Raw genomic sequence first — 43,611 nt, forward strand, 5'->3', positions numbered from 1 at the left:
GGCGGGTAGTGCCTGGGCTCATCGGGCGTACTTCTGCTTCGAGGATGCCCTTAGCGTAGTTGCTGATAACGGCTTATGTGGCCTGGCTGTGAACGATGCGGTTGCGCCCGGAATGCTTGGCGTCATACAGCGCCCGATCGGCACTCAGCAGCAGCTCTTCCAGCGAGCCACGGCTGCGTTTGTCCCAGGTACTGAGCCCGACGCTGACGGTGACCGACAGCGCGTCGCCGTCTGCCGGTGGCAAGTGCTCCACCGCACTGCGGATATGTTCGGCGATGGTGCTTGCGCCCTCGCCGTCGGTATCCGGCAGGATCACCGCGAACTCTTCGCCGCCGTAGCGCGCGGCCAGGTCGGCGGGGCGACGAATATTGCTGCCGATGACCCGGGCCACGTTGCGCAAGGCCTCGTCGCCACCCTGGTGACCATGGCGGTCGTTGAAGGCCTTGAAGTGGTCGACATCAATCATCAGCAAGGCCAGTGGCTCGCCTGAGCGTTGCGCGCGCTCCCATTCCAGGCGCAGGCGCTGGTCGAGGGTGCGGCGGTTGGCCAGGCCGGTGAGGCCGTCGGTGGCTGCCAGTTCCGACAACACCTTCTCGGCACGATAGCGGCGGCGCAGTTCCAGGCGCAGCATCCAGGTCAGCCACAACAGCCCCACACACAGTACGCCGGTGGCGCCACTGATCAGCAGGGCGGCGCGCTTCCAGGCGGCAAACACGTCATCGCTCGACAACGCCACCACCACAATCAGCGGCAGCGCGCCGACGCTGGTGAAGGTGTACAGCCGTTGCGCGCCACTGATGGCGGAGATGGCGCTGAAACTGCCGCTGCCTTCGCGCAGCATTCGCTTGAAGTTGGGCCGCGCGCTCAGGTCCTTGTTGATCATGTCTCTTTCGAGCAGCGGCTGCTGGGCCAACAGGATGCCGTCGTTATTCAGCAGGTTGATGCTGCTGCCGCTGCCGATGGTCAGGCTATTGAACAACTGGTCGAAATACGCCAGGCGCATGGTTGCCACCGCCACACCGGCAAACTCGCCATTGGGCCCGGGCACCCGGCGGCTGAAGGCGATGCGCCAGACTTGATCGCAGTCGCAACGAATCCTGAAGGGCCGACTGATGAACAGCCCGGCATCGGGGTTCTGCTGGTGAACCTGGAAATAATCGCGATTGGCGAAGTTACGGGGTGTGGGCGCCAGCGTGGAAGAGTCGGCGGTGACCGCGCCGGTTTTGTCCAGCAGCAGGACTTCGCCTTTGAAAGGGGCGGCCGTGGGCTGGTCGAACTGCACCATATGCAGGACTTCGGCGGAAACCTGGGGCAGGTCATCGCGAGTGGTTGCGGTGATCAGGCCGTTCAGCGCCAGGTCGTAGAGCTCGACGTTGCGCAGCACATCGGCATTGATCAGTTGGGTGATATTGCTGGTGGAACGCTTGGCTGCCTGCAAGGCGCTGGCGTGTTCGCGGATCAGCAGTACGGCAACGATGACCACGATCAGCACGACAGTAAGGCCACTGCCCAGAATCAGCAAAAGCTCCGGGCGTGCAGGCAGGGTGAAGGCGCGGCGTTGACTCATGGGACTGGCTTCGGCACTCAAGATGCTGGCAGTTTAGTTCCATGCTGTGAAAAATAAGTCGTCGCCGCTAAAAGAAAGCCTGAAGGTTAAAAAACGTCAATCGGATAGTCGACGATCACGCGGTACTCATCCACGTCCCGGTCCACTGCCGCGTAGCCATTGCCGCCGCGATTGGTCGCCCATTGCAGGCGCACGGCCAGGTCCTTGGCCTTGCCGCCTTGCACCACGTACTTGAGGTCGATGTCCCGTTCCCAGTGCTTGGCGTTCTTGCCGTCGGCACTGTACCAGGATGAGTAACCACGGCTGTCCGGATCGACCGTGGTCAGGTCGGTCTTGCCGCTGATGTACGACACCGCCGAGGTCAGGCCCGGCAGGCCCAGCCCGACGAAGTCATAGGCGTACTTGAGCTTCCACGAGCGCTCGTTGGGGCCGTTGAAGTCGGAGTATTGCTGGGAGTTGTCCAGGTAGATGCTGTCGCCCTGGCTGATGTAGTCGAACGGCGTGTTGCCGTTGACCCGCTGGTAGGCGGCGGTAACGCTGTGATTGCCCACGCCCACGGTGAAATGCAGGCTGTAGGTGTTGTTGTCGATGTTGCCCAGCAAGGCTTTGCCGGTCTCCTGGGTGTGGTAGTAGTGCAGGCCCGGGTTCAGGCTGACCAGCTCGTTCAACTGCCAGGTGTAGTCCAGGTCGTAGTAGTACTGGTTCCAGATGTCCTTGAGTTCGGACGCGTACAGGTTGCTGGTCAGCCCCGGCACGCCGCTGAAGGACACGCCGGCCCAGTCCAGGTGGCGGCTGTCTTCGCCATTGGGCAATGCGCCGTAGCTGGTGCCGATGCGGCGACGGCCGCTCTGGTTGTAGAGCTTGGTGAAGCTGGCCTGGCCGCCCTCGAACATCCAGCCGTCCAGGCTGTGGTTGGTCAGGCTCACGCCGCGGAAGGTCTGGGGCAGCATGCGGGTCATGCCGCCGGCAATCACCGGGTTGTTGAGGAACAGGTCGCCGGCTTTCAGTTCGGTGTCGAAGGCGCGCATTTTCAGGGTGGCGCCGGCGGTGGAGAACGAGCCGGGCGCTTTGCCGTTGCCGGAGCTTACCGGCAGGATGCTCGAGCCGTCGGTGCCGCCACCGCCGTCGAGCTTGAGGCCGAGCATGGCGTTGGCGTCCAGGCCGAAGCCGACGATGCCGGGGGTGTAGCCGGATTCGAAGATGCCGATGAAGCCCTGGCCCCATTCCTTGCTGTCATCGGTGTGAATGTCGCGACGGTCGCGGTTCATGTAGTAGTTGCGGGTGTTGATCTTGAAGCTGGAACCTTCGACGAAGCCGTCGGTGGCCGGGGTGTCTGCCGCGTGGGCAAGGGGAACGATCGTTGCAGCAATCGCGAGGAATAACGGGGTGAACGTCAGCGAGGTTTTCACCGGTGGAGCTCCTTTGGGTCAATCGAAACCGGCCAGTGTTGTTGGGGTTCCTGGCCTTTTTTCAGCGCAAAAAAAAGCCGCTGAACTCAGCGGCTTTAAGACAGATCCCCAGTGTAGAGCCCTGGAAATAAGTCGAGGGAAATCGGGGGAGAGCGGGTCGGTCTTAACCGCTGCGCTCATCGATGCGACAAATTAGCGCAGGTGAGCGGTGCGATACAGAGTGTAACAAGATAATGACTGTTGCCCAAATCGCAACAGTCTGGCTGTGGGGTGTGAGGGCCGGCCTGACAAGCCCTACCCAAGAATGTTAGCGTGCTTGCCATTCCCACGTAGTCGATGAGCCTGCCTTCCATGAAAAAGACCGTCCTCGCCTTCAGCCGCGTCACCCCGGAAATGATCGAACGCCTGCAACAGGATTTCGATGTCATCGCCCCCAACCCCAAGCAGGGCGACATCAACGCCCAGTTCAACGAAGCCTTGCCCCATGCCCACGGCCTGATCGGCGTAGGCCGCAAACTGGGCCGCGCGCAACTGGAAGGTGCGAGCAAACTGGAAGTGGTTTCCAGCGTGTCGGTGGGCTACGACAACTACGACCTGGCGTACTTCAATGAGCGCGGGATCATGCTCACCAACACCCCGGATGTGCTCACCGAAAGCACCGCCGACCTGGCCTTCGCCCTGCTGATGAGCAGCGCCCGCCGTGTCGCCGAACTGGACGCCTGGACCAAGGCCGGCCAGTGGAAAGCCAGCGTCGGCGCGCCGCTGTTTGGCTGTGATGTACACGGCAAGACCCTGGGTATCGTCGGCATGGGCAACATCGGCGCGGCCGTGGCGCGTCGGGGTCGCCTGGGTTTCAATATGCCGATTCTATACAGCGGTAACAGCCGCAAGACCGAACTGGAACAGGAACTCGGCGCGCAGTTTCGCAGCCTCGACCAGTTGCTGGCCGAAGCCGATTTCGTCTGCCTGGTGGTGCCACTGAGCGAGAAAACCCGCCACCTGATCAGCCATCGCGAGCTGGGCCTGATGAAATCCAGTGCGATCCTGGTGAACATCTCCCGTGGCCCGGTGGTGGATGAGCCGGCGCTGATCCAGGCCCTGCAAAACCAGACCATCCGTGGTGCCGGCCTGGATGTGTACGAGCAGGAGCCGCTGTCCGAGTCGCCGCTGTTCCAGCTGAGCAATGCGGTGACCCTGCCGCATATTGGCTCGGCCACCAACGAGACCCGCGAAGCCATGGCCAACCGCGCCCTGGAAAACCTGCGCAGCGCCTTGCTGGGCGAGCGTCCGCAGGATCTGGTAAACCCGCAGGTGTGGAAGGGCTGACGACTGCTTGTTGTAGGTAGGAGCGAGCTTGCTCGCGAAAAGCGTCAACGATAACGCGGGCAGCCTGGATAAACACAGCGCCCTCAGGTTTTTCGCGAGCAAGCTCGCTCCTACAGTTTTTCGCGTGCAAGTCGATAACGGTCTATAGATCGTCATCCCTGATCCACAGAAGGTTTTTATGTCCACCACCAAAGCCCGCGCAGATTCACTCTCGCTTCTGCTCTTTACCTTGCGCAGCGGCAAGCTGATGGCGATCAACCTGCTGAAAGTCAGTGAAATCATTCCCTGCCCGCCGCTGACCAAGCTGCCGGAGTCGCACCCCCACGTCAAAGGCATCGCCACCTTGCGCGGCACCGCGTTGTCGGTGATCGACCTGAGCCGCGCCCTGGGGGAAATGCCCCTGCAAGACCCGGACGGCGGCTGCCTGATCGTCACCGACGTGAGCCGTTCCAAGCAGGGCCTGCATGTGCAGGCGGTGAGCAAGATCGTGCACTGCCTGACCACCGACATTCGCCCGCCGCCGTTTGGTTCCGGCGGTACGCGTTCGTTTATCACCGGCGTGACCCAGGTCGAAGGCGCCCTGGTGCAAGTGCTGGACATCGAGAAAGTCATCCACGGCATCGCCCCGGCGCAGATCGAAGCGGCGCCCACCGACCTGACCATGGAAGAAGCCGAAGTGCTGGGCAACGCCCGAATCCTGGTGGTGGACGACAGCCAGGTGGCCCTGCAGCAATCGGTGCACACCCTGCGCAACCTCGGCCTCACGTGCCACACCGCCCGCAGCGCCAAGGAAGCCATTGACCGTTTGCTGGAGCTGCAAGGCACCGTCGAGCAAATCAACGTGGTGGTCTCGGACATCGAAATGTCCGAAATGGACGGCTACGCCTTTACCCGCACCCTGCGGGAAACCCCGGACTTCCAGGACCTCTATGTGCTGCTGCACACCTCCCTGGACAGTGCGATGAACAGCGAAAAAGCCCGCCTGGCCGGCGCCAATGCGGTACTCACCAAGTTTTCTTCGCCGGAACTGACCAAGTGCCTGGTGGTAGCCGCCCAGACCGTGGCGCAACAGGGCCTGTGACCGGTGGGTGAATATTTCCAGCTGCTGCGCCGCGACCTCACCGGCAGCCTGCCCGCCCCGCAGTGGCCGGCGGATATCCAGCTGGATCATTACCGCGAAGCCATGGCCCCGGCGATCCATGCGGTATTGAGCCTGGCCCAGGAACAAGGCGGCGGACGGGTCGGCTCCCTTGAGCACTGGCGCCAGCAGTTCGTTACCGATGCCGAGTTCGACCCCAAACTGTGCCTGGTGGCGAGTAACGCCAGCGGCATCCTGGGTGTGTCCCAATGCTGGACCAGCGCCTACATCAAGAACCTGGCCATTCACCCCTGTGCCCAGGGCATGGGGTTGGGCCGTGCGTTATTGCTGCACACCTTCCAGGTGTTCAAGCAACGCGGCGAAGCGTTTGTCGACCTCAAGGTGCTGGAGTCCAACTTGCGGGCACGGCGGCTGTATGAACGTGCGGGCATGGTGTTTGTGCTTCGCGACCTTGTCCCCGAGGACTGACGGCGCTGGCGCATAACTTGCTTTGCACAGAGGCAGAACGGTGAACAGAGGCAAAAACCCGCCACCGTTCATGAGTGCCTTCTGACCTTGCCTGGTGACAGATCCTCCATGAATACCCATTTTTCCTGCGTCGGTTGCGGCAAATGCTGCACCGACCACCATGTGCCCTTGACCCTCGAAGAAGCCCGCAGCTGGGCGGCTGACGGCGGTAATGTCATCGTGCTGGTGGAAGGTTTCCTGGGCAGTGGCCTGGGGCTGCCCGAGTTGCAACGTGACCACGCACAACGCCGTTCCGCCATCGTGCCCAGCGGCAATACCGAGGCGTATGTGGCAATCACCTTTGCCGCCTATAACGCCGGGCGCTGCCGGAATCTTGACGAAGACGACCGTTGCCGCATTTACGAGCGGCGGCCGTTGGTGTGCCGCATCTACCCGATGGAGATCAATCCGCACATCCCGTTGAACCCGGCAGCCAAGGACTGCCCGCCGGAATCCTGGGAGCAGGGGCCGGCGCTGATCGTGGGGGGCGAGTTGATGGACAAGGAGCTGGCCGAGTTGATCCGCCGCTCACGCCAGGCTGACCGCGATGATATCCAGGCCAAGGAAGCCGTGTGCGGGTTGCTGGGCATCCATACCACGGCGCTCAAGGGCGATGGGTTTACCGCGTACTTGCCCGACATGGGCCTGTTTGCCCAGGCGATCGAGTTGGCGACGCAAGAAGTCGTGCAGGCCAATGAGTGGGTGTTTCATGTGTCCGGGATGGACATTGCCGAGCAACTGCTGGATGCCGGCGCCCGGATTGCCACCGAGGTGCCGGCCAACTACGCCTTCATTTCATTGCGGGCGGCTTAAGCGCTAGCGCCGCTTGCCCCAGAATTCCTCCGCCAACCGCCGCAAGTCATCCGCCAGCCCCGCCACGTCCCCTGAGCTGAGCTGGCTCTGCTGGCCAGCGCTGACCGTCACTTCCCCGGCATTGCGAATGCCGATGATGTTGCGATTGATGTCTTCGCTCACCGCACTCTGTTCTTCCACCGCCGCCGCAATCTGCTGGCTCATGGCGGTAATTCGGGTCATTCGCTGGCTGATCCCATCCAGTGCGGCAGCGGCGCGCTGGGCCTGATCGACGCTGGCCTCCACATGCTGGCTGCTTTGCGCCATCGCCTGCACCGCATCCCGGGCGCCGCCTTGCAGGGTGCTGATCATGCGCTGGATCTCATTGGTCGAATCCTGCGTACGCTGGGCCAGGCCTCGTACCTCATCGGCCACCACGGCAAACCCGCGTCCTTGCTCCCCGGCCCGCGCCGCTTCGATGGCGGCATTCAGCGCCAGCAGGTTGGTCTGTTCGGCAATCGCCCGGATCACTTCCAGCACCCCGGAAATATCGCCGCTGTGGCTTTCCAGTTGATGGATCACTGCGGTGGCCCGCGCCAGTTCCTCGGACAAACGCAGCACCGCGTCGCGGCTTTCATCCACCCGTTGATGGCCCTCGCGGGTTTCGCTGCCGGCCTGGTCAGCGGCCCTGGACGCCTGCAACGCGTGCTCGGCGACTTGCGCCACGCTGGCGGCCATTTGATTGATCGCAGCGGCGACCTGGTCCGTCTGGGTCTGTTGGCCGAGGCTGCTGGTGTGGCTGCTGTCCAGTTGTTGCACCAGCGCCGCGGCATGGCCGGACAGACGTTGCGATGCATCGCCAATCCGGCCGACCACCGCGCCCACCTGGGCCTCCAGCATCTGCATGGCAAACTCGATACGCCCGAACTCGTCCTTGCGCCCGGTGTAGATCGCCTGGCTCAGCGGGTTATCGGCAATCAGCCGTGCCCGCTGGTTCAACTGTGCCAGGGGCCGTAACAAGCCATGCACACCCGCTACCCCCACGGCGCAGGCCGCCGTTCCCGCCAGCAGTTGCCAGGTCAGCGGATAAGTCGCCAGCCCAAGGCCCAATGCCCAGGTTGCGGCGCAAGCCCCCAGGACCCATGCCGACAGCTTGAAGGTCATGCCCACCACGGGCCGTGCTCGCCGAGTGCCGGCACGCAGGCGGGCATAGGCCCGTTCGGCCCGATGCACCCGCCGTGCATCGGGCTTGGTGCGCACCGATTGATACTCCACCGTCACGCCGTCCCGGGTGACCGGCGTGGCATAGGCACTGACCCAATAGTGATCGCCGTTCTTGCAGCGATTTTTCACCATACCCATCCACGAGCGACCGCTTTTCAATACCTGCCACATGTGCGCAAACGCCGCGGCCGGCATGTCCGGGTGACGCAGCAGGTTGTGCGGCGTGCCCAGCAACTCCTCGCGGGTGTAGCCGCTGATATCGATGAAGTCCTGGTTGGCGTAGGTAATTGCGCTGGTCAGGTCGGTGGTCGAGAGGATATTGGCGTCGGGGGCAAAATCCACATTTCGACCGGTGACCGGCAGATTGATCTTCATGGAAAAGCGCGCTCGTGATTGTTGGAGGAGTCGGCAGGGCGTCGACTCTAAGCGCACCGGTTGGGCAAATACTGATCCAGCTCATGTTCCGCGCAATTAATTGGCCATTACGGTCTGGAGAGCGGCGCGTCCAGCCGGTAGGGCTCGATGATGCGTTGGTATTCGCCGCTCTGCTTCAGTTGCTCGAGGGCGTGATTGAGGGCGCTGCGCAAAGCGGTGTCGGGCTTGCGCAGTGCGATCGCCACGCCGTTACCCAGCAGTTCGGTGGAGACGTGAGGGCCGAGGAAGTCGAAAACCTGACCATCAGCGGTGTCGAGCAGCGCCTCACGGATTTCCACGGTGCCTTGCAATGTTGCATCGATGTCGCCTGCCAGCAGGCTGCGGATCAGCTCGTCATTGCGCCAGAATGCCTTGACGATGACCCCCTTGGGCGCCCACTTCGACAGGGCGAAGGCTTCGCGGTTGCTGCCCACCAGAACGCCCACGCGCTTGCCCTTCAGTGACCGTGGGGTCGGCTTCAACCCTGATGTCTTGCGGGCCACCAGGCGCGTGGTGATCGGATAAAGGTTATCGGTGAAATTCACCCGCTGGCGCCGTTTCAGTGTAGGGGCCATGCCCATGATCGCGTCGAATTGCCTGGCTTCAAGGGCGGGGAAGTTTTCCACAAGGACCTGGTCGACCCAGGTACACCGCACATTGAGCTGTATGCATAAGGCATTGCCCAGCTCGATGTTCAGCCCTGCAAGCTGGCCATGTTGATTGCGGCTTTGGAAGGGTGGAAATTGCGCAGCAACGGCGAAACGAATTTCATGCCGTGGTTGACCGCTGGCCGCAGTGGTGGAGAAAACGCTGGCCATCAGCGACAACAACAGCACGACACAGGTGCGTATCAGAACCACAGGGAACGTCCTTTTCCAGAAAACCAGCTTTACCACGTCCAGCCCCGAGCGAAAGAGTCGGGGCAAGCGGGTGTCATGCAAGCTTTCAAGAATTGGCCGCAGGCCTACAAGGCGAAAGGTCAGTAACTGTTGTAGGCATAAATCTCCATTGCGGAGGATTTATTACCGGTCAGCGCTTGCCCATCGAGCGACGGGTGCCGGGAGGCGCCATGCCCGGGCTCTTGGTGTGGCCGTTCTTGGCGCCGTTTTTGTACCACGGCTGGCTGGCGTTTTTCGCCCCGGCCAGTTCGCCCGGCTTGAACGGAAACTTGAACGCCGGGATCTCGGCCTTGGTTTCGCCTTCGACGCTGTCAGGGTTGGCCTGTTGGTCGATGTCGACCGCTTCAACAGCGGGTTGTGTCGGGGAATTCATGGAAGCTCCGGGGAGTACTGAAAATGACGCGGGCCCGACTTGCAGGCCACACCGCCGCGCAGTATACCTGCGCGCCTCGGATCTTTAACCACTGCTCGTACGAATGGTCGGACTTTACTGACGGCGCTGTCAGTTAGCAGTCACTTTGCTGACCCGGTTGGCGGGCTATAAAGAGCCTTCATTCTTCCGATCCTTTGCCCTGGCGCCTCACCCCATGCACATTCAACGAAAACCTGCCTTGATCGTGGGCGTCCTTGTGGTACTGGCCGTGGTTGCCTGGGTGGTGACCCGCCCGGCCAAGACCAAACTGACCGCATCGTCGGCGATCCCGGTGCGGGTGATCAGCGTCAAACAGCAGGACATCCCGCGGTTTGTCAGCGGCATCGGCTCGGTGCTGTCGTTGCACAGCGTGGTGATTCGCCCGCAGATCGACGGCATCCTTACCAAATTGCTGGTCAAGGAAGGTCAACTGGTGAAGGCCGGCGACCTGCTGGCGACCATTGATGACCGCTCGATCCGCGCCAGCCTGGACCAGGCCAAGGCGCAGCTCGGGGAAAGCCAGGCGCAACTGCAAGTCGCGCTGGTCAACCTCAAGCGCTACAAGGAACTGAGCATCGACGACGGCGTGTCCAAGCAGACCTATGACCAGCAACAAGCCCTGGTCAACCAGCTCAAGGCCACGGCCCAAGGCAACCAGGCCGCGATTGATTCGGCCCAGGTGCAGCTTTCCTACACCCAGATTCGCTCGCCGGTTACCGGTCGCGTCGGGATTCGCACAGTGGATGAAGGCAACTTCCTGCGCATGAGCGACACCCAGGGCTTGTTCTCCGTGACCCAGATCGACCCGATTGCCGTCGAGTTCTCCCTGCCGCAACAGATGCTGCCGACCCTGCAAGGCCTGATCGCCGCGCAACTGCCCGCCGACGTCAACGCCTACATGGGCGCCGACACCGACGGCCAGACCGGCGACCTGCTGGGGGAGGGCCGCCTGAGCCTGATCGACAACCAGATCAGCGGCACCACCGGCACCATCCGCGCCAAGGCCGAGTTCAGCAACGGCGCGCAAAAACTCTGGCCGGGGCAGTTGGTGACGATCCGCATCCAGACCGCCCTGCACAAAAATGCCCTGGTGGTGCCGCCTACCGTGGTGCAACGCGGCCTGGATTCGCACTTCGTGTACCGGCTCAAGGGTGACAAGGTAGAGGTGGTGCCGGTGCAGGTGCTGTACCAGAACAGCGACATGAACATCCTCCAGGGTGTGCAGGCCGGCGATGTGCTGGTCAGCGACGGCCAGTCACGGCTCAAGGCGGGCGCCCAGGTCGATGTGCTCAAGGAGCCGCCGCAGGTGATCCAGACCGTTGATGCCAAGGTGCAGCCATGAGTGGCAGTCGTTCGCCGTCGGCCTGGTGCGTCGACCACCCGGTCGCCACCTTGCTGCTGACCTTCGCTTTGGTATTGCTCGGGATGATTGCCTTTCCACGCCTGGCCATCGCCCCACTGCCGGAAGCGGAATTTCCGACGATCCAGGTCAGTGCCACGCTGCCCGGCGCCAGCCCGGACACCATGGCTTCATCCGTGGCAACGCCGCTGGAGGTGCAATTCAGTGCCATCCCCGGCATGACCCAGATGACCTCCAGCAGTGCCTTGGGCTCCAGCCTGCTGACCCTGCAATTCACCCTCACCAAGAGCATCGACACCGCTGCCCAGGAAGTGCAGGCGGCGATCAACACCGCGTCCGGCAAACTGCCCAGCGACATGCCTAGCCTGCCGACCTGGAAGAAGGTCAACCCGGCGGACAGCCCGGTGCTGATCCTCAGTGTCAGCTCCGACAGCATGCCCAGCACCGAGCTGAGCGACTACGTGGAAACCCTGCTGGCCCGGCAGATCAGCCAGATCGACGGGGTCGGCCAGATCAACATTACCGGCCAGCAACGCCCGGCCATCCGGGTGCAGGCGTCGGCCGATAAACTCGCGGCCATCGGCCTGACCCTGGCGGACGTGCGCCTGGCGATCCAGCAATCGAGCCTGAACCTGGCCAAGGGCGCGATCTACGGCGAGAACAGCGTGTCGACCCTCTCGACCAACGACCAGTTGTTCCACCCCGAGGATTACGCCCAACTGATCGTGTCCTACAAGGACGGGGCACCTGTACAACTGCGGGATATCGCCAAAGTCATCAACGGCTCGGAAAACGCCTACGTGCAGGCCTGGTCCGGCGACACGCCAGGGGTCAACCTGGTGATCTCCCGCCAGCCCGGCGCGAACATCGTCGAGACCGTGGACCGCATTCAAGCCGAACTGCCGCGCCTGCAAGCCATGCTGCCGGCCTCGGTGCAGGTCAGCGTGTTGACCGACCGCACCAAGACCATCCGCGCGTCCCTGCATGAAGTGGAAGTGACCCTGCTGATCGCCATCCTGCTGGTGGTGGCGGTGATGGCGCTGTTCCTGCGCCAGTTGTCGGCCACGTTGATCGTGTCCAGCGTGCTCGGCGTGTCGCTGGTGGCCAGTTTTGCCCTGATGTACCTGATGGGCTTCAGCCTGAACAACCTGACCCTGGTGGCGATCGTGATCGCCGTGGGGTTTGTGGTGGACGATGCGATCGTGGTGGTGGAGAACATTCACCGCCACCTGGAAGCGGGCCTCGACAAGCGCGAAGCCGCGATCAAGGGCGCGGGTGAAATCGGTTTTACCGTGGTCTCCATCAGCTTCTCGCTGGTGGCGGCGTTTATCCCGCTGTTGTTCATGGGCGGTGTCGTGGGGCGGTTGTTCAAGGAGTTTGCCTTGACAGCCACCTCGACCATCCTGATTTCGGTGGTGGTCTCGCTGACCCTGGCGCCGACCCTGGCCGCGTTGTTCATGCGCGCACCAACCCATCATGCCCACGACAAACCCGGTTTCAGCGAACGCCTGCTGGTCGGCTATGCGCGCAATCTGCGCCGCGCCCTGGCCCATCAACGCACCATGGCCGCGATCTTCATGGTGACCCTGGCCCTGGCCGTGGTCGGCTACGTGTTTATCCCCAAGGGTTTCTTTCCGGTACAAGACACCGGCTTCGTCCTCGGCACCAGCGAAGCGGCGGCCGACGTGTCGTTCCCGGACATGGTTGCCAAGCACAAGGCAATCGCCGAGATCGTCAAGGATGACCCGGCGGTGGAAGCGTTCTCCCATTCGGTGGGCGTGACCGGCAGCAACCAGACCATCGCCAACGGCCGGTTCTGGATTGCCTTGAAAGATCGCGGGGATCGCGACGTGTCGGCCAGCCAGTTTATCGACCGGATCCGCCCGAAACTGGCGAAAGTGCCGGGCATCGTCCTGTACCTGCGGGCCGGCCAGGACATCAACTTGAGCTCCGGCCCCAGCCGCGCCCAGTACCAGTACGTGCTCAAGAGCAATGACGGCCCGACCCTGAATACCTGGACCCAGCGCCTCACCGAAAAACTGCGGGCCAACCCGGCGTTCCGCGACCTGTCCAACGACTTGCAACTGGGCGGCAGCATCACCCACATCAGCATCGACCGTCAGGCCGCCGCGCGGTTTGGCCTCACCGCCACCGATGTGGACCAGGCGCTGTACGACGCCTTCGGCCAGCGCCAGATCAACGAGTTCCAGACCGAGATCAACCAGTACCAGGTGGTGCTGGAACTGGACACCCAGCAACGCGGCAAGGCCGAAAGCCTGAACTACTTCTACCTGCGCTCGCCGTTGACCAACGAGATGGTGCCGCTGTCGGCGGTGGCCAAGGTCGACCCGCCCACCGTCGGGCCTTTGTCCATCAGCCATGACGGCATGTTCCCGGCGGCCAACCTGTCTTTCAACCTGGCACCCGGCGTCGCGTTGGGCGATGCGGTGATCCTGCTCAACCAGGCGAAGAATGAAATCGGCATGCCGACCACCATCATCGGCAACTTCCAGGGCGCGGCCCAGGCGTTCCAGAGTTCATTGGCCAGCCAGCCCTGGCTGATCCTCGCGGCACTGGTGGCGGTCTACATTATCCTGGGTGTGCTGTACGAGAGCTTCGTGCACCCGCTGACGATCATCTCCACCTTGCCATCGGCGGGGTTGGGGGCGCTGATCATGTTGTCACTGATGGGCCAGGACTTTTCGATCATGGCGTTGATCGGCCTGGTGCTGCTGATCGGGATCGTGAAGAAGAACGGTATCCTGATGATCGACTTCGCCCTGGACGCCCAGCGCGTACGCGGCCTGCCGCCCGAGGAAGCGATTTATGAGGCGTGTGTCACGCGGTTCCGGCCGATCATCATGACCACCCTGGCCGCCCTGCTGGGTGCGGTGCCGCTGATGCTGGGCTCCGGCCCCGGCGCGGAAATGCGCCAGCCGTTGGGTATCGCGGTGGTGGGCGGGTTGCTGGTGAGCCAGGCGCTGACGCTGTTCACCACACCGGTCATATACTTGTACCTCGAGAAGTTTTTCCACAGACCCAAACCAGCTCCCCAGCTGGCAATCACACACTGAGGCTGAGGCCCCGTCCTGGAACAAAAGGCTCATGCGTGTACTGATTATTGAAGACGAAGAAAAAACCGCCGACTACCTGCACCGCGGCCTGACGGAGCAAGGCTATACCGTCGACGTCGCCCGTGAAGGCGTCGAAGGGTTGCACCTGGCCCTGGAGAACGATTACGCGGTCATCGTGCTCGACGTGATGCTGCCCGGCCTGGATGGCTTTGGTGTTTTGCGCGCGCTGCGGGCGCGCAAGCAGACGCCGGTGATCATGCTCACCGCCCGCGAGCGGGTGGAAGACCGTATTCGCGGCCTGCGCGAAGGCGCGGATGATTACCTCGGCAAGCCGTTCTCGTTCCTCGAACTGGTGGCGCGCCTGCAAGCCCTGACCCGTCGCAGTGGCGGGCATGAGCCGGTGCAGGTGACCATCGCCGACCTGTGGATCGACCTGATCAGCCGCAAGGCCAGTCGCAACGGCGTTCGCCTGGACCTGACCGCCAAGGAGTTCTCGCTGCTCAGCGTATTGGCCCGGCGCCAGGGTGAAATCCTGTCCAAGACCTCGATTGCGGAAATGGTCTGGGACATCAATTTCGACAGCGACGCCAACGTGGTGGAAGTGGCGATCAAACGCCTGCGGGCCAAGCTCGACGGGCCGTTCGAACAGAAACTGCTGCACACCATCCGTGGCATGGGTTACGTGCTGGAGAACCGCAGTGTCGGCTAACTCCATCGCCCTGCGCCTGAGCGGCATGTTCACCCTGGTGGCGCTGCTGATCTTCCTGTTGATCGGCGGCGCGCTGTACCAGCAGGTGGACAAAGGCCTGGGCCTGCTGCCCGGGGCCGAGCTGGATGCGCGCTACAGCGTGCTGGAGTCTTCGGTCAATCGCTTCGGTACGCCGGACCATTGGGCGAAGATCACCGCCAAGCTCAAGTTGTTGGGAGAGGAAGACAAGCGCATTCGCTTCTGGGTGGTGAGCAGCGACCCGACCTACGAATACGGCAACCCGGACGCGCAGATTCGCGCCTTCGCCGCCGGCCCGACCGGCAAGCGCGACTTGCGCCTGCCGGGCCATGCCTACCCGTTCAAAGTATTGGTCAGCCAGTTTCCAGCCAAGGAGCAGCGCCCGCCGCTGCGTTTCCTGATCGCGGTCGACACCGAGAACTTCCGCGCCACCCAGCATCAACTGCTGGTGGCGCTGATCGGCCTGGCGTTTGTCGGCGTGCTGCTGGCCTCGCTGCTGGGGTTCTGGGTGGCGCGCATCGGTCTCAAGCCGCTGATCAAGCTGTCGGACGAGGCGCAGAAACTTGCACCGCCGAAACTATCCGGGCGCCTGCAATTGTCGCCATTGCCGCCGGAGCTGAAGCAGTTCGTCAACTCCTTCAACTCGACCCTCGACCGGGTAGAACAGGCCTATTCGCGCCTGGAGTCATTCAACGCCGATGTGGCCCATGAGCTGCGCTCGCCGCTGACCAACCTGATCGGCCAGACCCAGGTGGCGCTGACCCGTGGGCGTTCGGCCGAGCATTATTTCGAGGTGCTGCAATCGAACCTCGAAGAGCTGGAACGGCTGCGCTCGATCATCAATGACATGCTGTTCCTGGCCAGTGCAGACCAGGGCAGCAAGGCCACCAAGCTGATCACCAGTTCGCTGGCGGATGAAGTGGCGACCACCCTGGATTACCTGGACTTTATCCTCGAGGACGCCCAGGTGCAGGTGCGTGTGACCGGCGATGCCCAGGTGCAGATCGAGAGGGCGCACTTGCGCCGGGCGTTGATCAACCTGTTGAGCAATGCGGTGCAGCATACGGCGCCTGGCCAGGTGATCGAGGTGAAGATCGAAGTGCTGGAGGACCACGTGGCGATCGGGGTGACCAACCCGGGCGATGAGATTGCCAGCGAGCATCTGCCCCGGTTGTTCGAGCGGTTCTATCGGGTGGACGCGTCCCGCAGCAATAGCGGGGCGAATCACGGGTTGGGACTGGCGATCGTCAAGGCGATCGCGTTGATGCACGGCGGAGATGTGTTTGTGCGCAGCGAGGGCGGCGGCAACACCTTTGGCATTACGCTGCCGGTGTAGCGGCCGCCCCCCCCCTCAGTTACTCAGTCGTACCCCGCCCAAACTGCCACTTAGCTCATAGGCCGCCAGTTCCGCCTGATGCGCGGCCATGATTTCCGGCAGGGAACTGCGCAGGTATTCCACCCACGTCTTGATCTTCGCATCCAGGTATTGGCGCGACGGGTAGATGGCGTACAGGTTGAGCTCCTGGGAGCGGTAGTTGGGCATCACCCGCACCAGGGTGCCGTTGCGCAGCCCTTCAATCGCCGCATACACCGGCAACAGGCCAACGCCCATGCCGCTGGTGATCGCGGTCTTCATCGCATCGGCCGAGTTCACCAGGAACGGTGAGCTGTTGATCGCCACACTTTCCTGGCCTTCCGGGCCATTGAACGACCATTTATCCAGCTGAATCACCGGGCTGACCAGGCGCAGGCACGCGTGGTTGAGCAGGTCGCTGGGCCGTTGCGCGCAGCCGTTGGCCTTGACGTAGGCCGGCGAGGCACAGGCGATGCTGTAAGTTATCCCCAGGCGCTGCGAGACAAACCCCGAATCCGGCAACTCGCTGGCGAGCACGATGGACACGTCGTAACCCTCATCCAGCAGGTCCGGCACGCGGTTGGCCATGGTCAGGTCAAAGGTCACGTCCGGGTGGGTGCGGCGGTAGCGGGCAATCGCATCGATCACGAAGTGCTGGCCGATGCCGGTCATGGTGTGCACTTTCAGCTGCCCGGCGGGGCGGGCGTGGGCGTCGCTGGCTTCGGCTTCCGCTTCCTCGACATACGCCAGGATCTGCTCGCAACGCAGCAAATAGCGCTTGCCGGCCTCGGTCAGGGCGATGCGGCGGGTGGTGCGGTTGAGCAAACGGGTTTGCAGATGGGCCTCAAGGTTGGAGACCGCGCGCGAGACGTTGGCCGTGGTGGTATCCAGTTGCACGGCGGCGGCGGTGAAGCTGCCGGCTTCGGCCACACAACTGAAGGCGCGCATGTTTTGCAAGGTGTCCATTAAGGTGCTCTCAGGGGAGATGGCAAATTGTGACACGAAGTTGCAGGATCCAGTGATCCCTACGAACGGATTATCGCCTGAACGGTAACAAAGATTCACAAGAATCCCACCTTATCGCCATCCGGCCCGCCCCTTAGAATTGCGCCACCTTCCCCGCAACACCCTCTCAGGAATTCGCAGCAGTGCCGCGTCGCATCAGCAGAGAGCTGAAGACTCTCAGTGTTTGGGCCTTATCGTTAGCAATCAGCGGCTGCATCGGAACCGGAGGAATCGCCCCTCAAGGCCAGTCACTCGTCGCCAATTCATTGGCCACCGACGAAGCGATCAAAAGCGCCGCCCAGGACGCCCACTGGCCCACCGCGCAATGGTGGCAAGCCTACGGCGACCCGCAACTCAACCACTGGATCGACCTCGCCGTGCAAGGCAGCCCGAGCATGGCCATGGCCGCTGCACGTGTGCGTGAAGCCCGGGCCATGGCCGGGATCGCCGAGTCGGCCGAGTCGTTGCAGATCAATGGTGATGCCACGCTCAAGCGCCATAACTGGCCGAGCGACCAATTCTACGGCCCGGGCGCGCTGGACAATTCCACCACCTGGGACAACAACGCGTCCCTGGGCTTGAGCTATGCCCTCGACCTCTGGGGCCGCGAAAGCAACGCCACCGAGCGCGCCGTGGACATGGCCCACATGAGCGCCGCCGAAGCGCGCCAGGCCCAGCTCGAATTGCAGAACAACGTGGTGCGCGCCTATATCCAGCTGTCGTTGCATTTCGCCCAGCGCGATATCGTGGCCGCCACCCTGGCCCAGCAACAACAGATTCTCGACCTTGCGCAAAAGCGTTTGAATGGTGGGATCGGCACCCACTTCGAAGTCAGCCAGGCCGAGACGCCGCTGCCGGAAACCCATCGCCAGCTGGACGCCTTGGATGAACAGATCGCCCTGAGTCGCAACCAGTTGGCCGCGCTGGCGGGCAAAGGGCCGGGGGCGGGCGCGCAGTTGCAGCGGCCCACCTTGTCCCTGGCCGCGCCGCTGAAACTGCCGTCGAGCTTGCCCGCCGAACTGCTCGGCCAGCGCCCGGACGTGGTCGCCAGCCGCTGGCAAGTGGCGGCCCAGGCCCGTGGCATTGATGTGGCCCACGCCGGTTTCTACCCCAACGTCGACCTGGTGGGCAGCCTCGGCTACGTCGCCACCGGCGGCGGGATGCTGAGTTTCCTGACCGGCAAGAAACTCAACTACACCGCCGGCCCTGCCATCAGCCTGCCGATCTTCGACGGTGGCCGCCTGCGCTCGCAACTGGGTGAAGCCAGCGCCGGCTACGACATCGCCGTCGCGCACTACAACCAGACGCTGGTCAACGCGCTCAAGGGCATCAGCGACCAGTTGATCCGCCGCGAGTCCATGGACAAGCAGCAAGCCTTCGCCGCCGAATCCGTGGCCTCGGCGCAGAAAACCTATGACATCGCGATGATCGCCTACCAGCGCGGCCTCACCGACTACCTCAACGTGCTGAATGCCCAGAGCCTGTTGTTCCGCCAGCAGCAGGTGCAGCAGCAGGTCCAGGCTGCACGCCTGAGTGCCCACGCCGAACTGGTGACCGCGTTGGGCGGTGGCCTCGGTGCCGGCAGCGATGTGCCTCAGGACAGCCAGACCTTACCGAGCAAGACCCCGGCGGCCCTCGCCGTGTTTGATCACTGAGTAGGATGCGATGACTCCCTTGCCTGCACCGCTGCGCTGGTTGCACTCGCTTGAGTGGCGCCGTGGTTTCTTCGATTGGGCACGCAGTGATGGCGTGACCTGGGTCTATATCTTCAAGGTGCTGATCGCGGCCTTCCTGACGCTGTGGCTGGCGATGCGCCTGGAATTGCCGCAACCGCGTACCGCGATGATCACCGTCTTTATCGTGATGCAACCGCAAAGCGGCCAGGTGTTCGCCAAGAGTTTCTACCGCTTCCTGGGCACCCTGGCGGGCTCGGCGGTGATGGTGTTCCTGATCGCGTTGTTTGCGCAGAACACTGAACTGTTCCTCGGTTCGCTGGCGATCTGGGTCGGCATCTGCACTGCTGGCGCGACCCGCAATCGCAACTTTCGCGCCTACGGTTTTGTGCTGGCCGGCTACACCGCGGCGATGGTTGGCTTGCCGGCCCTGGCCCATCCCGACGGCGCGTTTATGGCGGCGGTGTGGCGAGTCCTGGAAATCTCGTTGGGGATTGTCTGCTCCACGCTGGTCAGCGCCGCGATCCTGCCGCAAACCTCCAGCGCTGCGATGCGCAACGCCCTGTACCAGCGCTTCGGTGTGTTCGCGCTGTTCGTCACCGACGGCCTGCGCGGTCGCAGCGAGCGCGAAGGCTTTGAACGCAGCAACGTGCGCTTTATCGCCGAAGCCGTGGGCCTGGAAGGGCTGCGCAGCATCACCGTGTTCGAAGACCCGCACATGCGTCGGCGCAATGGCCGGCTGACGCGCTTGAACAGCGAGTTCATGGGCATCACCACGCGCTTCAACGCCTTGCACCAATTGCTCGAGCGCCTGCGCAGCCAGGAGGCCGATCACGTGGTGGCTGCCATCAAGCCGGGCCTGCAAGACCTGGCGGAACTGCTCGACGGTTTTTCCGGCCGTGCGCTCACCAGCCCCGATGCGGCGCGCCTGGCCAATCAGTTGAACGCCTACAAGGAAGGCCTGCCCGCCAAGGTGCGCAGCCTGCGCACCCGCTTCCAGGAAAGCGCCCCCAGCGACGCCGAGCTGTTGGACTTTCACACCGCCTATGAGCTGCTGTACCGCTTCGTCGACGACTTGCACAACTACGCCCAGACCCATGCATCCCTGGCGGATCACAGCCACGAGCGCGAACACTGGGACGAACCCTACACCCCCAAAACCAACTGGCTGGCCTGCGCCGCCTCGGGGATTCGCGCCTCGTTTATCCTGATCGTGCTCGGCAGTTACTGGGTGGCTACGGCCTGGCCCAGTGGCGCGACCATGACCCTGATCGCCGCGGCGACGGTGGGTTTGTCGGCCGCCACCCCCAACCCCAAGCGCATGGCCTTTCAAATGGCTTGCGGCACCTTGATCGGGGCGCTGGTGGGCTTTGTCGAAATGTTCTTCGTGTTTCCCTGGATCGACGGTTTCCCGTTGCTGTGCGTGATGCTCGCGCCGGTGATCATCTTCGGTTCGTTCCTGGCTTCGCGCCCGCAGTACGCGGGAGTCGGCGTCGGGTTGCTGATCTTCTTCAGTACCGGCTCGGTGCCGGACAACCTCACGATCTACAACCCCTATACCTTCATCAACGACTACATCGCCATGGTCATCGGCATGCTGGTGTGTGCGGCGGCGGGCGCGATCATCCTGCCGCCCAACAGCCGCTGGTTGTGGCGTCGGCTGGAGCAGGACTTGCGCGAGCAAGTGGTGTTCGCCATCAGCGGCAAACTCAAGGGCCTGGCGTCGGGTTTCGAAAGCCGCACCCGCGACCTGCTGCACCAGGCCTACGGCTTTGCCGCCGGGCAACCCCAGGTGCAACGCAACCTGCTGCGCTGGATGTTCGTGGTGCTGGAAGTCGGCCACGCGATCATCGAGTTGCGCAAGGAACAGGCGATCCTGCCGGTGCACCCGGCGTATGCCGAGTCCCAGCCGTGGCGCCAGGCGATCCGGGTTATGGGCCGTTCGTTGGTGCGGCTGTTCCTGCAACCCAGCGCCAGCAACCTGGAGCGCAGCCTGGTCGCCGTGGACCACGCCATCAGCCGGGTGCAGGCCACCGACGAACCCTTCGCCCCGCACTTCGACACCTCGGCCCTGCGCCGGGTGAAAAGCTACCTGCACTTTATCCGCACCTCATTGCTGGACCCGCAATCACCCCTGGCTGCCCTCAAGCCCGAAGGACCCGCCCATGCCTCGTGAAATCGCCTTCCACGGCGTCTACATGCCCACCATGACCCTGATGTTTCTGATCGCGGCGGGCCTGGCCTGGGCCCTTGACCGCTTTCTGGCCGGCTTTGACCTGTACCGTTTTTTCTGGCACCCGGCGCTGCTGCGCCTGAGCCTGTTCGCTTGCTTGTTCGGCGCCCTGGCGCTGACCGTCTACCGTTGAGAATGCCCCGATGAAAAAGTTTTTCAGCCTGCTCGCGACCTTGCTGGTACTGGCCCTGGCGATCTGGATTGGCCGCACGTTGTGGGTGCACTACATGGAAACCCCCTGGACCCGCGATGGCCGGGTGCGCGCCGACATCATCAACGTCGCCGCCGACGTCACCGGCGAAGTGGTCAACGTTCCGGTGCGTGACAACCAGTTGGTGAAAAAGGGCGACCTGCTGATGCAGATCGACCCTGAGCATTACCAGATTGCGGTCAAGCAGGCGCAATCCCTGGTGGCTTCCCGCAAGGCCACCTGGGAGATGCGCAAGGTCAACGCCCACCGCCGCGCCGACCTCGACGCCCTGGTGATCTCCAAGGAAAACCGCGACGACGCCAGTAACATCGCCGACTCGGCCCTGGCCGACTACCAACATGCCCTGGCCCAGCTTGAAGCGGCGCAACTGAACCTCAAGCGCACCCAGGTGGTGGCGGCGGTCGACGGCTACGTCACCAACCTCAACGTGCACCGCGGCGACTATGCACGCATCGGCGAGGCGAAGATGGCGGTGGTGGATATGAACTCGTTCTGGGTGTACGGCTTCTTTGAAGAAACCAAGCTGCCCCACGTCAAAGTCGGGGACAAGGCCGACATGCAGTTGATGAGCGGCGAAACCCTCAAGGGCCACGTGGAAAGCATTTCGCGCGGCATCTACGACCGGGACAACCCGGAGAGCCGCGAGTTGATCGCCGATGTGAACCCGACGTTCAACTGGGTGCGCCTGGCCCAGCGGGTGCCGGTGCGGATTCATATCGATGAAGTGCCGGAAGGTGTGCTGTTGGCGGCGGGGATCACCTGCACCGTGATCGTCAACCAAACACAGAACTGAATGTGGGAGCGGGCTTGCTCGCGAAGGCAGTTTGTCAGTCAACGAAAATATCGACTGATCCACCGCATTCGCAAGCAAGCCCGCTCCCACATTTTGACCGTGTCAGGCCTGTAGAAACGTCTCGTGCAAGTGGCGCCACAGCAGGGCGCCACTGGCCTGTTTTTCAAACACCACGGTCGATCGCCGATCGGTTTGGGCACCGCTGCCATCCACCTGCTGTTCGCGATAACTTACCGTCGCGCCACGGGCGTGTCGGTCAATCCCGGCAAACTCGCTGAGGCTGATCCTGAACCCGGGCCGCTTGCCGCCAGCCTGGCTGAACAGCTGGTTGAGCAGTGCAAAATCCAGTTGTTTGCCCGCCGGGGTGATCATGGAAAAGTCCGGCGAAAAACGCTTCAGCAAAACCTCCAGTGTTCCCTCGGGGGCTGTGCCGGCAAACCATTGCTCGATCTCGACATGGGCCTGGATCACTTCATCAAAAAAATCGCGGTAGTCAATCATCGTGTGGGCTCGCTGGCAGGGTGAAGCAGTGTCCGTACCTTGGACGCATCCAGGCACAGTACGGCAAATAATGGAAACAGGGTCAACGCCGCGGCAATCGCGAAGGTGACGGTGAACGAGTCCAGCGCAGCCAGCACCCCACTGAGCACGGCGGCACCGAGGCAAAAACTCAATTGCCGATTGATGTTCCACAAGGCGCTGGCATGCCCCATGCGCTCGGCCGGAATGTCGAGAAAGGCCAGGGTTTGCGCGGTGCTGCTGCACAGGCTGCCACCCAGGCCCATCAGGAGGTAGGCGAGCACCACGACAACCGGGTGCGGCTCGATCAGCAACAGGATGCCGAGGGCTTGCAGCAGCATGCCCGCCAGCAGCAGCGGCCTCGGCCCGCAGCGATTGAACAGTTTTTTGCTCAAGGCAATCGCCAGCCCCGAGGCCAGCGCCCACGGCAGCATCAGCGCGCCGATGAGGCTGGCGGTAAAGCCGAGGCCGTGCAGATAAAGAATCGCCACCAGGCTGGTGCCGATAAACACGCCCGGGATGAACAGGTAAACCAGCATCGCGACCCGCAGCATCGGGCGGCGAGCCTGGCCCAATACGTGACCGAGCTCCAGCGCCGGGCGTGTGGACGCGGGCGTGTCTGCCACCAGCCAGCGCAAGGTCAGCATCACGGTGATCAGCGCCAGCGGCAGGTTGGCGAAAAAGATCCAGCGCCACGACACGCTGTCCACCACCAGGCCGCCCAATGCTGGCGACAACGCCGGAATCAGCAGCGCCACCAGCATGACCCTGGCTGTCAGTTGGCTGCGTTCTGCCGGCGGAAAATGCCGATAGGCCAAGGCTTGCCCCACCGGAATCAACAAGCCGCCACCCAAGCCCTGCAACAGGCGCCAGCCGATCAGCGCTTCAATCGAGGCGGCCTGGCCCACCAGCACCGAGGCTACGCCGAACAGCAACAGGCTGACGGCAATCAACCGGCGCTCACCCAACAGCGCCGCCAGCCAAACACTCAGGGGAATGACGACGGTCAGGCCGAGCATGTAGGCGTTGCCGATCCATGCCAGTTGCGTGACCGAGGCGTGCAACTCGCGGGCGATGTCCGGGTAAGCGATGGTGGCGACAAACATGTTCACCAGGTCGAGGGCGAAGCCCAGTAGAAAGATCCAGGTGACTTTCGAGCGGTAGGTCATTGCGCAGTTCCTGCTGTGGATGGCGGCAGGGTAGGCGGGTGCGGGCACTTGGGAAACAGCGGTTTGACTGTTAGTTTGTCAAAAATATTTTGACAAAGGAGCGCGTGACCAATGGTCAGTCTGGATCGTTTCGACACCTTCAAGGCCGTGGTCGAGGCCGGTTCGTTGACGGCAGCCGCTGATGTCCTCGGGCAGACGCGAGCAGTGGTGAGCTTCAACCTCAAGCGCCTGGAAGCCGAGCTGGGCGTGACCCTGCTGACCCGCAGTACTCGGCAACTGGCACTGACCGATGCGGGCGAACGCTTTTACCTGCGCTGCACGCGCATGCTGGAAGAAGCGCGCCTGGCGGTGGAAGAGGCTCGTTCGGAGCACAGCCAGCTCAAGGGCACATTGCGGATCACCACCACCGTCGAATACGGATTGGCGGTGGTGGTGCCGGCAGTGGAAACCTTTCGCGGCCTGCACCCGGAATTGAACATCCAGTTATCCACCTCCTCCAGCCACGCCGACCTGATCTCCGAGCGCTTCGATGTGGCTATTCGATTGGGGCGGATGCTCGACTCCAATCATCGGGCGGTGCAGCTGTCGAGCTACGAAATCCTCGCCGTGGCTGCACCGGGGTTTGCCGGGGTCGCCACGCTGGAAGAGCTGGAGCAACTGCCCAAGCTGGGGCACGGGCGGCTGACGGAGTTGACGGTGCTCGACCCGGCCGGCCATGAGCACCTGTACCGTCCAGGCCCCGGCAAGGCTTCACTGGTTGCCGACAGTGCCGCCATTCTCCAGGCGTTTGCCGTGCGCGGGCATGGCGTGGCGATCCTGCCCCAGTGGCTGGTGCAGGAAGACCTGGATGCGGGGCGTTTGGTGCGGTTGCTGCCGGGGTATCGATTTGCGCCGCAGGGGGTGTACGCGTTGTACCCGGATACCCGGCATTTGCCCCTGAAAGTGCGGGCCTTCATTGATTTCATGAAAGGCTGATCAGCCGAGAAACCGTGTGGCGAGGGAGCTTGCTCCCGCTGGGGGGCGAAGCACCCCTGAAAAGGTCAGCGCATTCTTTCAGGAAACTTGGGCGGATGGTTTTGGGGCTGCTGCGCAGCCCAGCGGGAGCAAGCTCCCTCGCCACAGGGAGGCGGGGGCTCTTAGAGCTGGCCGCTCAGGCCAAAGCGTTTTTTCAAGACAGTCTCCAGCAAGCCCTTGGGCAACAGCGCCGCCATCCACGGCAATGCCCGGCAACCATTACCCGAGCGCAACAGGCGCGGCGGCGTGCCCTGTTGCACGGCCTTGAGCACGTCCGCGGCAAAATCGCGAGCGGGCGTAGGCCGATCCTGGGAGGCCTTGGCCCGGGCGCGGATGCTTTCGCGCAGTGGCCACCAGGGCGACTTTTCATTGATCAACAGTTCGGCCTGGGTGCCGGCGTTTTTTGCAAAACTTGTATCGATGGCGCCTGGCTGCACTTCCATCACCCGCACGCCGAACGGTGCGAGCTCCATGCGCAACGCATCACTCAAGGCATGCACTGCGGCTTTCGAGGCGCAATACGCACCGGCGAACGGTGTGACCAACACGCCGGACACGCTGCCGATATTCACCACCAACCCTTTACGGCGACGCAGGGCCGGGAACAGCGCTTGAGTCACGCCGACCACTGAGAATACGTTGGTCTCGAATTGCTGCTGCATCGCCTGGGTGCCGCCGTCGAGCAACGGACCCATGGCGCCATAGCCGGCGTTGTTGATCAGCACGTCCAGCTCGCCGACCTGCCCGGCCAACTGCGCCAGTGCAGCGCTGTCGTTGACGTCCAGTTGCACCGCGTTAAAGCCGGCGCTGGCGAGTGCCGCCACATCCTCGCTGCGCCGGGCGCTGGCCCACACGTCAAAGCCGGCTTGCTTGAAGGCGTCCGCCAGGGCACGGCCAATGCCACTGGAGCACCCGGTGATCAGTACGTTGGGCATGGATCAGTCCTTTGTCGTTATCAGTCAGAGAAGCTGCCTTGCAAATGCTCGGCACGAAATTCCAGGGTTTGCGGGCGGTAGCCGGGGCGCAGCGGCGGCACTGGCAGGCAGTCTTCCCAGGTGGCGCCGGCCTGCAGTTCGCCGGGGCCGCGATAGCGCGGGGCAGCGTACACGTTGTCTGCCAGGTTGACCGTATCGCCCGGCGCATACGCGGCGATGCGCCAACGCAGTTCGGTCAGCGGTACGTTGTTGCCGTTGTTCAAGGTGAGCTTGAGCGGGCGGTCTGCCGGGCATTCTTTCGGCGCGTAGACGGTACGCAGTTCCAGGCGTGCCAATTGCTGGGCCTCGCGGTTGTCCAGCCACACCACCCATACCGCCACCAGGCCCAGGCCGACGGCGGCCGCGAGGGAAACCGGCAACGCCCTGGCGGGGTAGCGCAGCAAGAGGATCAGCCAGGTGATAATCAGCAAGACACCAAAGAACATGGCAACAACCTCGAAAACGGAACGGGCATCCTAACCAAGCGTAGGTGGAGTTGACCATCTTCGGGTTCCCCGGCCCCAAAGAAAAAGCCCCCGGCCCACCGGCTGCGGATAGGGGACGCAGTCGGTGGGGCGGGGGCTTGTTGTGCTGCTCTGTTTACTGCGCGATGGTTTTTACCGACACGCCACGCTCGATTGGCGTGGATCGACCGTAGATATCTTCAAAGCGTTCGATATCGTCTTCACCCAGGTAGCTGCCGGACTGCACCTCGATAATCTCCAATGGAATCTTGCCCGGGTTACGCAAACGGTGCACCGAGGCAATCGGGATGTAGGTGGACTGGTTTTCGGTGAGCAGGAACACGTTCTCGTCACAGGTGACTTCGGCGGTGCCGCTGACCACGATCCAGTGTTCGGCGCGGTGGTGGTGCATCTGCAACGACAGGCACGCGCCCGGTTTCACCGAGATGTGCTTGACCTGGAAGCGTCCGCCCATATCCACCGAGTCGTACGAGCCCCATGGACGGTACACCTCGCAGTGGTTCTGGGTTTCGCTGCGGCCCTGCTCGTTGAGGGTGTTGACCATCTGCTTGACGCCCTGGACCTTGTCCTTGTGGGCAATCATCATCGCGTCCTTGGTTTCCACCACCACGATGTTTTCCAGGCCAATCACCGACACCAGCTTGCCGTTGCCGTGGATCATGCAGTTCTTGCTGTCCTGGATCACCACGTCGCCCTTGCTGACGTTACCGTTGGCGTCTTTTTCATTCACGTCCCACAGCGATGCCCAGCAACCCACGTCGCTCCAGCCGGCAGTCAACGGCACCACGCAGGCCAGTTGGGTTTTTTCCATCACGGCGTAGTCGATGGAGTTGTCCGGGCAGCAGGCGAAGGTGGATTCGTCGATGTCGATGGTGTCGGCGGTTTGGTTGCTGCGTTCCAGGGTCAGCAGGCAGGTGTCGTAGATGTCCGGGTCGTGTTTTTTCAGCTCTTCGAGGAAGCGGCTGGCACGGAACAGGAACATGCCGCTGTTCCAGAAATAACCACCGCTCTTGACGAATTCGGCGGCGCGTTTTTCATCGGGTTTTTCCACGAACTGTTGCACGCGGCTGACGCCTTCGGGCAGCAGCGAATCGTTGGTCGACTTGATATAGCCGTAGCCGGTCTCCGGACGGGTGGCCGGCACACCGAACAGCACCATTTCGCCACGCTCAGCCGCCACAGTGGCCAGGGCCAGGGCGCGTTGCAGGGCTTTCTGGTCATCCAGCACGTGGTCGGCGGGCAGCACCAGCATCAGTTCGTCGCGGCCTTCGTTGACCAGCATCATCGCCGTCAGGGCCACGGCCGGCGCGGTATTGCGGCCGAACGGCTCCATCAGGATGCGCTGGGTTTCCAGTTTGCGGGCAGCCAGTTGCTCGTTGACGATAAAGCGGTGGTCCTTGTTGCACACCACGATGGGCGCGTCCATGCCGTCGAACACCAGGCGCTCCAGGGTTTGCTGGAACAAGGTGTGCTCGCCGGTCAAGGCCAGGAACTGCTTGGGAAACTGTTTACGCGAAAGCGGCCAAAGACGTGAGCCGCTACCACCGGAAAGGATTACTGGGATCATGGTGTTTCTCCTTGAATCAAATTTGGTTAGAGCCTGTGGGAGCCGGGCTTGCCCGCGATGGCATCACCTCGGTGTACCTGATACACCGAGTTGTCCGCATCGCAGGCAAGCCAGCTCCCACAGGGGGCAGCGTCAATCTGAAAATCTAATCAGCGGGTCGACACAGGGCGTTTCACCCACACTGGCGACAGGTTGGCGCCGGTGCCGGTGACGTACAGCACTGCGGCCTCACCGCGTTCCAGAGCTACCGGCTTCACGTCGCCGACTTTTTTATCGCCTTCATACAGCGCCAGGCTGACCTTCACCGGGTTGATCTCGCGCTCGCCACGGCCCTTGGCGGCCACGGCCTGGACCACGTCGGTCTTGCCATCGGCGGTTTTCAGGGTCAGCGACTTGTCACTGAGGTTCTGCACGCGCACCAGGGATTTCTGCTTGTTCTTGAACGGCGGTTCTTCGATCAGTTGCGGTTGGCCGCTGCCGCTGCTGACCAGGGTGTAGTAGTGGTCGGCGGCGAGCTTGACCGGCAGGGTCTGGCTGCCGACCTTGGCGCTGTAGTCACCGCCCGGCATGAAGCTGAAGTCACTGCTGGCCAGCGGTGCAACCTCGTTGAGGTTGGTGCTGCCGACGGTGGCGCTGACTTCCTGGTTGCTGGCGTTGTACACCCGCACAAAGCTCGAGCCTTTTGGCGCGACGGGACCGTAGAGGGCGGCGTCGCCACCGGCGAAGGCGGACATCGAAACAACGCTCATGCCGGCGACGAGGGCAAAAGTTTTTGCGAGGTTAGTAGTGAAAGTCATGTGAGTTACCTCTCTTTCAGTTTTGCGCCCGGTCGGGCGTCTCGGAGTTCATGTTTTTAACGGTGGGGGTGTTGATAGCCATGTTCTGTTGGCGCATACCGGCTTGTTTGAGCTGCGCAACCCACTGCGGGTCGGCATCGCCGATTTCGTTGTTCACAGGCAAATAACGCTCGGGAAACTCCCAGATCAGCACCTGTGGCGGGCTGTTCTTGAAGTCGTCGCTTTTCAGGTAGCTGAGCATCGGCAGGATCGGGCCGTGGCCGTCTTCGGAGTAGTTGATGACGTCGCTGCCCAGGGCTTGCTTCAGCGCGCCGACAAAGTTCCAGTTCGGGTTGGCGCTGTAGCTGGTGCCCACCAGGGCCACCGGGGTTTCACTGTCGGTGAACAGCGCATCGTCGCCTTTGGTTTCAGCCAGGTGCGTCACGCGTTTTTGCAGTGGCTCCTTGGGCGGCATCAGGTTTTCGAACAGCGGGTCCAGCGGCAGGAACAGGCGCAGGTCGCCCTTGTGTGGCTCGGTCTTCTCGGCTTCGGTGACAAAGCGTTGAGGCTCGCCGCTCAGGGGCGTCTTGTTGGCAATTGTCTTGGCCAATTCTTTGGCCGCCACTTCAGCGCCGTCCGGGGTCCAGTGGGTGTCGGTGCGCAGGAACACTTGTTGGCCGTGCAGCTTGGCCTGTTGCAGCGGACCCATCAGGTCAGGGGCGACGATCTTGTCGGCGGCCATGCGGGCATGGAAGTCCTGGTACAGACCTGCGCGGATGCTCGCCGGCTGCACTTCACCCAGGTGTTCCGGGTACAGCCGCACCTTGGCCGGCACGATCGCCATCACCAGTTGGATACCCTGGGCCTTGAGCTTCTGGCGCACGCCTTCCACCAAGGCATAGTTGCCTTGCAGGTTCTGGTCTTCGTTGACGATGGGGTTGAATTCCTCGTCGCTGTACAACCAGTGGTCGCGGCCAATCACCACGCCAGGGCGGCCTTCGTTGAACAGCTTGTAGTCCAGCGCTGCCCAGAGGTTGGTGCCCAGGCGCTTGATCGGGAACTGGTCGTCGTAGTGGGTCTCGACGGCCTTGGTCCAGCGGCCGTTGAGCACGGTGGCGTCGGCGTTGGTGCTGAAGCCCAGGAAACTGCGCATCGACCAGGCGCCCAACGCCAGCAGCACGGCGAGGAACAAGGCGATGTAGAGGACGCGTAATGAACGGGTCATGGTCGGCTCCCTCAGAACTGGAAGTAAAGGAACGGCGAGAAGCTCTGCGCCGAAAGTTTGAGAATCGACGCCACGAACAGCAGCAGTACTGCGGCGCGCATGGCGTAGCGTGGCCAGGTGGCGCTCCAGTAGGCCGGTTGCACGGTGGCCTCGGTGCCCACGGTGTAGCCGGGCTCATGGATGCTGCCCGGGTTGTCGCCCGGTACGGCCTTGATCAAGCCCGGTTGCGCAGTCGCCGGGCCATCGGCCTGGGTGTTCACCGCAGGCTTGGTTTTTTCCGGTGGGCGGTTGCTGTAGAAGTCCCGCAGGCCGAAGAACGCCAGGGTTGCGTACGCCACCACCAGGGTTGCCACTTGCAGGCCGGTAAGGCTGGCGCGGTTGAGTTCCGACAGCGACCACTCGCCGAAGCTGAACATCGCGCCGTACATACGGCCGGCGACGTGCAGGTTTTCCGAGCGGAAGATCACCCAGCCCATCACCACCAGCAGGAAGGTGAAGGCCCAGCGCACAACGTTGAAACTGCGCGGTGCGGTGTTGAGGCCGATGGCTTTTTCAATCGCCAGCCACATGCCGTGCCAGGCGCCCCACACGATGTAGGTGATGTTCGCACCGTGCCACAGGCCACCGAGGAGCATGGTCAGGAACAGGTTGCGGTAGGTGGTCAGCGTGCCTTTACGGTTGCCGCCCAGGGTGATGTACAGGTAGTCACGCAGCCAGGTGGACAGGCTGATGTGCCAGCGCCGCCAGAACTCGGTGATCGACTGGCTGATGTACGGCTGCTTGAAGTTTTCCATGAAGCGAAAACCCATCATCAAGCCCAGGCCGATGGCCATGTCGCTGTAGCCGGAGAAGTCGAAGTACAGCTGCGCGGTGTACGCCAGTGCGCCGAGCCAGGCATCGCCGGTGGTGGGGTTTTGCAGGGCGAAGCAATGATCGGCGACCACCGCCAGGGTGTCGGCGATAAACACCTTCTTGATGAAACCCTGCATGAACCGCGTGCAGCCCTCGGAGAATTTATCGAGGGTGTGGGTGCGGTTGTTGAACTGGTCGGCCAGGTCGCGAAAGCGCAACACCGGGCCGGCAATCAGATGCGGGAAGATCGCCACGAACGCCGCAAAGTCGATCAGGTTGCGGGTGGCCGGAGTGTCGCCGCGGTACACGTCGATGATGTAGCTGATGGACTCGAAGATGTAGAACGAGATCCCGATCGGCAACAGCACGTGGGTGAGGATGAAGGGTTCCAGGCCCGCCGACTTCATCATCAGGTTGATGCTGTCGACACCGAAGTTGGCGTACTTGAAGTAGCCGAGGATGCACAGATCGACCGCCACGCCCAGCAGCAGCCAGCGCTGGGCGGGCTTGGTGCGCACGCCTGCCGCACCGACCTTGAGGCCGATCCAGTAGTTCCACAGCGTCACGGCGGCGAACAGCGCCAGGAAGTCCACTCGCCACCAGGCGTAGAACACATAACTGGCAACCAGCAGCAGCAGATTGCGATAGCGTTGCCCGCTCAGGTAGTACAAGCCGAGGAAGATCGGCAAGAACAGGAACAGGAACACATTGGACGAGAAAACCATCCCGATCTCTCCATGTTTAACCAACAGTCAAGGGCCAACGGCCCCCCCCAAACCCCCCACCGAAAACGGAGAGGGGCGGTATTACATTCCCACTGACGAAACCGGCTCAAAATGTGGGAGCGGGCTTGCTCGCGAATGCGGTGTGTCATTCAACACAGAGGGCGACTGACACAGCGCCTTCGCGAGCAAGCCCGCTCCCACATTTGAAGTGCGTTTCGTCAGCTGCCTTTGTTGCCTTTCTCATGCGCCGGGTCGTAGACCTTGGTCAGGTCACCCCCCAGGCGGAATGTCTTGAACGGCTGCATCCCGTGCTTGCGCTCGATCACATCCGGGGCGCAGGTGTAGAGGGTGCAGAAAGGCTCAAGCCAGGCAAATTTCATGTCTTCCTTGAGGTCCTTCATGTCCTGTTCCTTGCCGTTCTTCTGCTCGAAGATCTCCGGGTCTTTCACCCCGGCCAGCACCTTGTCACCCAGGCGTTTCAATGCGCCGTTGTTTTCCTGGCGCAGGTCCACACCGTTCACCAGGGCAAAACTGGCGATCATCGCCAGCGGCGGCAGGGCGTAGTTGTGGTACGACAGGGCCCGTTGCTGACGCTTCAATTCGTTCGGCAGGAAGCCTTGGGCATCCACCTGGTTGGCGCCGACCTTGTATTCCTTCACGGCCCAGTCAAACAGGTCGCGGCGGTTCACGGCGACGGAGGTCGCCATCACCGACCAGGCAGCCCAGTAGGAGTGGTTGTTGGTTTTATCCAGCGGCAGGTTGTCCCAGTCGCTCACCACCTGGTCGGCCATTTTGCTGAACCAGGCTTCGATCAACTGCGACTCCTGCTGGTGGTTGGCCAGCGGATGAGAGTCGGAGAACTTCAGGCGCACATAGGCCGACGCCATGCTGCCCAGTGCCCATTTGCGCATGGACTTGCCGGTGTGGTTGAAGTCCTTGGACATCAATGCATCGGCCTTGGCCCAGCTCGTGAGCCAGTTCAGCGTGCATTCCAGCTGCTCCGGACGACCGTCGCGCATGAATTGCATCACGCGTTTACTGGTGTCTTTTTCCAGCTTGGTGATGTCGGCGGTGCTGTCGCGAAAGGCTTTTTCGGACTGCACATTCAGGGTGGAACGAGCCTTGTCCGAACCTTCGTACTTGCTGCGAAATTGCAGCGAGCCGGTGTACGGCGCCGGCATGGCGTCGCAGTCATTCTTGAAGTCGCCGGTCTTGAACGCCTCGATCGGCGCAAAATAGCCTTGCGGCGGACGCAATGGCGCGGCGGCATTGACGGAGCCGGCGAAGATCGCCAGGCCCAGCAACGATGGAATCAATAACTTCTGCATAGGTAACCTCATTGCCCGGCCGAAGCAGTCTGTTGACCACCGGCGGGGAATACGTTGCGTGTGCAAATTTTCGCTTCGACTTTCTGCGCGGCCTGGCCCGCTTCAGGGCCCTGCACTTCCACGGCCAGCAGGTTTTGCGTGGCCCAGTCTTCATCGGTACGCAGTTCAAAGGCGAAACGCCCGTCTGTATCGGATGTTTCGGGTTTCTCGATCTTGATGTCCTCGTGGCGCCCGTTCATGTACCAGAGGGTGGCTTGCAGGGTTTTCACCGATGGGTCGGCGAAGCGGATGTCGACCTGGTGACTGCTGTTGCGCAGGTCTTTGTTCGAACTGTTCACCAGCAATTCGTTCTTGCCGGGTTTCAGCGTGGTGCTGGCGCTCATCTGGGCGGTCTTGCCTTCACAGCCGTTGTCCAGCAGCGACATCATCTGGCGGTAGATGGTCTCCTGGTCCAGGCGATACAGCGGCGAGAATTCCCAGATCAGGATCTTCGGCGGGGTCTTCTGGAATTCTTCGCTGCCCAGGTACTGGATCATCGAGCCTTCCAGGCCACCACCGGGGAAGGCGACGTTAAGGATGTCGGCACCGATTTCCTGTTCCAGGAAGCCGGCGAAATTGTAGTTCTTGCCACTGTGGCTGGTACCCACGAGGGTGATCTGCGGGTTGCCGGAATCACCGAACAGGTCGCCGTCTGCCGCTTCGCCCTTGGGCTCGGTGGTGAACTGGTCCATGTACTGGATCGCGTAGCTGGTGCCGCACAGTTGCCCGGCCATGTTGTGCAGGGTGCCGGTCTTGCCCATGCGCCCGGACCGTTTGGTCTCGAATTCGCGCTGGGGGATGCCGGCAAATTCAGGCATCGCCCGCACTTTCGCGCCGACGATTTTGGCGGTGCGCTGGGCGCCGTATGGCGTCCAGTGTTGGTCGCCGCGGAAGTAGAAATCGTGGGCCGGCAATTCATCCGGCAGTTGCTCGTTGGTCAGCGGCGACAGGTCCGGTACGACGTAGCCCATCTTGGCGAAGCGCCCGAGCATGGTCTTGTAATTGCCCAGGGCCTTGTCGAAATCGAACCTGGCTTTCTCTTCAGGGTTGAGCTTGTTGCGGTTCACCAAGCCACGGGTCGGCTGGTAGACCACCACCAGTTCCACGCCCTTGCTCTTGAACGCATCGTGCAGCTGCTGCATGCGTTTGTAGCCGGCGGGGCTGGTGTCGAATTCGGTGCGCAGGTCTTCCTGGGTCCGGAACAGCCAATCGCCCTGGGCTTGCACCAGGGTGGTGAAGTTCTGCTGGTAGCGGGTGGTGTAGTTCTTCGCGTCGTGGGCGGCCGGGCACAGGCTGCAGCACGGTTCGGCGGTGAAGGTTGGCGCCTTGATTTCGTCGGCGCGCACGCCCTGGCTGGCCGCGAGCAGGCCGAGGGTCAAACCCGAAAGGCTGAGCAGTTTGATCATGTGTGGGTGCATAAAGGTCATCCTCAGTCCTGCATTTCGGTCTGGCGTTCGACAGGGTCGATCAGCACGGCTTTCTTCTGGCGTACCAGCAAGTCGAGGATCTCTTCCTGGCGATCGCCAAGAACGCCCGAGAAGCTGATGCCACTGGATTTGGTCGGCGCAAGCATCGATACGCGGTACAGCTCGACGCTCAACGGCGAGTCGATGGACAGCGGCCCGCTGCCGTTGGCGGCCAGTTCACCGCCGACCACGATCAGCGAGACCTTGGTGTCGAACGGGTCGAGGGCGATGTCGCGGTCGGTGTCGGTCAAATCCTTGATGTGGCCGTACACGCCGGTCAGCCCGTTGGCCATGGCAACGTTCTCGTACAGGCGAATGTTCACGCTGTTACGCACGCGGATGCCGTGGCGACGGTTGCTGATCACCTTGTTGCCCCACAGCAGGTTATCGCCGCTCTCATAGAGGGTGATGCCGTCGGTGTGGTTGCGGTAGATCTCGTTGTCGGCGATCAGGTTGTTGACGCTGTTACGGTCGATCACCAGGCCCGAGAGCTTGTTGTCGAAGCTGCGGTTGTTGAAGATGAAGCTGTCGTTCACTTCCCGGGAAATGATGATGCCGTGCTTCTTCTTCGTGCCGTAGACGGTGTTGTCGGTGATGATCAGGCCGTGTGAACGGTCGTGGGGGTCAATGCCGTAGACGATGTTGTCCTTGTAGGTATTGCCCTTGAGCACAAAGCCGGTGGTTTCGTAGCAGTAGAAGCCGTACCACATGTCCGAGAACTCGGAGTCGACGATCCAGCCCGTCGGTTCAGGACGCTTGAGCACCTTGGCCATGTTCGGCGTGTATTGGGAAATACTCACGCCATACGACTTACTGTTGGCGTAGCCGAAACTGGCCATCTTGCTATTGGCGATGTAGGTCTCGGTGCCGCCCCAGGCCAGCAGGAACGGACGGAATTCCTTGGGCGACTGGAAGGTTGCGGGGCCGTTGGTCTTCTCGCGCCAGCCGGTGATTCTGGTGTCACGTACGAACAGCTGGCCGTCGTTGATCAGGAACGAACCGGCTTCCTGGGACAGGCGCAGCTCTTGAGTCTGCTTGTCGATTTCGAGGATGCCTTTACGGCCCACCACGATCGGCAACTTGGCCAGGAACACCCCCGGCGAGGTTTCGCTGAAGTACTGCTTGGGCACTTTCTTCAGCAGGTCCTTGAGGTTCAGGTAGCCGTCGTCGACAAAGATCGCCTGGGGAATGCCGTGCTGGCGCACTACCCATTCGGCCATCTTGTTGTCGCCGCCGATGAAGTCCTTCAGGGCGTCTTCCTGCATCATCCGGCGGATGCTGATTTTGCCTGGCTTGGTACGCACGATCTTTTTCGCGATATTGGCCGCGGTGTAGCCGGACACGTCCGGCAGCGCAGGCTTGGCCATCTCCAGCGGCTCGGTCGGCGGGCTGGAGATGGTGTAGGTCTTGGCCTGTTGCAGCTCTTTGGCGATGGTCGGCGCTTTGTCGGCGAAGGCCGAGGCGCTGGCCAACAGCATGGCCGCGACGAGCAGGCTTTGAGACTTCATTGCGCAGGCTCCCATCAGAACTTCCAGATCACGTCGACAAAGGCGCGATGCATGTACGAGTCGACCTGGCTGCCATAGGCGTCGCCCGGCTTGAACACGCCTGCACGGAAGCGCACCAGGGCCGACGGCTCGTCGATCGACTGGCTGAGCCCGGCCGGCAGCAGGCCTTTCTTGAAGTACTTGGTGACCACCAGGTCCATCTCCTGGCCGAGATCTTTCTTGCCGTCTTCAAGCGGCAGGGACGTGCTGGACAGGATCGCGCCGGTCACGTCATCGGTGTTGTTCTGCACGGCATCGATGCCGTTGCTGCCCACCGGCTTGTTGCCGTCGACGCGCCAGAACTTGTGGTACACAAGGCTGGCGTCATAGTCCTCGCGCAGCTGCCAGGACCCGAACAGGCTCATGGACTGCATGTTGTTCATCTCGCCGCGAAACGCTTCGCCGAAGCGGTGGACGCGGGACTGGGTACCGGTCCAGTTCGAACGGTTGCTTTGCAGGCCGTTCTGCTCGTATTCGGCACTGGCGCGGGAGTAGGCGGCGCCCACTTGCCACTGCGGGTCGAGGCGCAGGCGTACACCCAAATCGGTGGCCCAGCCATTCACGTCATCGCTGCGCTTGGCGTTGGCCGGGCGGGTGCCGTCGGCGTTCAAGGCGTTGACCGTGTCGCGGTCGCCCTGCATGCCGGTGACGCTCGCCCAGTAGTTGACGGTGTTGGTGTTGCGCCAGTTGTAGGCGTCGCTGTTGGCTTCGATGCCGAGCCAGGTCAGGTCGCCGTTCTCGCGCTTGTCCAGCGAGTCGGTGGCCACGCCCGGTTCCGGGTAGTCGAGCTTGCCGTCATCATGGGTGTGGTGAGCGCGCAGGCCGATCCACTGGCCTGGCGTCCACTGGTAGGCGGCGTCGGCGTACAGGTGCTGACGGTCCTTGTCCTTGGGCGACAGTTCCTTGAGGTCGGTGCGGTATTCGCTGAAGCGCTCGGCGACGCCGACATTGGCCTTGAGCAAGGTGGTGTCGAAGGTCCAGTTCAGCGCTTCGATATTGGTGTCGCGCCATTGGCCGTCGTCATTGCGCAGGCGTTGGCGACCGAGCTTGAGGATCTCGCCGGGGTAGGGCGTGAAGCCGCCATAGGCGACCCAGAACTCGCGCATCGCCAGGTAGTTCTTCTTGCTCTTGCGGTCGTCATTGCTGGTCTGTTGAGTGGCGTCATCCGAGGACTGTTGCAGGGTGTCGGTCTCGATGATGTCGCTGGAGGTCACGGCCTGGCCCATGGCGTAGGCGCTCCAGTTGCCGCTTTCACCGTAGATCCACGGGCGCAGGTCAAGGCCGATGCCGTTGACGTCGCCGCCTTTCTGGGTGCCCAGGTCGCGGTCATCTTCGGACTGGCCGGTGACTTTGACTTCCAGGCCGAAGTTCTTGGCTTCGGTCAGCGCCGCCAGGGTCGGGCACGACCACAGCAGGGCGAAGGTCAGGCCGATACCGGCCTTGACGAATGGGTTGAGCTTCATAGGGATTCCTCGCCGTCTTCTTCTTGCAGGGCGTGCAATTGCAGCGTGCTTTGGGCCAGGGTGCCGCGCACGGCCAGCTCCTGTTGCACCAGGCGTTGGCCTTCGGCGCGTTGTTCCGGGGTCAGCGGCGCTTCGAGCTGGGTCGCCAGGTCGTTGGCTTCCGGCGTGTCCTGGGCCTTGGCCAACTGGCTGAAGACATAGGCGTTAAGCGGGTCGGGCTTGGTGCCCTTGCCTTGGGAAAACAGCTGGGCAATCGCGAAGTCGGCGCTGTTCTGGCCGTTGCGCGCAGCGGTCAACAGATGGTCCAGGGCCTTTTGCGAATAGACCTTGCCCAGGTAGCCACGGCGGTAGATCTGGCCGAGGTAGTAGTCGGCGGCGACTTCGCGGCCGACGGCTTTCTGGAAGTGTTCTTCGGCGGCCTTGGCGTCAGCCGGGACCCACTTGCCTTCGTAGTAGAGCTTGCCCAGCAACAGTTCGGCGCGGGGCTGGTCGGCGGCGCGGCCGTTGTCGAGGTACTTCATCATCTGGTCGACGTCGCCCAGTTCCGGGAAGTCGTAGAGCAGTTGCGCCAGGCTGACCCAGGAGGCCGGGTAGCCGGGGGCGATTTTTTCCAGCAGGGCCTGGGCGGTTTTTTCGTCGGTCTTGCCCAGGCTTGCATCACCCAGTACACGAGCCACGCTGTCGACCCGTTGGGCGGTGACGGTGCCGCGGCTGTAGCCGGCTTCCATCTGCTTGAGCAGGTCGGCCTGTTTTTCCGGCTCGGCTTTTTTCTGGTAGACCGTGGCCAGCTCGACGTAGCAGATATCGGTGGTGTTCAGCGCCGCCTTGCAGATGCTTTCCACTTCATCCAGGTGCTGGTCGTAGGTGTCCTGGGTGCGATACAGCAGCACCTGGGCGAGACCGGCTTCCGGGTAACCCGAGGCGCGCCATTTGCTGATCTGCTGCTGGGCGTTGATGTTCGGGAAACTGTGCGGGTATTGCAGGTAGAGCATTGCCAGCGGGATCAGGGTGTTGCCTTCGCCATTGGCAAAGGCTCTTTTCAGCAGGCCTTCGGCTTCATGGTGTTCGGCTTCGGTCGCGCCGGGCTTGGCCACCAGCAGGCGGCCCAGGCGTGCCTGGGCACGGGGCGATGTATCGGCGGCCGCGCGGTACGTCGCTTCGGCCTGCTTGATTTGCTCGGGGTCGCGGGTGCCGACCTGGATATCCGCCAGGCCCACTTGGGCCTCGCTGTAGCCCAAATCCGCGAGCTGCTGGTAGTTCTGCTGGGCAGTGACGGTGTCGCCACGTTTCAGCGCTTCATTGGCCAGGCGTTGGTCGGGCAGACCGGCGCAACCGGCGAGGCTGACCGCAACAGCCAGCAACGCCACAGTTCCCATGTGGGAGCGGGCTTGCTCGCGAAGGGGCCCTGTCAGTTGATGCATGTGTTGGCTGACACACTGCTTTCGCGAGCAAGCCCGCTCCCACAGGGATTGCGGTGTTTTTGAGAGAGTCATCACAGGCATGTCCTCTGCTTACAGACCGTTGGCCATGGCTTTGTCGATCAGCCAGTTCAGGGACGGGCCGCGATCGCTGGTCACTTCAACCGGGCGACCGGCGTAGGTGCTGTCCAGCGGGGCATCGGGTTTGATCTGCACGCGGATGTCGGAGGACATTTCGCTGCTGTTCAGGCTGGTGCTGCTGACGATGGTGCCGGTGCGTACCTGCTCTTCATCCGCTACCTGGAAGTTCACGCGGGTGCCCGGGCGAACGTCGGCAAACTGGCGATAGGAGAAGCGCGCATCAACGTTGGCCTGGCTGCCGCGTGGCACCAGTTGGAAGATCACGTCGCCCTTGCTGGCGTACTGACCGTCGGCGACCAGTTGCTGGGCCACGACGCAGTCGCACGGGGAGGTGAGGGTGCCGGTCATTTGCTTGCCGAACAGCTCTTCGACCTTGGCCGGTTGCAGCTGGTCTTCGTCCAGATGGCCCTTGAGTACGTCGAGCATGCTGGTGCTGAAGGTTGCCAATGGCGCGCCTTTGGCGGCGACCGCATCGCCTTTGATCAGGCTTTGCACGGTGCCATCGCGGGGCATGGTCACGTTCATCCCGGGCACGCTCACCAGGCCGGAGGTGGCGTGGCTGACGAAGTACATGCCGTACACCGATTTGACCACGAAGCCGAATGCCGCCAGGCCCACCACGAAGATCCCGAGGCTGAAAGTCACCGCCCGCAGGCGGCCACCGACGCTCATGTTGCTGCCGCCGTCCTTGACCTTGCGCGCCTTGGTGAAGTTGTCGCGTTGCAGGGTTGCCAGCACGTCACCCATGGTTACGATGTCACCGGCCAGGTGCGAGGTGATCAGGTGGCGCAGGGTGGAGATGTCTTGTGCATCGAGGTTCTGGAACTGGCAACCGGTGCGGCCGGTCTGGCGGTCGTAGGAGCGAATCTGCAGCTCGACGTCCATCGCCAGGCCCAGGTTGTCGATCACGAATTGCAAGCGACCCTTGTGCACATCGCCGACTTTCAGCGGCTGCTGCGGGGCGTTGAAGGCCAGGCCGCCGGCTGACAGGTCGATCACCCGCACTTCCATCGGTGTTTGATCGGCGCCGAAGAAGCGCAGCTTGGCCGGGATTTTGACCCGGGCGTGTTGGCGCTGGGCTTCGGATTCGTGGACAACGTTGGCGTTTACTGGGCTATTCATGGTGTTTAGTTCCTAGTTAATTCAGGCTTGGCAGGGTCAAACCATCATCAGCAACACGGCGACGAAAATGCTGCCGGCGGAGAAGGTCATGGTCCGAGACGACCAGGTGTTGAACCAACGTTGAAAGCTGGCCAAATCGCGGGTCAGTTTGGTGTCCTGGCGGGTCCAGGACTGTTGATCAAGGCGGAAGAACACGTAGATCTTCACCAGCGCGCCCATGATCTGGTTGTAATAGAGAATCACCGGGTAAGCCGGGCCGATCTTGTGGCCGGAGCACGACAGCAGCAGGGTCAGAATCAGGCGGGTGATGCCGATCCACAGCAGGTAGGCGAGGATGAACGCGCCGCCGTATTTGAAGGTGGCGATGATCGCCACGGTCAGCCCCAGCAGGGAGGTCCACATCGACACGCGTTGATCAAACAGCACGATGCTGGTGAACAGGCCCAGGCGACGCATACCCAGGCCCAGGGCACGTGAGTTCTGGCGCAGGTTGTTGCCGTACCAGCGGAACATCAGTTTGCGGCTGGCCTTGATAAAGCTCTTTTCCGGCGGGTGTTCCACGGTGTGAATCGCGGCATCCGGCACATAAAAGGTGTCGTAGCCCAGGCGCATCAGGCTGAACCAGCTGGACTTGTCGTCACCGGTCAAAAACTTGAAGCGGCCCAGGCGCCAGTGTTGCAGCGAGTCGCTTTCCACATCGGCAATGAAGCCCGGGTCGGTGACCACGTTGGCGCGGAATACCGACATGCGGCCGGTCATGGTCAGCACGCGTTTGGACAGGGCCATGGAGCACATGTTGATGTGGCGCTGGGCGAAGCGCAGCTTGTGCCACTCGCTCATGATGTAGCCGCCGCGCACTTCGCAGAACTCGTTGGTGGTCAGGCCGCCGACATTGCCGAACAGCTGGAACCACGGCACGGTCTTGCGCACTACGCCCTCGGCGAGCACGGTGTCGCCATCGATCACGGCCACTACGGCACGGTTGTCCGGCAGGTGGCGGGAGATGGCGCGAAAACCGAAGGCCAGGCCGTCACGCTTGCCGGTACCGGCGATGCGCACGAAGTCCAGCTTGACGTGGTCGGGCGGGTTCATCCTGGCCCACAGGCTCTTGACCAGCAGCTCATCGGACATTTCCACCAGGGAGCAGACCACGGTGGTAGGGAAGCCACATTCGATGGCCTCGCGGATCACCGAGCTGTAGACCTGGGCCGTGGTCAGCGCGTCGATCCGAAAGCTGGTAACCATCAGGAATACGTGGGACGGGTCTGCCGCCTTGCCCAGCTTGCGCACTTTGCGCCGCAGGTGCGGGTAGACCACGTACAGGAACAGCATGCCGCGAAAGAAATGCGTAGCACCCATCGAGTAGCGCCAGATACCGACGGCGCCAATCAGGAAAATAAAATTCTTCGACTCTGAGTCGAACGTACTCGCCGGCAACAGCAGGGCGAGTCCCATCAGCAGGCTCAGGAAAAACAGCCAGCCGGCAGATTGGAGGAGTAAGTGTTTTAACTTGGACATAGGCGTCATTCCGCAGGTGAAGGAGGCTTCAAGCAGCAAGCGCCGGGGATCAGGACGCTTGCCGCTTGAAACTTGCCGTTGCTGTTACCAGCAAATGCCTTCGGTACGGCCGCTCACGCTGGTGGCCTTGGACATGAAGCCCACCAGGTCGACCACTTGCTTGCCGTGGGGTGCGTTGTGCGCCAGGGCACGGAACTTCTCATCGCGGTTGCCCAGGATGATCACGTCGGAGTTGTTGATCACTTCGTCGAAGTCCGAGTTGAGCAGGGACGACACGTGAGGGATCTTGCCTTCGATGTAGTCCTTGTTGGCGCCGTGCACGCGAGCGTATTCGACGTTGCTGTCGTAGATGCTCAGGTCGAAACCCTTGCCGATCAGCATCTCTGCCAGTTCCACCAGCGGGCTTTCGCGCAGGTCATCGGTGCCGGCCTTGAAGCTCAGGCCCAGCAGGGCGACTTTGCGTTTGTCGTGGCTGGAAACGATGTCGAAAGCGTTTTGCACCTGGGACTCGTTGCTGCGCATCAGCGAGTTGAGCAGCGGCGCATCCACGTCCAGAGAGCCTGCGCGGTATGTCAGGGCGCGCACGTCCTTGGGCAGGCAGGAACCGCCGAAGGCAAAGCCCGGGCGCATGTAGTACTGGGACAGGTTGAGGGTCTTGTCCTGGCAGACCACTTCCATCACTTCGCGACCGTCGACACCTACCGCCTTGGCGATGTTGCCGATCTCGTTGGCGAAGGTCACTTTGGTCGCATGCCAGACGTTGCAGGTGTACTTGATCATCTCGGCGACGGCGATGTCCTTGCGGATGATCGGCGCGTCGAGTTCTTCGTACAGCGACTGCAGGACATCGCCGGAAGCGGTGTCGAATTCACCGATGACGGTCATCGGCGGCAGGTCGTAGTCGGCGATGGCGGTGCTTTCACGCAGGAACTCAGGGTTTACGGCGACGCCGAAGTCGACGCCGGCTTTCTTGCCCGAGCAGTCTTCGAGAATCGGAATCACCACATTGGCCACGGTACCTGGCAGCACGGTGCTGCGGACCACGATGGTGTGACGGGAGGTCTTGTCACGCAGGACAAAACCGATCTCGCGGCACACCGATTCGATGTAGTTGAGTTCCAGGTCGCCGTTCTTCTTGCTCGGCGTGCCGACGCAAATCATCGACAGGTCGGTATCACGGATTGCCTCGGCGAAATTGGTGGTGCCGCGCAGTCGGCCGGTTTGAACGCCCTGGCTTAACAGCTCGCCCAGACCCGGTTCAACGATGGGGGATTTACCCGCGTTGATCAGGTCGATCTTTTCCTTGGAGATGTCTACGCCAACGACCTCATGGCCCCGTGCAGACAGGCAACCGGCACATACCGCGCCGACGTAACCCAAACCAAATATGCTGATGCGCATCGCATTTACCTCATTGTTAATCGTGCCACTAGATGGCCGGAGTTCATGTTTTGAAGCGTCACCCAGGCACTGGGAAGTGCGACGAATAAACGTCGGTATATCCAGTGCAGGCATACTAAAAGTCGAGTGACTAACTAATGCACTCAAGTTGTGCGCAACTTGGCCTTATTGTTGGGGCTTGCCCTGAAATGCAGCCAGCCTTCCTGGGGAAGGGCCTGGCGCCAGTGCCGCAAGGCGTTGACAGGGGCTTTGAGCCCTTATATATCAACGGCTTGGGTTGTCTCACTGACCCATACAGGTGAGCTCAGCCTTGGCCTTGTCGGAGAAAGTAGTGAAACCTTTGCGTCCGCCTTCAACTAATCAGTTGATGATTTGACCATTGAGTCAAAGTTATATGACAACTTTGCTACTTCCCTTGGTCGCCACGTAAGTCATCTCTTACATCTTCAGAGATAATCGTTACCGGTGGTATGAGCGGTGCTTTAGGACATAGTTCCTGTCCACTCATCCTGTTTCCGGAAATTTCTTGAAATATTAGGAAAGATGGCACTAGTACTATTCTGATAGCACTTGCTATTTAGGCCAGTAGTTGCGGGGAGTTGCGAGGGGTAAATAGTTTTGTGCCACTACTGTTTTAAAAAAGTGGTGCCACTACGAAAAAAATTGACGAATGTCGAGTGAAATAAATGTTAGGGAATCTGAAGAATTATTTTTGACGCCAAATAAATGACGAATTCGGAATTGGAATGCAAACAAAATGTGGGAGGGGGGGGGGGGGGGGCG

At 62.1% G+C, this 43,611-nt stretch carries 35 protein-coding genes and 2 pseudogenes; 14 read left to right on the forward strand and 23 right to left on the reverse strand.

All coding sequences use genetic code 11. From position 1 onward, the window contains the following. Positions 1 to 73: 73 nt before the first annotated feature. Both AC3WKX_RS27515 and AC3WKX_RS27520 read right to left on the reverse strand, forming a co-directional pair. Positions 74 to 1,567 carry a sensor domain-containing diguanylate cyclase gene (locus AC3WKX_RS27515; protein ID WP_102606331.1) on the reverse strand — a complete coding sequence of 498 codons (1,494 nt, stop codon included), beginning with the start codon at positions 1,565 to 1,567 and terminating at the stop codon, positions 74 to 76. An 86-nt stretch (positions 1,568 to 1,653) separates the two neighbouring features. Next, positions 1,654 to 2,976 (reverse strand): OprD family porin, encoded by a 1,323-nt coding sequence (locus AC3WKX_RS27520; protein WP_008434205.1) that lies wholly within the window; start codon positions 2,974 to 2,976, stop codon positions 1,654 to 1,656. Positions 2,977 to 3,327: 351 nt separating this feature from the next. Between AC3WKX_RS27520 and AC3WKX_RS27525 the strand changes: the two genes are divergently transcribed. The 5 genes and pseudogenes from AC3WKX_RS27525 to AC3WKX_RS27545 all read left to right on the forward strand — a co-directional run bounded on the left by AC3WKX_RS27525 (position 3,328) and on the right by AC3WKX_RS27545 (position 6,721). Continuing rightward, on the forward strand, positions 3,328 to 4,302 hold the full coding sequence (locus tag AC3WKX_RS27525) for a 2-hydroxyacid dehydrogenase (protein WP_003216236.1): 975 nt from the start codon (positions 3,328 to 3,330) through the stop codon (positions 4,300 to 4,302). 28 nt (positions 4,303 to 4,330) lie between these two features. Beyond that, positions 4,331 to 4,429: pseudogene (locus AC3WKX_RS27530) on the forward strand (outer membrane lipoprotein carrier protein LolA); the annotation flags it as partial. Positions 4,430 to 4,480: 51 nt separating this feature from the next. Further along, positions 4,481 to 5,383, forward strand: a complete 903-nt coding sequence (locus AC3WKX_RS27535) for a chemotaxis protein CheV (RefSeq protein WP_102369883.1) — start codon at positions 4,481 to 4,483, stop codon at positions 5,381 to 5,383. A gap of 3 nt (positions 5,384 to 5,386) precedes the next feature. Then, positions 5,387 to 5,869 (forward strand): GNAT family N-acetyltransferase, encoded by a 483-nt coding sequence (locus tag AC3WKX_RS27540; protein ID WP_102606330.1) that lies wholly within the window; start codon positions 5,387 to 5,389, stop codon positions 5,867 to 5,869. Between the two features lie 108 nt (positions 5,870 to 5,977). Further along, positions 5,978 to 6,721, forward strand: a complete 744-nt coding sequence (locus tag AC3WKX_RS27545; protein ID WP_003216242.1) for a YkgJ family cysteine cluster protein — start codon at positions 5,978 to 5,980, stop codon at positions 6,719 to 6,721. Between the two features lie 3 nt (positions 6,722 to 6,724). Here the strand turns inward: AC3WKX_RS27545 and AC3WKX_RS27550 are convergent, their stop codons facing one another. The 4 genes and pseudogenes from AC3WKX_RS27550 to AC3WKX_RS27565 all read right to left on the reverse strand — a co-directional run bounded on the left by AC3WKX_RS27550 (position 6,725) and on the right by AC3WKX_RS27565 (position 9,610). Further along, a complete protein-coding gene (locus AC3WKX_RS27550) occupies positions 6,725 to 7,771 on the reverse strand; it encodes a methyl-accepting chemotaxis protein (RefSeq protein ID WP_371858922.1) in 1,047 nt (348 codons plus the stop codon). A gap of 246 nt (positions 7,772 to 8,017) precedes the next feature. After that, positions 8,018 to 8,299, reverse strand: a pseudogene (locus AC3WKX_RS27555) (PAS domain-containing protein); the annotation flags it as partial. Between the two features lie 107 nt (positions 8,300 to 8,406). After that, entirely contained in the window at positions 8,407 to 9,198 is a 792-nt protein-coding gene (locus tag AC3WKX_RS27560; protein ID WP_008434195.1) for a transporter substrate-binding domain-containing protein, read from the reverse strand. A gap of 169 nt (positions 9,199 to 9,367) precedes the next feature. Continuing rightward, positions 9,368 to 9,610: a hypothetical protein gene (locus AC3WKX_RS27565; RefSeq protein ID WP_003216247.1), complete on the reverse strand. Its 243-nt coding sequence runs from the start codon at positions 9,608 to 9,610 to the stop codon at positions 9,368 to 9,370. 214 nt (positions 9,611 to 9,824) lie between these two features. Between AC3WKX_RS27565 and AC3WKX_RS27570 the strand changes: the two genes are divergently transcribed. The 4 genes from AC3WKX_RS27570 to AC3WKX_RS27585 are packed head-to-tail and all read left to right on the forward strand — an operon-like array spanning position 9,825 to position 16,146. Beyond that, on the forward strand, positions 9,825 to 10,991 hold the full coding sequence (locus AC3WKX_RS27570) for an efflux RND transporter periplasmic adaptor subunit (protein ID WP_003216249.1): 1,167 nt from the start codon (positions 9,825 to 9,827) through the stop codon (positions 10,989 to 10,991). Then, entirely contained in the window at positions 10,988 to 14,083 is a 3,096-nt protein-coding gene (locus tag AC3WKX_RS27575; RefSeq protein WP_102606328.1) for a multidrug efflux RND transporter permease subunit, read from the forward strand. Before AC3WKX_RS27570 ends, AC3WKX_RS27575 begins: the two co-directional genes overlap by 4 nt. A 31-nt stretch (positions 14,084 to 14,114) precedes the next feature. Continuing rightward, positions 14,115 to 14,792, forward strand: coding sequence for a heavy metal response regulator transcription factor (locus AC3WKX_RS27580; RefSeq protein WP_003216255.1), 678 nt, complete (start codon positions 14,115 to 14,117; stop codon positions 14,790 to 14,792). Then, positions 14,782 to 16,146, forward strand: coding sequence for a heavy metal sensor histidine kinase (locus AC3WKX_RS27585; protein WP_102606327.1), 1,365 nt, complete (start codon positions 14,782 to 14,784; stop codon positions 16,144 to 16,146). Before AC3WKX_RS27580 ends, AC3WKX_RS27585 begins: the two co-directional genes overlap by 11 nt. 15 nt (positions 16,147 to 16,161) lie before the next feature. Here AC3WKX_RS27585 and AC3WKX_RS27590 read toward each other — a convergent pair whose 3' ends face one another. Next, positions 16,162 to 17,130 carry a LysR family transcriptional regulator gene (locus AC3WKX_RS27590; RefSeq protein WP_003216257.1) on the reverse strand — a complete coding sequence of 323 codons (969 nt, stop codon included), beginning with the start codon at positions 17,128 to 17,130 and terminating at the stop codon, positions 16,162 to 16,164. Positions 17,131 to 17,312: 182 nt separating this feature from the next. On the opposite strand from AC3WKX_RS27590, the gene AC3WKX_RS27595 reads away from it, so the two are divergent. From AC3WKX_RS27595 to AC3WKX_RS27610, 4 genes are read left to right on the forward strand one after another with little or no spacing between them, the layout of a single operon-like run. Next, positions 17,313 to 18,824: an efflux transporter outer membrane subunit gene (locus tag AC3WKX_RS27595; RefSeq protein WP_032899258.1), complete on the forward strand. Its 1,512-nt coding sequence runs from the start codon at positions 17,313 to 17,315 to the stop codon at positions 18,822 to 18,824. 10 nt (positions 18,825 to 18,834) lie between these two features. Next, positions 18,835 to 21,018: an FUSC family protein gene (locus AC3WKX_RS27600; RefSeq protein ID WP_003216260.1), complete on the forward strand. Its 2,184-nt coding sequence runs from the start codon at positions 18,835 to 18,837 to the stop codon at positions 21,016 to 21,018. Beyond that, complete coding sequence (locus AC3WKX_RS27605) at positions 21,008 to 21,208, forward strand: DUF1656 domain-containing protein (protein ID WP_003216262.1); 201 nt, start codon at positions 21,008 to 21,010, stop codon at positions 21,206 to 21,208. The genes AC3WKX_RS27600 and AC3WKX_RS27605 overlap by 11 nt, the downstream gene beginning before the upstream one ends. A gap of 10 nt (positions 21,209 to 21,218) precedes the next feature. Continuing rightward, entirely contained in the window at positions 21,219 to 22,079 is an 861-nt protein-coding gene (locus AC3WKX_RS27610; RefSeq protein ID WP_087692839.1) for an efflux RND transporter periplasmic adaptor subunit, read from the forward strand. A 102-nt stretch (positions 22,080 to 22,181) separates the two neighbouring features. Here the strand turns inward: AC3WKX_RS27610 and AC3WKX_RS27615 are convergent, their stop codons facing one another. Next, complete coding sequence (locus tag AC3WKX_RS27615; protein WP_102606053.1) at positions 22,182 to 22,580, reverse strand: DUF4440 domain-containing protein; 399 nt, start codon at positions 22,578 to 22,580, stop codon at positions 22,182 to 22,184. Next, positions 22,577 to 23,767: an MFS transporter gene (locus AC3WKX_RS27620; RefSeq protein ID WP_087692838.1), complete on the reverse strand. Its 1,191-nt coding sequence runs from the start codon at positions 23,765 to 23,767 to the stop codon at positions 22,577 to 22,579. The genes AC3WKX_RS27615 and AC3WKX_RS27620 overlap by 4 nt, the downstream gene beginning before the upstream one ends. A gap of 111 nt (positions 23,768 to 23,878) precedes the next feature. Between AC3WKX_RS27620 and AC3WKX_RS27625 the strand changes: the two genes are divergently transcribed. Continuing rightward, the gene (locus AC3WKX_RS27625) at positions 23,879 to 24,742 is read left to right on the forward strand and encodes a LysR family transcriptional regulator (protein WP_003216270.1); all 864 of its coding nucleotides are present in this window, start codon (positions 23,879 to 23,881) and stop codon (positions 24,740 to 24,742) included. Between the two features lie 161 nt (positions 24,743 to 24,903). Here AC3WKX_RS27625 and AC3WKX_RS27630 read toward each other — a convergent pair whose 3' ends face one another. The 14 genes from AC3WKX_RS27630 to AC3WKX_RS27695 all read right to left on the reverse strand — a co-directional run bounded on the left by AC3WKX_RS27630 (position 24,904) and on the right by AC3WKX_RS27695 (position 42,828). Beyond that, the gene (locus tag AC3WKX_RS27630; protein WP_102606054.1) at positions 24,904 to 25,716 is read right to left on the reverse strand and encodes an SDR family oxidoreductase; all 813 of its coding nucleotides are present in this window, start codon (positions 25,714 to 25,716) and stop codon (positions 24,904 to 24,906) included. A 20-nt stretch (positions 25,717 to 25,736) separates the two neighbouring features. Next, positions 25,737 to 26,201 (reverse strand): hypothetical protein, encoded by a 465-nt coding sequence (locus tag AC3WKX_RS27635; protein WP_003216273.1) that lies wholly within the window; start codon positions 26,199 to 26,201, stop codon positions 25,737 to 25,739. A gap of 154 nt (positions 26,202 to 26,355) precedes the next feature. Beyond that, positions 26,356 to 27,807, reverse strand: a complete 1,452-nt coding sequence (locus tag AC3WKX_RS27640) for a mannose-1-phosphate guanylyltransferase/mannose-6-phosphate isomerase (protein ID WP_003216275.1) — start codon at positions 27,805 to 27,807, stop codon at positions 26,356 to 26,358. A gap of 149 nt (positions 27,808 to 27,956) precedes the next feature. Continuing rightward, complete coding sequence (locus AC3WKX_RS27645) at positions 27,957 to 28,604, reverse strand: alginate O-acetyltransferase AlgF (RefSeq protein WP_008434181.1); 648 nt, start codon at positions 28,602 to 28,604, stop codon at positions 27,957 to 27,959. 16 nt (positions 28,605 to 28,620) lie between these two features. After that, positions 28,621 to 29,808 (reverse strand): alginate O-acetyltransferase, encoded by a 1,188-nt coding sequence (locus AC3WKX_RS27650; protein WP_102369877.1) that lies wholly within the window; start codon positions 29,806 to 29,808, stop codon positions 28,621 to 28,623. An 11-nt stretch (positions 29,809 to 29,819) separates the two neighbouring features. After that, positions 29,820 to 31,385 (reverse strand): MBOAT family O-acyltransferase, encoded by a 1,566-nt coding sequence (locus AC3WKX_RS27655; RefSeq protein WP_008434176.1) that lies wholly within the window; start codon positions 31,383 to 31,385, stop codon positions 29,820 to 29,822. 218 nt (positions 31,386 to 31,603) lie between these two features. Continuing rightward, entirely contained in the window at positions 31,604 to 32,713 is a 1,110-nt protein-coding gene (locus AC3WKX_RS27660; RefSeq protein WP_003216282.1) for a mannuronate-specific alginate lyase, read from the reverse strand. Between the two features lie 8 nt (positions 32,714 to 32,721). Next, the gene (locus tag AC3WKX_RS27665) at positions 32,722 to 34,170 is read right to left on the reverse strand and encodes an alginate O-acetyltransferase (protein WP_087692876.1); all 1,449 of its coding nucleotides are present in this window, start codon (positions 34,168 to 34,170) and stop codon (positions 32,722 to 32,724) included. 11 nt (positions 34,171 to 34,181) lie between these two features. Then, positions 34,182 to 35,741 carry a mannuronan 5-epimerase AlgG gene (gene algG / locus AC3WKX_RS27670; protein ID WP_102606056.1) on the reverse strand — a complete coding sequence of 520 codons (1,560 nt, stop codon included), beginning with the start codon at positions 35,739 to 35,741 and terminating at the stop codon, positions 34,182 to 34,184. Continuing rightward, positions 35,741 to 37,228 carry an alginate export family protein gene (locus AC3WKX_RS27675; protein ID WP_003216288.1) on the reverse strand — a complete coding sequence of 496 codons (1,488 nt, stop codon included), beginning with the start codon at positions 37,226 to 37,228 and terminating at the stop codon, positions 35,741 to 35,743. The genes algG and AC3WKX_RS27675 overlap by 1 nt, the downstream gene beginning before the upstream one ends. Next, entirely contained in the window at positions 37,225 to 38,649 is a 1,425-nt protein-coding gene (algK, locus tag AC3WKX_RS27680) for an alginate biosynthesis TPR repeat lipoprotein AlgK (protein WP_371858894.1), read from the reverse strand. The genes AC3WKX_RS27675 and algK overlap by 4 nt, the downstream gene beginning before the upstream one ends. Positions 38,650 to 38,739: 90 nt before the next feature. Next, entirely contained in the window at positions 38,740 to 39,909 is a 1,170-nt protein-coding gene (locus AC3WKX_RS27685; RefSeq protein ID WP_003216292.1) for an alginate biosynthesis protein Alg44, read from the reverse strand. Positions 39,910 to 39,945: 36 nt separating this feature from the next. After that, positions 39,946 to 41,427, reverse strand: a complete 1,482-nt coding sequence (gene alg8 / locus AC3WKX_RS27690; protein ID WP_173883003.1) for a mannuronan synthase — start codon at positions 41,425 to 41,427, stop codon at positions 39,946 to 39,948. 84 nt (positions 41,428 to 41,511) lie between these two features. Next, positions 41,512 to 42,828: a nucleotide sugar dehydrogenase gene (locus AC3WKX_RS27695; protein WP_003216295.1), complete on the reverse strand. Its 1,317-nt coding sequence runs from the start codon at positions 42,826 to 42,828 to the stop codon at positions 41,512 to 41,514. Positions 42,829 to 43,611 lie beyond the last annotated feature (783 nt).

The organism is Pseudomonas sp. GP01-A4 (assembly GCF_058780865.1).

Bases quoted from the DNA above. Each gene is read 5' to 3' on its own strand.
- AC3WKX_RS27685 (WP_003216292.1), bottom strand. From the start codon at position 39,909: ATGAATAGCCCAGTAAACGCCAACGTTGTCCACGAATCCGAAGCCCAG.
- AC3WKX_RS27565 (WP_003216247.1), bottom strand. From the start codon at position 9,610: ATGAATTCCCCGACACAACCCGCTGTTGAAGCGGTCGACATCGACCAA.
- AC3WKX_RS27665 (WP_087692876.1), bottom strand. From the start codon at position 34,170: ATGCACCCACACATGATCAAACTGCTCAGCCTTTCGGGTTTGACCCTC.
- AC3WKX_RS27535 (WP_102369883.1), top strand. From the start codon at position 4,481: ATGTCCACCACCAAAGCCCGCGCAGATTCACTCTCGCTTCTGCTCTTT.
- AC3WKX_RS27660 (WP_003216282.1), bottom strand. From the start codon at position 32,713: ATGCAGAAGTTATTGATTCCATCGTTGCTGGGCCTGGCGATCTTCGCC.
- AC3WKX_RS27590 (WP_003216257.1), bottom strand. From the start codon at position 17,130: ATGGACACCTTGCAAAACATGCGCGCCTTCAGTTGTGTGGCCGAAGCC.
- AC3WKX_RS27615 (WP_102606053.1), bottom strand. From the start codon at position 22,580: ATGATTGACTACCGCGATTTTTTTGATGAAGTGATCCAGGCCCATGTC.
- AC3WKX_RS27630 (WP_102606054.1), bottom strand. From the start codon at position 25,716: ATGCCCAACGTACTGATCACCGGGTGCTCCAGTGGCATTGGCCGTGCC.
- alg8 (WP_173883003.1), bottom strand. From the start codon at position 41,427: ATGTCCAAGTTAAAACACTTACTCCTCCAATCTGCCGGCTGGCTGTTT.
- AC3WKX_RS27650 (WP_102369877.1), bottom strand. From the start codon at position 29,808: ATGACCCGTTCATTACGCGTCCTCTACATCGCCTTGTTCCTCGCCGTG.
- AC3WKX_RS27655 (WP_008434176.1), bottom strand. From the start codon at position 31,385: ATGGTTTTCTCGTCCAATGTGTTCCTGTTCCTGTTCTTGCCGATCTTC.
- AC3WKX_RS27610 (WP_087692839.1), top strand. From the start codon at position 21,219: ATGAAAAAGTTTTTCAGCCTGCTCGCGACCTTGCTGGTACTGGCCCTG.
- AC3WKX_RS27645 (WP_008434181.1), bottom strand. From the start codon at position 28,604: ATGACTTTCACTACTAACCTCGCAAAAACTTTTGCCCTCGTCGCCGGC.
- AC3WKX_RS27545 (WP_003216242.1), top strand. From the start codon at position 5,978: ATGAATACCCATTTTTCCTGCGTCGGTTGCGGCAAATGCTGCACCGAC.
- AC3WKX_RS27525 (WP_003216236.1), top strand. From the start codon at position 3,328: ATGAAAAAGACCGTCCTCGCCTTCAGCCGCGTCACCCCGGAAATGATC.
- AC3WKX_RS27580 (WP_003216255.1), top strand. From the start codon at position 14,115: ATGCGTGTACTGATTATTGAAGACGAAGAAAAAACCGCCGACTACCTG.
- AC3WKX_RS27620 (WP_087692838.1), bottom strand. From the start codon at position 23,767: ATGACCTACCGCTCGAAAGTCACCTGGATCTTTCTACTGGGCTTCGCC.
- algK (WP_371858894.1), bottom strand. From the start codon at position 38,649: ATGCATCAACTGACAGGGCCCCTTCGCGAGCAAGCCCGCTCCCACATG.
- algG (WP_102606056.1), bottom strand. From the start codon at position 35,741: ATGGGAGCCTGCGCAATGAAGTCTCAAAGCCTGCTCGTCGCGGCCATG.
- AC3WKX_RS27625 (WP_003216270.1), top strand. From the start codon at position 23,879: ATGGTCAGTCTGGATCGTTTCGACACCTTCAAGGCCGTGGTCGAGGCC.
- AC3WKX_RS27515 (WP_102606331.1), bottom strand. From the start codon at position 1,567: ATGAGTCAACGCCGCGCCTTCACCCTGCCTGCACGCCCGGAGCTTTTG.
- AC3WKX_RS27640 (WP_003216275.1), bottom strand. From the start codon at position 27,807: ATGATCCCAGTAATCCTTTCCGGTGGTAGCGGCTCACGTCTTTGGCCG.
- AC3WKX_RS27695 (WP_003216295.1), bottom strand. From the start codon at position 42,828: ATGCGCATCAGCATATTTGGTTTGGGTTACGTCGGCGCGGTATGTGCC.
- AC3WKX_RS27575 (WP_102606328.1), top strand. From the start codon at position 10,988: ATGAGTGGCAGTCGTTCGCCGTCGGCCTGGTGCGTCGACCACCCGGTC.
- AC3WKX_RS27570 (WP_003216249.1), top strand. From the start codon at position 9,825: ATGCACATTCAACGAAAACCTGCCTTGATCGTGGGCGTCCTTGTGGTA.
- AC3WKX_RS27600 (WP_003216260.1), top strand. From the start codon at position 18,835: ATGACTCCCTTGCCTGCACCGCTGCGCTGGTTGCACTCGCTTGAGTGG.
- AC3WKX_RS27635 (WP_003216273.1), bottom strand. From the start codon at position 26,201: ATGTTCTTTGGTGTCTTGCTGATTATCACCTGGCTGATCCTCTTGCTG.
- AC3WKX_RS27675 (WP_003216288.1), bottom strand. From the start codon at position 37,228: ATGAAGCTCAACCCATTCGTCAAGGCCGGTATCGGCCTGACCTTCGCC.
- AC3WKX_RS27605 (WP_003216262.1), top strand. From the start codon at position 21,008: ATGCCTCGTGAAATCGCCTTCCACGGCGTCTACATGCCCACCATGACC.